The organism is Geodermatophilus sp. CPCC 206100 (genome assembly GCF_048569675.1).
Classification (GTDB): domain Bacteria; phylum Actinomycetota; class Actinomycetes; order Mycobacteriales; family Geodermatophilaceae; genus Geodermatophilus.
Window position 1 is genome coordinate 1 of the sequence record NZ_JAQISV010000043.1, and the last position, 54,182, is coordinate 54,182.

At 75.2% G+C, this 54,182-nt stretch carries 58 protein-coding genes, 2 pseudogenes and 2 riboswitches (1 of these 62 running past the window's edge); of the genes and pseudogenes, 29 read left to right on the forward strand and 31 right to left on the reverse strand.

Annotation, left to right across the window (positions count from 1 at the left end; translation table 11 throughout):
* A pseudogene (locus PGN05_RS18875) lies at positions 1 to 671 on the reverse strand (NlpC/P60 family protein); the annotation flags it as partial.
* A 15-nt stretch (positions 672 to 686) separates the two neighbouring features.
* Positions 687 to 835: riboswitch (cyclic di-AMP (ydaO/yuaA leader) on the reverse strand.
* Between the two features lie 205 nt (positions 836 to 1,040).
* On the opposite strand from PGN05_RS18875, the gene PGN05_RS18880 reads away from it, so the two are divergent.
* The 3 genes and pseudogenes from PGN05_RS18880 to PGN05_RS18890 form a co-directional block, all read left to right on the forward strand.
* Positions 1,041 to 1,232 carry a hypothetical protein gene (locus PGN05_RS18880; protein ID WP_419754110.1) on the forward strand — a complete coding sequence of 64 codons (192 nt, stop codon included), beginning with the start codon at positions 1,041 to 1,043 and terminating at the stop codon, positions 1,230 to 1,232.
* A gap of 20 nt (positions 1,233 to 1,252) precedes the next feature.
* Positions 1,253 to 2,809 carry a phytoene desaturase family protein gene (locus tag PGN05_RS18885; protein WP_419754111.1) on the forward strand — a complete coding sequence of 519 codons (1,557 nt, stop codon included), beginning with the start codon at positions 1,253 to 1,255 and terminating at the stop codon, positions 2,807 to 2,809.
* Positions 2,810 to 2,862: 53 nt separating this feature from the next.
* Positions 2,863 to 3,606: pseudogene (locus tag PGN05_RS18890) on the forward strand (YhjD/YihY/BrkB family envelope integrity protein); the annotation flags it as partial.
* A 23-nt stretch (positions 3,607 to 3,629) separates the two neighbouring features.
* On the opposite strand, the gene PGN05_RS18895 reads toward PGN05_RS18890, so the two are convergent.
* The 3 genes from PGN05_RS18895 to PGN05_RS18905 all read right to left on the reverse strand — a co-directional run bounded on the left by PGN05_RS18895 (position 3,630) and on the right by PGN05_RS18905 (position 8,845).
* Positions 3,630 to 6,047 (reverse strand): transglycosylase domain-containing protein, encoded by a 2,418-nt coding sequence (locus PGN05_RS18895; RefSeq protein WP_419754112.1) that lies wholly within the window; start codon positions 6,045 to 6,047, stop codon positions 3,630 to 3,632.
* A 101-nt stretch (positions 6,048 to 6,148) separates the two neighbouring features.
* A complete protein-coding gene (locus PGN05_RS18900) occupies positions 6,149 to 8,164 on the reverse strand; it encodes a HelD family protein (RefSeq protein WP_419754113.1) in 2,016 nt (671 codons plus the stop codon).
* Positions 8,165 to 8,176: 12 nt separating this feature from the next.
* Positions 8,177 to 8,845, reverse strand: a complete 669-nt coding sequence (locus PGN05_RS18905) for an acVLRF1 family peptidyl-tRNA hydrolase (RefSeq protein ID WP_419754114.1) — start codon at positions 8,843 to 8,845, stop codon at positions 8,177 to 8,179.
* Positions 8,846 to 8,894: 49 nt separating this feature from the next.
* Here PGN05_RS18905 and PGN05_RS18910 point away from each other — a divergent pair, with 49 nt between their 5' ends.
* The gene (locus tag PGN05_RS18910; RefSeq protein WP_419754115.1) at positions 8,895 to 9,950 is read left to right on the forward strand and encodes a nitronate monooxygenase; all 1,056 of its coding nucleotides are present in this window, start codon (positions 8,895 to 8,897) and stop codon (positions 9,948 to 9,950) included.
* Position 9,951: 1 nt separating this feature from the next.
* Here PGN05_RS18910 and PGN05_RS18915 read toward each other — a convergent pair whose 3' ends face one another.
* The 3 genes from PGN05_RS18915 to PGN05_RS18925 form a co-directional block, all read right to left on the reverse strand.
* Positions 9,952 to 10,356 (reverse strand): rhodanese-like domain-containing protein, encoded by a 405-nt coding sequence (locus tag PGN05_RS18915; RefSeq protein ID WP_419754116.1) that lies wholly within the window; start codon positions 10,354 to 10,356, stop codon positions 9,952 to 9,954.
* Positions 10,353 to 11,567, reverse strand: coding sequence for an MFS transporter (locus PGN05_RS18920; RefSeq protein WP_419754117.1), 1,215 nt, complete (start codon positions 11,565 to 11,567; stop codon positions 10,353 to 10,355). The genes PGN05_RS18915 and PGN05_RS18920 overlap by 4 nt, the downstream gene beginning before the upstream one ends.
* A gap of 218 nt (positions 11,568 to 11,785) precedes the next feature.
* Positions 11,786 to 13,591: a phosphoenolpyruvate carboxykinase (GTP) gene (locus PGN05_RS18925; protein ID WP_419754174.1), complete on the reverse strand. Its 1,806-nt coding sequence runs from the start codon at positions 13,589 to 13,591 to the stop codon at positions 11,786 to 11,788.
* A gap of 248 nt (positions 13,592 to 13,839) precedes the next feature.
* Between PGN05_RS18925 and PGN05_RS18930 the strand changes: the two genes are divergently transcribed.
* Positions 13,840 to 14,253: a hypothetical protein gene (locus PGN05_RS18930; RefSeq protein WP_419754118.1), complete on the forward strand. Its 414-nt coding sequence runs from the start codon at positions 13,840 to 13,842 to the stop codon at positions 14,251 to 14,253.
* Here PGN05_RS18930 and PGN05_RS18935 read toward each other — a convergent pair.
* Entirely contained in the window at positions 14,243 to 14,764 is a 522-nt protein-coding gene (locus PGN05_RS18935; RefSeq protein WP_419754119.1) for an SRPBCC family protein, read from the reverse strand. The two genes, PGN05_RS18930 and PGN05_RS18935, sit on opposite strands and share 11 nt — an antisense overlap.
* Complete coding sequence (locus tag PGN05_RS18940; RefSeq protein WP_419754120.1) at positions 14,761 to 15,090, reverse strand: ArsR/SmtB family transcription factor; 330 nt, start codon at positions 15,088 to 15,090, stop codon at positions 14,761 to 14,763. Before PGN05_RS18940 ends, PGN05_RS18935 begins: the two co-directional genes overlap by 4 nt.
* A 74-nt stretch (positions 15,091 to 15,164) precedes the next feature.
* Between PGN05_RS18940 and PGN05_RS18945 the strand changes: the two genes are divergently transcribed.
* Together PGN05_RS18945 and PGN05_RS18950 are read left to right on the forward strand one after the other, a co-directional pair.
* Positions 15,165 to 15,389, forward strand: a complete 225-nt coding sequence (locus tag PGN05_RS18945) for a hypothetical protein (protein ID WP_419754121.1) — start codon at positions 15,165 to 15,167, stop codon at positions 15,387 to 15,389.
* Positions 15,390 to 15,465: 76 nt separating this feature from the next.
* Complete coding sequence (locus tag PGN05_RS18950) at positions 15,466 to 15,708, forward strand: acyl carrier protein (protein ID WP_419754122.1); 243 nt, start codon at positions 15,466 to 15,468, stop codon at positions 15,706 to 15,708.
* A 64-nt stretch (positions 15,709 to 15,772) separates the two neighbouring features.
* Here the strand turns inward: PGN05_RS18950 and PGN05_RS18955 are convergent, their stop codons facing one another.
* Genes PGN05_RS18955 through PGN05_RS18965 form a run of 3 tightly spaced genes read right to left on the reverse strand, consistent with a single transcriptional unit; the run spans position 15,773 to position 17,930 of the window.
* On the reverse strand, positions 15,773 to 16,498 hold the full coding sequence (locus tag PGN05_RS18955; protein WP_419754123.1) for a DsbA family oxidoreductase: 726 nt from the start codon (positions 16,496 to 16,498) through the stop codon (positions 15,773 to 15,775).
* Positions 16,495 to 17,499, reverse strand: coding sequence for a cation diffusion facilitator family transporter (locus PGN05_RS18960; RefSeq protein ID WP_419754124.1), 1,005 nt, complete (start codon positions 17,497 to 17,499; stop codon positions 16,495 to 16,497). The genes PGN05_RS18955 and PGN05_RS18960 overlap by 4 nt, the downstream gene beginning before the upstream one ends.
* A gap of 53 nt (positions 17,500 to 17,552) precedes the next feature.
* Entirely contained in the window at positions 17,553 to 17,930 is a 378-nt protein-coding gene (locus PGN05_RS18965) for an FKBP-type peptidyl-prolyl cis-trans isomerase (protein WP_419754125.1), read from the reverse strand.
* Positions 17,931 to 18,032: 102 nt separating this feature from the next.
* On the opposite strand from PGN05_RS18965, the gene PGN05_RS18970 reads away from it, so the two are divergent.
* Complete coding sequence (locus tag PGN05_RS18970; RefSeq protein ID WP_419754126.1) at positions 18,033 to 18,434, forward strand: VOC family protein; 402 nt, start codon at positions 18,033 to 18,035, stop codon at positions 18,432 to 18,434.
* Positions 18,435 to 18,473: 39 nt separating this feature from the next.
* Complete coding sequence (locus PGN05_RS18975) at positions 18,474 to 20,183, forward strand: glycoside hydrolase family 13 protein (protein WP_419754127.1); 1,710 nt, start codon at positions 18,474 to 18,476, stop codon at positions 20,181 to 20,183.
* Between the two features lie 8 nt (positions 20,184 to 20,191).
* Here the strand turns inward: PGN05_RS18975 and PGN05_RS18980 are convergent, their stop codons facing one another.
* Together PGN05_RS18980 and PGN05_RS18985 are read right to left on the reverse strand one after the other, a co-directional pair.
* Positions 20,192 to 21,481: an MFS transporter gene (locus tag PGN05_RS18980; RefSeq protein ID WP_419754128.1), complete on the reverse strand. Its 1,290-nt coding sequence runs from the start codon at positions 21,479 to 21,481 to the stop codon at positions 20,192 to 20,194.
* Positions 21,481 to 23,481: an acetoacetate--CoA ligase gene (locus PGN05_RS18985; RefSeq protein WP_419754129.1), complete on the reverse strand. Its 2,001-nt coding sequence runs from the start codon at positions 23,479 to 23,481 to the stop codon at positions 21,481 to 21,483. The genes PGN05_RS18980 and PGN05_RS18985 overlap by 1 nt, the downstream gene beginning before the upstream one ends.
* Before the next feature lie 62 nt (positions 23,482 to 23,543).
* On the opposite strand from PGN05_RS18985, the gene PGN05_RS18990 reads away from it, so the two are divergent.
* From PGN05_RS18990 to PGN05_RS19010, 5 genes are all read left to right on the forward strand, one after another.
* Positions 23,544 to 23,963, forward strand: coding sequence for a DUF2237 family protein (locus PGN05_RS18990; RefSeq protein WP_419754130.1), 420 nt, complete (start codon positions 23,544 to 23,546; stop codon positions 23,961 to 23,963).
* Entirely contained in the window at positions 23,960 to 24,454 is a 495-nt protein-coding gene (locus tag PGN05_RS18995) for a glutathione peroxidase (RefSeq protein WP_419754131.1), read from the forward strand. The genes PGN05_RS18990 and PGN05_RS18995 overlap by 4 nt, the downstream gene beginning before the upstream one ends.
* Positions 24,455 to 24,567: 113 nt before the next feature.
* Positions 24,568 to 25,641, forward strand: coding sequence for a FecCD family ABC transporter permease (locus PGN05_RS19000; RefSeq protein WP_419754132.1), 1,074 nt, complete (start codon positions 24,568 to 24,570; stop codon positions 25,639 to 25,641).
* The gene (locus tag PGN05_RS19005; protein WP_419754133.1) at positions 25,638 to 26,735 is read left to right on the forward strand and encodes a FecCD family ABC transporter permease; all 1,098 of its coding nucleotides are present in this window, start codon (positions 25,638 to 25,640) and stop codon (positions 26,733 to 26,735) included. Before PGN05_RS19000 ends, PGN05_RS19005 begins: the two co-directional genes overlap by 4 nt.
* Positions 26,732 to 27,571 (forward strand): ABC transporter ATP-binding protein, encoded by an 840-nt coding sequence (locus tag PGN05_RS19010; protein WP_419754134.1) that lies wholly within the window; start codon positions 26,732 to 26,734, stop codon positions 27,569 to 27,571. The genes PGN05_RS19005 and PGN05_RS19010 overlap by 4 nt, the downstream gene beginning before the upstream one ends.
* Before the next feature lie 47 nt (positions 27,572 to 27,618).
* Here the strand turns inward: PGN05_RS19010 and PGN05_RS19015 are convergent, their stop codons facing one another.
* Positions 27,619 to 28,086 (reverse strand): hypothetical protein, encoded by a 468-nt coding sequence (locus tag PGN05_RS19015; protein WP_419754135.1) that lies wholly within the window; start codon positions 28,084 to 28,086, stop codon positions 27,619 to 27,621.
* A gap of 66 nt (positions 28,087 to 28,152) precedes the next feature.
* Positions 28,153 to 29,094, reverse strand: a complete 942-nt coding sequence (locus tag PGN05_RS19020) for a siderophore-interacting protein (protein WP_419754136.1) — start codon at positions 29,092 to 29,094, stop codon at positions 28,153 to 28,155.
* A gap of 114 nt (positions 29,095 to 29,208) precedes the next feature.
* Here PGN05_RS19020 and PGN05_RS19025 point away from each other — a divergent pair, with 114 nt between their 5' ends.
* Positions 29,209 to 30,213, forward strand: a complete 1,005-nt coding sequence (locus PGN05_RS19025; protein ID WP_419754137.1) for an ABC transporter substrate-binding protein — start codon at positions 29,209 to 29,211, stop codon at positions 30,211 to 30,213.
* A 25-nt stretch (positions 30,214 to 30,238) separates the two neighbouring features.
* On the opposite strand, the gene PGN05_RS19030 is transcribed toward PGN05_RS19025, so the two are convergent.
* From PGN05_RS19030 to PGN05_RS19040, 3 genes are read right to left on the reverse strand one after another with little or no spacing between them, the layout of a single operon-like run.
* On the reverse strand, positions 30,239 to 31,198 hold the full coding sequence (locus tag PGN05_RS19030) for an EamA family transporter (protein WP_419754138.1): 960 nt from the start codon (positions 31,196 to 31,198) through the stop codon (positions 30,239 to 30,241).
* Positions 31,199 to 31,233: 35 nt separating this feature from the next.
* Positions 31,234 to 31,749 carry a hypothetical protein gene (locus PGN05_RS19035; protein ID WP_419754139.1) on the reverse strand — a complete coding sequence of 172 codons (516 nt, stop codon included), beginning with the start codon at positions 31,747 to 31,749 and terminating at the stop codon, positions 31,234 to 31,236.
* Entirely contained in the window at positions 31,746 to 32,147 is a 402-nt protein-coding gene (locus PGN05_RS19040; RefSeq protein WP_419754140.1) for a VOC family protein, read from the reverse strand. Before PGN05_RS19040 ends, PGN05_RS19035 begins: the two co-directional genes overlap by 4 nt.
* Before the next feature lie 118 nt (positions 32,148 to 32,265).
* On the opposite strand from PGN05_RS19040, the gene PGN05_RS19045 reads away from it, so the two are divergent.
* The 9 genes from PGN05_RS19045 (at position 32,266) to metX (ending at position 40,084) form a co-directional block, all read left to right on the forward strand.
* Positions 32,266 to 32,634 (forward strand): hypothetical protein, encoded by a 369-nt coding sequence (locus tag PGN05_RS19045; RefSeq protein WP_419754141.1) that lies wholly within the window; start codon positions 32,266 to 32,268, stop codon positions 32,632 to 32,634.
* A gap of 38 nt (positions 32,635 to 32,672) precedes the next feature.
* Positions 32,673 to 33,191, forward strand: a complete 519-nt coding sequence (locus PGN05_RS19050; protein WP_419754142.1) for a hypothetical protein — start codon at positions 32,673 to 32,675, stop codon at positions 33,189 to 33,191.
* A gap of 49 nt (positions 33,192 to 33,240) precedes the next feature.
* The gene (locus PGN05_RS19055; RefSeq protein WP_419754143.1) at positions 33,241 to 34,146 is read left to right on the forward strand and encodes a mechanosensitive ion channel family protein; all 906 of its coding nucleotides are present in this window, start codon (positions 33,241 to 33,243) and stop codon (positions 34,144 to 34,146) included.
* Positions 34,143 to 34,661, forward strand: coding sequence for a hypothetical protein (locus PGN05_RS19060; RefSeq protein ID WP_419754144.1), 519 nt, complete (start codon positions 34,143 to 34,145; stop codon positions 34,659 to 34,661). Before PGN05_RS19055 ends, PGN05_RS19060 begins: the two co-directional genes overlap by 4 nt.
* A 114-nt stretch (positions 34,662 to 34,775) precedes the next feature.
* Positions 34,776 to 35,720 (forward strand): ABC transporter substrate-binding protein, encoded by a 945-nt coding sequence (locus tag PGN05_RS19065; protein ID WP_419754145.1) that lies wholly within the window; start codon positions 34,776 to 34,778, stop codon positions 35,718 to 35,720.
* Between the two features lie 15 nt (positions 35,721 to 35,735).
* Positions 35,736 to 36,698, forward strand: a complete 963-nt coding sequence (locus PGN05_RS19070; protein WP_419754146.1) for an amino acid ABC transporter permease — start codon at positions 35,736 to 35,738, stop codon at positions 36,696 to 36,698.
* 17 nt (positions 36,699 to 36,715) lie between these two features.
* Positions 36,716 to 37,468 carry an amino acid ABC transporter ATP-binding protein gene (locus tag PGN05_RS19075; RefSeq protein ID WP_419754175.1) on the forward strand — a complete coding sequence of 251 codons (753 nt, stop codon included), beginning with the start codon at positions 36,716 to 36,718 and terminating at the stop codon, positions 37,466 to 37,468.
* Between the two features lie 45 nt (positions 37,469 to 37,513).
* A riboswitch (SAM riboswitch) is annotated at positions 37,514 to 37,629 on the forward strand.
* 44 nt (positions 37,630 to 37,673) lie between these two features.
* Positions 37,674 to 38,966, forward strand: a complete 1,293-nt coding sequence (locus tag PGN05_RS19080; RefSeq protein WP_419754147.1) for a bifunctional o-acetylhomoserine/o-acetylserine sulfhydrylase — start codon at positions 37,674 to 37,676, stop codon at positions 38,964 to 38,966.
* A gap of 2 nt (positions 38,967 to 38,968) precedes the next feature.
* A complete protein-coding gene (metX, locus tag PGN05_RS19085; protein ID WP_419754148.1) occupies positions 38,969 to 40,084 on the forward strand; it encodes a homoserine O-acetyltransferase MetX in 1,116 nt (371 codons plus the stop codon).
* 3 nt (positions 40,085 to 40,087) lie between these two features.
* Here metX and PGN05_RS19090 read toward each other — a convergent pair whose 3' ends face one another.
* Positions 40,088 to 40,666 (reverse strand): gamma carbonic anhydrase family protein, encoded by a 579-nt coding sequence (locus tag PGN05_RS19090; protein WP_419754149.1) that lies wholly within the window; start codon positions 40,664 to 40,666, stop codon positions 40,088 to 40,090.
* A gap of 63 nt (positions 40,667 to 40,729) precedes the next feature.
* On the opposite strand from PGN05_RS19090, the gene PGN05_RS19095 reads away from it, so the two are divergent.
* Entirely contained in the window at positions 40,730 to 41,764 is a 1,035-nt protein-coding gene (locus tag PGN05_RS19095; protein ID WP_419754150.1) for a uroporphyrinogen decarboxylase family protein, read from the forward strand.
* Here the strand turns inward: PGN05_RS19095 and PGN05_RS19100 are convergent.
* The 4 genes from PGN05_RS19100 to gdhA all read right to left on the reverse strand — a co-directional run bounded on the left by PGN05_RS19100 (position 41,761) and on the right by gdhA (position 44,129).
* Complete coding sequence (locus PGN05_RS19100) at positions 41,761 to 42,069, reverse strand: hypothetical protein (RefSeq protein WP_419754151.1); 309 nt, start codon at positions 42,067 to 42,069, stop codon at positions 41,761 to 41,763. The two genes, PGN05_RS19095 and PGN05_RS19100, sit on opposite strands and share 4 nt — an antisense overlap.
* Before the next feature lie 4 nt (positions 42,070 to 42,073).
* Positions 42,074 to 42,277 carry a helix-turn-helix transcriptional regulator gene (locus PGN05_RS19105; protein WP_419754152.1) on the reverse strand — a complete coding sequence of 68 codons (204 nt, stop codon included), beginning with the start codon at positions 42,275 to 42,277 and terminating at the stop codon, positions 42,074 to 42,076.
* Positions 42,278 to 42,285: 8 nt separating this feature from the next.
* Entirely contained in the window at positions 42,286 to 42,669 is a 384-nt protein-coding gene (locus PGN05_RS19110; RefSeq protein WP_419754153.1) for a hypothetical protein, read from the reverse strand.
* A gap of 110 nt (positions 42,670 to 42,779) precedes the next feature.
* On the reverse strand, positions 42,780 to 44,129 hold the full coding sequence (gene gdhA, locus PGN05_RS19115) for an NADP-specific glutamate dehydrogenase (protein ID WP_419754154.1): 1,350 nt from the start codon (positions 44,127 to 44,129) through the stop codon (positions 42,780 to 42,782).
* A 93-nt stretch (positions 44,130 to 44,222) separates the two neighbouring features.
* Here gdhA and PGN05_RS19120 point away from each other — a divergent pair, with 93 nt between their 5' ends.
* Positions 44,223 to 44,801 carry a YdeI/OmpD-associated family protein gene (locus PGN05_RS19120; protein WP_419754155.1) on the forward strand — a complete coding sequence of 193 codons (579 nt, stop codon included), beginning with the start codon at positions 44,223 to 44,225 and terminating at the stop codon, positions 44,799 to 44,801.
* Between the two features lie 15 nt (positions 44,802 to 44,816).
* On the opposite strand, the gene PGN05_RS19125 is transcribed toward PGN05_RS19120, so the two are convergent.
* The 5 genes from PGN05_RS19125 to PGN05_RS19145 all read right to left on the reverse strand — a co-directional run bounded on the left by PGN05_RS19125 (position 44,817) and on the right by PGN05_RS19145 (position 50,194).
* Complete coding sequence (locus PGN05_RS19125) at positions 44,817 to 45,878, reverse strand: C40 family peptidase (RefSeq protein ID WP_419754156.1); 1,062 nt, start codon at positions 45,876 to 45,878, stop codon at positions 44,817 to 44,819.
* 234 nt (positions 45,879 to 46,112) lie between these two features.
* Positions 46,113 to 46,601, reverse strand: coding sequence for a hypothetical protein (locus PGN05_RS19130; RefSeq protein WP_419754157.1), 489 nt, complete (start codon positions 46,599 to 46,601; stop codon positions 46,113 to 46,115).
* Between the two features lie 96 nt (positions 46,602 to 46,697).
* A complete protein-coding gene (locus tag PGN05_RS19135) occupies positions 46,698 to 47,000 on the reverse strand; it encodes a hypothetical protein (RefSeq protein WP_419754158.1) in 303 nt (100 codons plus the stop codon).
* A 294-nt stretch (positions 47,001 to 47,294) separates the two neighbouring features.
* Positions 47,295 to 48,683 carry a metallopeptidase TldD-related protein gene (locus tag PGN05_RS19140; protein WP_419754159.1) on the reverse strand — a complete coding sequence of 463 codons (1,389 nt, stop codon included), beginning with the start codon at positions 48,681 to 48,683 and terminating at the stop codon, positions 47,295 to 47,297.
* A complete protein-coding gene (locus PGN05_RS19145; RefSeq protein WP_419754160.1) occupies positions 48,680 to 50,194 on the reverse strand; it encodes a TldD/PmbA family protein in 1,515 nt (504 codons plus the stop codon). Before PGN05_RS19145 ends, PGN05_RS19140 begins: the two co-directional genes overlap by 4 nt.
* A gap of 226 nt (positions 50,195 to 50,420) precedes the next feature.
* Between PGN05_RS19145 and PGN05_RS19150 the strand changes: the two genes are divergently transcribed.
* Positions 50,421 to 51,236 carry an MBL fold metallo-hydrolase gene (locus PGN05_RS19150; protein WP_419754161.1) on the forward strand — a complete coding sequence of 272 codons (816 nt, stop codon included), beginning with the start codon at positions 50,421 to 50,423 and terminating at the stop codon, positions 51,234 to 51,236.
* Here PGN05_RS19150 and PGN05_RS19155 read toward each other — a convergent pair.
* Entirely contained in the window at positions 51,138 to 51,872 is a 735-nt protein-coding gene (locus PGN05_RS19155; RefSeq protein ID WP_419754162.1) for a TetR/AcrR family transcriptional regulator, read from the reverse strand. The two genes, PGN05_RS19150 and PGN05_RS19155, sit on opposite strands and share 99 nt — an antisense overlap.
* Before the next feature lie 40 nt (positions 51,873 to 51,912).
* On the opposite strand from PGN05_RS19155, the gene PGN05_RS19160 reads away from it, so the two are divergent.
* On the forward strand, positions 51,913 to 52,344 hold the full coding sequence (locus PGN05_RS19160) for a RidA family protein (RefSeq protein WP_419754163.1): 432 nt from the start codon (positions 51,913 to 51,915) through the stop codon (positions 52,342 to 52,344).
* Positions 52,345 to 52,351: 7 nt separating this feature from the next.
* Here PGN05_RS19160 and PGN05_RS19165 read toward each other — a convergent pair whose 3' ends face one another.
* Positions 52,352 to 53,650, reverse strand: a complete 1,299-nt coding sequence (locus PGN05_RS19165; RefSeq protein ID WP_419754164.1) for an amidohydrolase family protein — start codon at positions 53,648 to 53,650, stop codon at positions 52,352 to 52,354.
* A 51-nt stretch (positions 53,651 to 53,701) separates the two neighbouring features.
* Between PGN05_RS19165 and PGN05_RS19170 the strand changes: the two genes are divergently transcribed.
* Positions 53,702 to 54,182 carry the 5' portion of a DedA family protein gene (locus tag PGN05_RS19170; RefSeq protein WP_419754165.1) on the forward strand. Its footprint extends 191 nt past the window's final position, so only the first 481 of its 672 coding nucleotides appear in the window; the start codon lies at positions 53,702 to 53,704; its stop codon lies beyond the right edge, outside the window.

The following is a 54,182-nucleotide window of genomic DNA, read 5'->3' on the forward strand; positions in this document are numbered from 1 at the left end:
GGCGCCTCGCGCTCGGCGCGGCTGGCGCGCTCGGGGGTCGCCGCGTGCGCGGTGGCCGCCGCGGCCAGGGCGGCGCGGCGCTCCTCCGCGCTGAGGCGGGCGTACTGGGCCTGGTACTCGGTGATCTGGCCCTGCAGGTCGGCCTGCTGGCCGGCGACGGTGTCGTACTGCGCCTGCGCCTCGCCCGCCGCCCGGTCGGCGACGACCCGGGCCTGCGCGGCGGCCTCGCCGGCGGCGGCCGCCTGGCGGAGCAGCTCGCCCTGGTGGCCGGCCACGGCGTCGAGCAGGTTCACCCGGTTGACGAACTCGTCGGCCGAGCCGCTGGTGAGCAGCGCCCGCAGCGAGCCCATGCTCTCGCCGGTGAAGGCGGTGCGCGCCACCCCGGCCACCTGGCCCTGGGCGGCGTCCACGGCGGCCTGGGCCCCCGCGACCGCGGCCGCGGCCTCGTCGGCGGCCCGGCGCCGGGCGTCCAGCTCCACGCGCGCCTCGTTGAACTGCTCGGTGACCACCTCGAGCTGGTGGCCGCGCTCGGCGACGAGGCGGGCCGCCTCCTGAGCCGTGCCCGGCTCGGCGCCGGCCGCGGCCGGTACGCCGGCCAGGGCGAGGGCGCCGGCGAGGACGACGGCGGCGCGGCGCCAGGCCGCGGGACGGGCGGTGCGAGGGGTCGCCATGGTGCGGCGGCTCTCCGTTCCTTCCACGGCCGCCTACCGGGTCAGCTGACGGGTTCGGGCGGGAGGACGCCCGGCGCTCGCGGCCGCGAGCGGCCGATCGCGCTTCACCCCGGTGCTTCGGTGGGTCCCCGGCCCGGCACCCCCGGGGAAGGGGGGCACAGGCTCGGCGGCATCCGGCGGGGTGTCACCCACGGTGGTGACGGAGCGCCCTGCTGGACGTACTGACAGTAAGGGCGGTGACGGCGCCGTGACAATCACCGGCATGTGATTTGGTGGACTCTCCACTTCATCCGCGACTCGGCCGGGACGGGTGGGGCACGAGGGGCAGCCGGGGTTTGGCGAGCGGCCCCGCCGAGCACGAGCAACGGCATGGACCTCAAGCGACCTCTGGTCGTGCTCGCCCTGGGCGCGGCGCTGGCCGGGCCCCTCTCCGGTTGCAGCAGCGCCGGGGAGGGCGGCAACACCGACGTCGAGCGCAACGAGCAGGACTGCGGCACCGCCGAGCAGGCCCCGGGGCAGGACTGCGAGGAGAGCGAGGACGCCCCGACCCAGGGCGGCTGACCGCCGGTTACGGTCCGCCGGTGAGCGTGCGGAGCAGCTACGACGCCGTCGTCGTCGGCGGGGGCCACAACGGGCTGGTGGCCGCGGCCTACCTGGCCCGGGCCGGCTGGTCGGTGCTCGTGCTCGAACGGCTGGAGTCGGTGGGCGGCGCGGCGGTCAGCCAGCAGGTCTTCCCCGGGGTCGACGTCCGGCTGTCGGCCTACTCGTACCTGGTCAGCCTGCTCCCCGACCGGATCGTCGCCGACCTGGGGCTGGAGGTCGCGCTGACCGACCGCGCGGTGGCCTCCTACACCGCCGTCCCGGGCGGCCCGGGCCTGCTGGTCGAGCGGGACGAGGGACCGGCCACCGCGGCCTCCTTCCGCGCCCTGACCGGCTCGGACGCCGAGCTCGCGGGGTGGCGCCGGTTCTACGGTCGGCTGGTCGGCCTCGCCGAGGACCTCGCCCCGACCCTCACCGAGCCGCTGCTCTCCCCCGCCGGGCTCACCCGCCGGCTCCGCGACCCGCAGCTGTTCACCGACCTCGTCGAGCGCCCGCTGGCCGACGTGGTCGCCGACGAGCTCGGCTCCGACGTCGTCCGCGGGGTCGCGCTCACCGACGGGCTGATCGGCACCTTCGCCGACGTGCACGACGCCGCGGGGCCGGCCGGGCGCTGCTTCCTCTACCACGTGGTCGGGAACGGCACCGGCCGGTGGCGGGTGCCGGTGGGCGGGATGGGTGCGGTCAGCGCCGCCATGGCGGCGGCGGCACGGGCCGCCGGGGCGCAGCTGCTCACCCGGGCCACCGTCACGGCCCTGGAGCCGCGCGCCGACGGCGTCACCGTGCACTGGACCGACGACGACGGCACCGAGCGAGCCGTGGCGGCCGGCTCCGTCGTCTGCGGCGCCGCTCCGGCCGTCCTGGACCGGCTGACCGGCGCGCCGCCCCGGCCGACGACCGACGGCGCGCAGCTCAAGGTCAACATGGTCCTCGACCGGCTGCCCCGGCTGCGCTCCGGCGTCGACCCCGCCGTCGCGTTCGCCGGGACCTGCCACGTCGACGAGGCCGCGTCCCAGCTCGACACGGCGTACGCGCAGGCCGCCGCGGGGGCGCTGCCCGACGTCATCCCGTTCGAGGTGTACTGCCACTCGCTGTCCGACCCGTCGATCCTCGGTCCGGAGGAGCGGGCGGCGGGCCGGCAGACCCTGACGCTGTTCGGACTGCACACCCCCGCCGACCTGTTCCGCGCCGACCCGGTGGGCACCCGGCGGGAGGCGGTGCGGCGGGTGGTGGCCCAGCTCGACGCCCACCTGGCGGAGCCGCTGCTGGACTGCCTGGCCCGGGACGCCGCCGGGGAGCCGTGCCTGCAGGCGGCCTCGCCGCTGGACGTGGAGGCCTCGCTCGCCATGCCGGGCGGCCACATCTTCCACGGGGACCTGTCCTGGCCGGTCGCCGCGACCCCCGAGGACGTCGGCACCTGGGGCGTGGCCACGTCGCACCCGCGGATCGTGGCGGCCTCCTCGGGCGGCACCGTGCGCGGCGGAGCGGTCAGCGGCCTGGGTGGCCACGCGGCGGCCCGACACCTGCTGGACCGGCCCTGAGGCCGTGGTCGGCGGCCCGGTGGCGCGCCGAGACCGCGTTCCTGCTCCGCGGGGTGACACGGCGGCTGCGCGGCCGGGACCTCGCGCTCATCGCCGCCGGGCTCACCTTCTACGCCGGCATCGCGATCGTGCCGCTGCTGCTGGTGGCGTTCTCGCTGACCGCGCTGCTCACCTCACCGGACACCGTGCTGCGGCTGGCCGACCGGCTGGGTGACCTGCTGCCGCCCCAGCTCGGCGCCCCCGAGGCGGTGCGGGCGCTGGCCCAGGCCGGCGTGGGGATGAGCCTGGTCGAGTTCGTGCTCGCCCTCCTGCCGCTGTCCTTCTACGGGGAGGGGCTGCGGCGTGCGCTGCTGCGGTTCACCCCACGCCGGGACACGCTGACCGGCTGGCGCGGCCGGCTGCTGGCCCTGCCGCTGGTGGTCGCCACCCCGCTGCTGCTCTACCCGCTGCTGCTGGCGGCCTCGGCCATGGCGGACCTGACCGAGCGCGGCAGCGTGCTGGGCAGCCTGGCGGTCGGCTACTACTCGGTGCTGTTCGCCCTCACCGTGCCCCTGCTGTGGGGCTACGGGGTCGTCGCCGCGGGCCGGCTGCGCTGGCCGGCCCTGGTGCCCGGCACGCTGTTCACCGCGGCGTGCCTGTCGGGCTTCCTGCAGGGCTTCGTGCTGTTCCTGTCGCTGCCCCTGGCGCTGGGTGCGCCGTTCGGCGGGCTGCGAGTGGTGGGTGCCGTCGTGGCGATCAGCCTGTGGCTGTTCCTGCTGCACCTGGTGCTGATCGGCGGGTGGCTGATCACCCAGTCCCTCGACGAGCGGATCCGCTCGGGTCAGCCGAAGTCGTCGCCCTCGTCCCCGAAGTCCCCGGGGCCCGGCCCCTCCTCGCCCGGGGCGACCGGGGGTCCGCCGCCGTCGGGCGGCCCCTCGTCGGGCGCGGGCGCCTCGTCGCCCGGCGGCGCCGAGTCGTCCGCGGGCGGTGGCGGTCCCGGCTCGGGCTCGGGCACGGGCTGGCGCCGGGGTGCGGGCGGGGAGTAGTCCGAGCCGTTGCTGACCAGGATCGAGACAACCTGGCCCTGCACGGCCCGCCCGCCGCGCGGCGGGCTGGTGCCCAGCAGGGTGCCGGCGGGCTCGTCGCTGTCCACGCGGACGGTCGAGTGCTGGAAGCCCGCGTCGGCGAGCGCCGACTCGCAGGCCCGCACCGAGCCGCACCCGGGCACCGGACGGGTGTTGCCGTTCTGCACGACCTCGTCGGCCGGGGGGAACTCCCCGCTGCCCCGGGCCTCGAGCACCGGGGCCATCGCGTCGCGCCAGATGGTGGCGCCCTTGCCACCGCCGAAGCCGCCGACGTCCTCGTTCCGCTTCGGGTTGAGGACCATGACGCTGGCGGTGATCTCGGGGGTGTAGCCGACGAAGGCGACCGAGAAGTTGTCCTGCGACGTCCCCGTCTTGCCGGCGATCTGGTGGCCGCGGACGTAGGCCCGCGAGCCGGTCTGGCCGGGGCTCCCCGGCTCGACGTCCTTGCGCAGCATCTGGTTCAGCGTGTTGGCCACGCCCGGCGGGATCGCCTCCGGGGTGCACCGGTCCCCGACGGCCAGCGGCTCGCCGTCGGGGCCGACCGCCGGCTCGCCGTGCTGGTCGAGGACGGCGGTCACTGGGACGACGTCGCACTGCGTGCCGCTGGCCGCCAGCGTCGAGTAGGCGCTGGCCAGGCCCAGCGGGCTGGTCGGCTCGGGCCCGAAGGTGAACGACCCCCGGTTCTCGTCGATGATCTGCTGCGGCAGCGCCGGGTCGTTGAACTGGAACAGGCCCATCCGCTCGGCCATCCGCACCGGCTCCTCGACGCTGCCGAGGGCGTCCTCGAGCGCGAGGAAGTAGGTGTTGGACGACTGGTACAGGGCGGTCGTCAGGTCCAGCGTCGAGCGGTAGGTGCCGGCGTTCTCGACGTCGTAGCGGGCCGAGCCGTCCCGGTAGACCCGCGAGACGTAGGGGTCGGACGTCGTCAGCGTGTAGAAGCTCGAGTAGCCGCGGGCCAGGGCCGCCGCGGCGACGAAGACCTTGTAGGTCGAGCCGGAGCCCTGGCTGGGCGCGACGTTGAGGTTGAACGACTCCTGCGCGGGGTCGTTCTTGTCGAAGCCGAAGACCCGGTTCACGCTCAGCGCCAGCAGGTGCCCGGTGCCGGGCTCCACCGCGGAGAACATGCCGGCCAGCGAGTCGCCCATCGGCAGGGTGTTGAGGACGGCGGCGTCGCCGGAGCGCTGCAGGTCGACGTCCAGCGTCGTCTGGATGACGTAGCCGTTGTTGTCCAGGGCCTCCTGGGTCAGCCCCAGCTCCTGGATCAGGTAGCGCTGCACGAAGTCGCAGACGAAGGAGCCGACGCTGGCCTGGACGCAGCCGCGGCGCGGCGGCGGCGCGGGCGCGAGGCCCAGCGGCGTGGCCTGCGCGTCGGTGGCCTCCTGGGCGCTGACGTAGCCCTGCTCGGCCATCCGGGAGAGGACCTCGTTGCGCCGCTGGGTGGCCGCCTCCGGGTTGGTGAAGGGGTCGTCGGCGGTCGGGCTCTGCGCCAGGCCGGCCAGCAGCGCCGCCTGCGGCAGGGTGAGGGCCGCGGCGTCGACGCCGAACAGGGCGCGGGCGGCCGGCTGCACGCCGTAGGCGTTCTGCCCGAAGTACACGATGTTGAGATAGCGGGTGAGGATCTCGTCCTTGGAGTAGGTGTCCTCGAGCGCCAGGGCGATCCGCGCCTCGCGCAGCTTGCGGCCCACCGTCTGCTCGGTGGCCGCGCGGCGCTCCTCGGGGGTGTCGGCGGTCTGCAGCAGCGTCTGCTTCACCAGCTGCTGGGTGAGCGTCGAGCCGCCCTCCTGCACGCCGCCGGCCGCCAGGTTGGTCACCAGCGCCCGCATCGTCCCCTGGACGTCGAGGCCGTGGTGCTCGTAGAACCGGGCGTCCTCGATCGCGACCATCGCGTGCTTCATGACCTCGGCGATCTGGTCGTGCTGCACCGGGGCGCGGTTCTCGTCGTAGAAGTAGGTGATCGGCTCGCCGTTGGCGGCGAGCACCACCGTGTTGGCCGGCGGGGTGTCGATGGTGAGCTCGGTGGGGAGGTCCCCGAGCAGGCTGGTCGACTGCTGGGCTGCCGAGAGAGGGCCGCCGACCCACGGGAAGAGGAGGGCTGCCACGAGTGCCCCTGCCGCCAGGATCGTGGCGGCCAGCTTGAGCAGCGTGCCGACCCGGCCGTCCGTGCGCCGGTTCATGGTCCTCCTTCCGTGGAGGCTCACTGGAACAGAGAACGGGGACGTCCACAACCACCCGCGCCGTACGCGCCCAGGCGGAATACCCGAGCGCGCGGCTCCCGTCACTCCCGTAGCAGTTCGGGGAGCTCCCCGGTGTGCAGCACCACCAGTGTGCTCACCGCGCGGGTGAGCACGACGTAGAGCCGGTGCAGCCCCCGCGGCTCGGCCGCGGCGATCCCCGCGGGGTCCACGACGACGACCGCGTCGAACTCCAGTCCCTTGGCCAGGGACGCCGGGACGACGGCCAGCCGCGCCGCCTCGCCGTCCTCGGTCAGGACGGCGGCGGGCAGGCCGGCACCGGTCAGCGCCCCGGCCACCTCGGCCACCACCTCGTCGGCGCAGACGACGCCGACCGAGCCCGGCGCGGCGGCCACCTCCCGGACGGCGTCGGCCACCGCGCCGTCGGCCCGGAAGCGCAGCGAGCCCGGCCCGCGGCGGACGGCGGTGGCCACCGGCAGACCGGGGGCGATCACCGGCAGCAGCCGGTTGGCGTACTCGAGCACCTCCCCCGGCACGCGGTAGCCCCGGGTCAGCGGCCGGACGACGGTGTCGGGGCGCCCCAGGCCCGACAGCGTCCGTCCCCAGTCGGCGGCCGCCTCCGGGCTGGTCGCCTGCGCGAGGTCGCCGAGCACCGTCAGCGACCCCGCGGCCAGGCGGCGGGCGACCGCCCGGCACTGCATCGGCGAGAGGTCCTGGGCCTCGTCGAGCACCACGTGCCCGTAGCCGCCGGTCCGCTCCAGCAGGCCGGCCACCTCGTCGACCAGCACCGCGTCGGCCGCGGTCCACGGGGCGGCGCGCAGCGGGCCCGGCGGGCGGCGCAGCAGCTCCTGCTCGGCCTCGTCCAGGACGCCGCGGGCGGCCCGGGCCAGCCGGGCGGGGTCGGTGAGCAGGGCGTGCACCAGCTCCGCGGCGTCCACCGCGGGCCAGGTCGCGTCGCAGGCCGCGCGGACCTCGGCGCTGCGGGCGGCCCGGCGGGTCTCGGCGTCCGTCGGGCTGCTGCCGGCCTCCTCCGCCTGCCGGCGGGCGTCCTCGGCGAGGGTCATGGCCAGCCGCTCGCGGCCGGCCGCGTAGTGCAGCACCTGCTGGTCGTCGGCGGCCCGGCCCCGCCGGCGGAGGTCGTCCACCGAGCGCTTGAGCCGAGACACGGAGACCCGGCACCGGCGGCCGGCCAGCGGCACCTGGACGTCGTCGGCCGGCTTGGCGATCGCTCCCCACAGCGCCCGGTGCAGCACCTCGGCCATCCGGGCGTCGCCCTTGAGCACCGCGGCGTCCGGCGGGTCGGCGGCCCGCACCGGCACCCGCGCGGTGAGCTCGGCGACCGTGGTCTGCTCGACGTCGACCTCGCCGAGGGTCGGCAGCACCTGCTCGATGTAGCGGAGGAAGGCGCGGTTCGGCCCGACGACGAGCACGCCGGTGCGGGCCAGCTGCCCGCCGTGGGTGTAGAGCAGGTAGGCCGCCCGGTGCAGGCCGACGGCGGTCTTGCCGGTGCCCGGAGCGCCCTGGACGCAGATCGACTCGGCCAGCGGCGCCCGCACGATGGCGTCCTGCTCGGGCTGGATGGTGGCGACGATGTCGCGCATCGGCCCGCTGCGCGGCCGCTCGATCTCCGCCCGCAGCAGCCGGCCGGTGGGGGCCGACTCGCCCGCGCCGAGCAGCTCGTCCTCGTAGCCGGTGAGCTCCCCGCCCGAGAAGCCGAACCGGCGGCGGCGCACCAGCCCCTGCGGATCGGCGGGCCCGGCCTGGTAGAACGGCCGGCTCATCGGCGCCCGCCAGTCGATGACCACCGGGGTGCCGGCGGCGTCGCGCACGTGCCGCCGGCCGATGTGGAAGGTCTCCGTCCCGGTGTCGGTGCGCCCGAAGAACGCCGGCACGCCGGGATCGGCGGCCAGCGCGCGCAGCCGCTCGGCGCGGGCGGCGCCCAGCCGCTCGGAGGACCAGGCGTCGACGCCGGCGTCGCCGACGGTGCGGGTGGCCGCCCGCATGGCGGTCAGGCAGTCGGCCGCGCGCGCCAGGTGGGCGCGCTCGGCGGTCAGGACGGGGTCGGCGGTGGTGGTCGTCTCGCTCGGTGCGGAGGACACGGTCGGAGGACGCTACGCCGTTTCCTCGTCCGGCTCCAGGAGATGCACCTGCACGGCCCGGAACTGCTGCGGGGTGGTGAGCAGGACGGCCTTGGTCGGCTCGCCGACGTCCAGGGCCGGCGCGCGGCGCAGCTCGGCCAGCCGGCGCAGCCGGGCGTCGGCGAGCACCTCGTCGACCAGGCCGCGGTCGCCGCCGGTGAACACCGCCGCGAGCCCGCCGGCGTGCGGGAGCAGCACCCGGACGGCGGTCTCGACCGCGGCCGCGACGACGGCGTCGGTCTGGTGGCCGCGGCGGCGGGCGAACCGCTGCTGGCTCCACCCCCCGGCCGCGGTCCGGCCCTGCACCTGGCGGGAGTCGACCTTGGAGACCACCAGGTCCGGGCCGTCGAAGACCCCGACCGCCCACCGCCCCCGCCGCACGAGGAGGACCGCCGCCCGGTGCGGCTGCCGCGCGCCGGTGGTGAGCGAGGTGAGCAGCGCGGGCCCCGGCGACCAGCCGAACGGCGGGCGGAGGGTGAGCGTCGTGGTGTCGGCGCAGGTGACGCGCACCGCGCCGTCCTCGACGGTCACCTCGGTGAACGCGCCGTGCCGGTCGGCGACGCCGTCCAGCCAGCGGCCCAGCCGCTCGGGCGGGATCCCCAGCTGCCGGCCGCCGCCGGCGGCGGGTCGCGGTCGCGTCACCGCCCGGATGCTAGGTGACGCTTCGGGCCCGCCCGGCCAGGCTGGGCCCGTGACGACGCCCCTCCCCCTCCCCCCGGTCCCCGCGCGGATCGTGGCCGCGCCGATGGCCGGCGGCCCGTCCACGCCCGCCCTGGTCGCGGCGGTCGGCGCGGCCGGCGGTCTCGGCTTCCTGGCGGCCGGCTACCGCACCCCGACCCAGCTGCGCGCGGACGTCGCCGCGGTGCGCGACCGCGGCCCGGCCCCGTTCGGGGTCAACGTCTTCGCGCCGGTGGCCGAGCGGCCGGAGGAGGTCGCCCGGCTGGCCGGCTACGCCGAGCGGATCGCCGGCCGCGGCGCGCGGTTCGGCGTCGCGCCCGGGACCCCGGCGCACGGCGACGACGCGTTCGGCGCGAAGGCCGAGCTGCTGGCCGAGCTGCGGCCGGACGTCGCCTCGTTCACCTTCGGCCTGCCCCCGGAGGACCTGGTCCGCGACCTGCACGCGGCCCGTGTGCCGGTGTGGGTGACCGTCACGTCGCCGGAGGACGCCGTCGCGGCGGCCGCGACAGGTGCCGACGCCCTCGTCGTCCAGGGCTGGGAGGCCGGCGGCCACCGGGGCGGGCTGACCGACGAGGAGCCGGCGCAGCTGGGGCTGCTACCGCTGCTCGCCCTGGTCCGCCGGGTCACGCCGCTGCCGCTGGTGGCGGCCGGCGGCATCGCCGACGGCGCCGGGGTGGCCGCCGTCCTGGCCGCGGGCGCCGCCCTCGCGCAGCTGGGCACGGCGTTCCTGCGGACGCCGGAGGCGGGGACGCCGCCGGTGCACGCCGCGGCGCTGGCCGAGGGCCGCCCGACCACGGTGACCCGCGCGTTCACCGGGCGCCGGGCGCGGGCGCTGGTGAACGACGCCGTCCGCGCGCTGGACGCCGACGCGCCGGCCGCCTATCCGGAGGTGCACTTCCTCACCGCGCCGGTGCGGGCGGCGGCCCGCACCGCCGGTGACCCCGAGGACGCCCACCTGTGGGCCGGGCAGGCCGCCGCGCTGGCCGAGCCGGTGCCCGCCGGGGAGCTCGTCGGCCGGCTGGCCGCCGACGCCCGCGCCGCACTGGACGCCGCCGCGCGCCCGCGGTGACTCAGGCGCCGGTGGTGGGCAGGCCCGCGGCCCGCCAGGCCTGGTAGCCGCCGACGACGTCGGTGGCGCGGTGCAGGCCCAGGGCCCGCAGCGAGTCCGCGGCGAGGCTGGACGAGTAGCCCTCGTTGCACAGCACGATGACCTCGACGTCGTAGCCGCTGGCCTCCGGCAGCCGGGCGTCGCTGGCCGGGTCGAACCGCCACTCCAGGTGGTTGCGCTCGACGAGCAGCGCGCCGGGGACCTCGCCGTCGGCCTCCCGCTGGAACGCCGGGCGGGTGTCGACCAGGATGGCGCCCTCCGCCGCCCGGGCGGCCGCCTCGGCCGGCTCCAGCCGGTCCAGGCGGGCGCGGGCCTCGGCGAGCACCTCGTCGATGGTCCGGGCGCCGGGCGGGCGCTCGGTGCTCATCGGGCCATCGCCGGCTCGGCGGCGTGCTCGGCGGGCACGTGCAGCACCCGCTGGCAGGCGCAGACGACGACCGCGGCCACCGCGGCGGCGACGGTGGCCACGAGGAACGAGGCGTTGGCGCCGGCGAGGTCGACGATCTTGCCGGCGACGGAGGCGCCGATGGCCACGCCGAGGCCGAGGGCGGTGCCGATCCAGGTGAACGCCTCGGTGGTGGCCGACCGCGGGACCAGCAGCTCGGCGAGGGTGAACGAGCTGATCAGCGACGGCGAGACGGCGATCCCCGCGACGATCACGAACGGGATCATCACCCAGATGTCCTGGACCAGCAGGAGCGGGACGCTCAGCACGGTGAGCAGCACCAGGACGACGGCCAGCCGGATGCGCGGGGGCGAGTGCCAGTGCACCGTGCCCCAGCCGATGCCGCTGGCCATCGAACCGACCGCGAGCGCGGCGATGAGGACGCCGGACAGCGACATCGCGCCCTCCTGGTCGGCGAAGGCGACCAGCGCGATCTCCAGGGTGCCGAGGATGGCGCCGACCGCCGCGCCCACCACGAACAGCACCCGGATGCCGCCGCTGCGGATGGCCGCCGGGCCGGTGCGGGCGGCGTGCCCGTGCGGCGGGGGCTCGGTGCGGCCCTGGGCGGCGAACAGCAGGCTGCCGATCACCGCGAGGGTGAACGCGGTGACCACGCCCGAGGTGCTGTGCCCGGTGGTCGACAGGAAGGTGACCAGCACCGGGCCGACGATGAAGACGAACTCGTCGACCACCGACTCCATGGCCAGCGCCGTCGGCAGCCGGTGCGTCCCGCGCAGCAGGTGCGTCCAGCGCACGCGGATCATCGAGGCGACCGGCGGGATGCACGCGCCGGCCACTCCGGCGGAGGCGAACACGATCCACAGCGGCCAGTCGCCCTTCACCGCGGGGAGGAACACGCAGCCGGCGACGACGAAGACCACCAGCACGGGCAGCAGGGTGCGGCGCTGGCCGTGCGTGTCGGCCCACCGCCCGATGAGCGGCCCGGAGATGGCGGTGGTGACCGCCCCGGTCGCGGCGACAGCGCCTCCGAGGCCGTAGGAACCGGTCTCGGAGGCGATCAGCAGGACCGACCCCAGTCCGACCATCGACAGCGGCAGCCGCCCGATGAACGCCGCCAACACCATCGGCAGCGCGTGCGGGGTGCGCAGCACGTGCAGGTACGGATTGGGCACGGGAAGGGGACCTGTCGTCTCAGGTGCAGGGCGCAGCGGGTGTTCCTGAGGCCACGCTAACCGACGTCCCGTCCCGCGGCCGGACGACGGACGGACGCGCCGGTGCGCGCCGTCCCCGGGACGCGGACGGCCCCGCCCCAGTCGTCGACCGGGACGGGGCGGCCCCCTGCAGGGTCCCGCCGCGAGCGTACGAGCGGTGGGGGCAGGGGGTGTTTCTCTCAGGCGAGCCGGTGCTCGAGGATGGCGAGCTCGTCCCACATGGTGCTGGGCAGCTTGTCGCCGAACCTCTGGAACCACTCCGTGATCTGCGGGACCTCGGCGCGCCACTCGTCCACGTCGACGGCCAGCGCCTGCTCGACCTGCTCGACGGTCAGGTCCAGGCCCGAGACGTCGAGGGAGTCGGCGGTCGGGACGTGCCCCACGGGCGTCTCGACGGCGGCCGCGGTGCCCTCGAGGCGCTCGACGACCCACTTGAGGACCCGGCTGTTCTCGCCGAAGCCCGGCCACAGGAACCCGCCGTCCTCGTCGCGCCGGAACCAGTTCACGTAGAAGATCTTCGGCAGCTCGGCCGCGTCGTGCGCCTTGCCGGTCTCGACCCAGTGCCGCACGTAGTCACCGGCGTTGTAGCCGATGAACGGCAGCATCGCGAACGGGTCGCGGCGGACGACGCCGACCGCGCCGGTGGCGGCGGCAGTGGTCTCCGAGGAGAGCGTCGCGCCCATGAAGACGCCGTGGTTCCAGTCACGGGCCTCGGTGACCAGCGGGATCGTCGTCTTGCGGCGACCGCCGAAGAGGATGGCCGAGATCGGCACGCCCTGCGGGTCCGGGTACTCCGGCGCCAGGATCGGGCACTGGGTGATCGGGGTGCAGAACCGCGAGTTCGGGTGCGAGGAGGGCTCGTCGCTCTCCGGCGTCCAGTCCCGGCCCTTCCAGTCGGTGAGGTGGGCCGGCGGCTCGTCGGTCATCCCCTCCCACCAGATGTCGCCGTCGTCGGTCAGCGCGACGTTGGTGAAGACGGAGTTGCCGCGCTCGATGGTGCGCATGGCGTTGGGGTTGGTGTCCCAGCCGGTGCCGGGCGCGACGCCGAACAGGCCGTACTCGGGGTTGAGGGCGTAGAGCCGGCCGTCCTCGCCGAACCGCATCCAGGCGATGTCGTCGCCGAGGGTCTCGACCCTCCAGCCCGGGATGGTCGGCTCGAGCATCGCCAGGTTGGTCTTGCCGCAAGCGCTCGGGAAGGCCGCGGCGACGTAGTACGTCTCCTCCTGCGGGCTGGTCAGCTTGAGGATCAGCATGTGCTCGGCGAGCCAGCCCTCGTCGCGGGCCATGACCGAGGCGATGCGCAGGGAGTAGCACTTCTTGCCCAGCAGCGCGTTGCCGCCGTACCCGGAGCCGTAGGACCAGATGGCCCGCTCCTCGGGGAAGTGCACGATGTACTTGGTGTCGCTGCAGGGCCACGGCACGTCCTGCTGGCCCGGCTCCAGCGGGGCGCCGAGGGAGTGCATGGCCGGCACGAACGGCCGGTCGGTACCCATCGCCTCGAGGATCGCGCTGCCGATGCGGGCCATCACCCGCATCGAGACGACGACGTACTCGGAGTCGGTGAGCTCGACGCCGAACATCGGGTTCTCGGCCTCGACCGGGCCCATGCAGAACGGGATGACGTACATCGTCCGGCCGCGCATGCACCCGCGGTACAGCTCGGTCATGATCGACTTCATCTCGCCGGGAGCCATCCAGTTGTTGGTCGGCCCCGCGTCGGCCTCGTCGACCGAGCAGATGAAGGTCCGGTCCTCGACCCGCGCGACGTCGCTGGGGTCCGACGCGCACCAGAAGGAGTTCGGCTTCTGCTCCAGCCGGGTGAAGGTGCCGGCGTCCACCAGCCGGTCCGTGAGCCGTGCCCACTCCTCGTCGCTGCCGTCCACCCAGACCACCTGGTCGGGCGTGGTCAGCTCGGCCATCTCGCGCACCCAGGCCAGCAGGCGGGCGTGGGTGGTGGGTGCGTTGTCGAGACCGGGGGTGGCCACGGAGGTCAAGGGCGTCTCCATCCTCAGGGCGCGCCGGGCGGACACCCGGCGGGGCTGGTGCGTCGGGGCGGTCGTCCGGTCCACCGTGCGCCGGAGGCGCCGACCGGGACACCGGTGCACCGAGGCTACCGGCGTGCAACCGGGCTGTAACCGTGAGAGATGACACGTATAGGACGTCTTTCCGAGGGCCCGAAGTCCCTGGTCGTTCGCCACGTCGGGTGAGCCGCGGACCCCTACGCTGCGCGCCCATGGCCCACCGCAGGGCGCTCGTCGCCGCCTCCGCGATCCAGCTCGCCGCCGGCCTGGTCGGCCAGGTGCTGTCGCTGCGGCGGCGCCGCGCCTTCGACGTCCCCCTCATGCGGGGTGACCCGGCGCACGTCGGGCGCGACTCGCTCTGGTTCGGCACGTCCTACAGCGCACCGGCCTACATGCTGGGCGCACAGGCCTGGGCCGTCGCCCGCCTGGCGGCCGGGCCGCACGAGCGGGCGCGCCAGGCGCTGCGCATCCTCGGCACCGGGATGGTCGGGGGCTACCTGGTGGAGCGGTTCAACCGGCGGCTGCTGACCCCTGCCGGCGCCGACCCGGTCGAGACACCGGTCGTGGTGGTCGGCCTCGCCGGCTCGGTGGCGATGGCCGTGCTCGGCCGGTCGGTCAGCCCGTGACGTCCCGGCCGTAGCCGGGACCCACCTCCGCCCAGAACGGCTCCCAGTCCCCCGGCCCCTCGCCGCCGGTCACCTCGGCCTCGAGCCGGTCGAGGTACCAGTGCCAGCCGCCGGCGACGTCGGCGACGTCGGCCTCGGGGGCGAAGCGCTGGCGGAAGACCAGCACCGTCCGGCCGGCCTCCTCGGTGAGGTCCAGCTCGAGCCGCCAGGTCTCCCCCGGCCCCGCCGTGTCGACGACGAGACGCTGCGGTGGCGCGCACTCGACGATCGTGGCCGGCGAGCCGGCGGGCTCGTCGTCCCCCTCGTGGGTCATGAAGAAGAGGCCCTGGCCGCCGGGGCCGCGCTCGCCCTCGTACCGGCCGATCCACCGGGCGAGCCGCTCGGGCTCGGTGACGGCGGACCAGACGTCGTCGATCGGGTCCGGCCAGGACCGCCGGAACTCCAGCAGCTGGCGGCCGTCGGCCTCGGTGGTGACGACGCCGCGGCGGGCGTGCACGTCCTGCTGGGTCATGTCGGGCCTCCGCCCCTCTGCGCCCGCCGGCCGCGGGCGATCTCGGTGTCCAGTGCGTCCAGCCGCTGGGCCCAGAGGTCGCGGTAGGGCTCCAGCCACTCGTCGAGCTCCCGCAGCGGGCGCGGGTCGAGCGCGTAGAGGCGGCGCCGTCCCTCCTCCCGGCAGGTCACCAGCCCGGCCTCCCGGAGCACCCGCAGGTGCCGGCTGATCGCCGGCCGGCTCACCGGGAAGCGGCCGGCCAGCTCGCCGGCGGCCTGCTCCCCCCGCGCCAGCAGGGCGAGCAGCTCCCGGCGGATCGGGTCGGCGAGGGCCGCGAGCGCCTCCACGGGCTGATGTGTAACACACTCGTTACGGATTCGGCCAGCGGTTCGCCCCCCGGGGTGCGGGGCACGGGACGGGCATGACCGTCACCGATCCCGACGTCCCGGACCCCCTCAACGACCCGCGCACCCTGCAGGCCGACCCCGGCGCCTACGGCCAGGGCGAGGACCTCGCCTCGACCGCGGACGACCCGGCGGTCAGCGGGGAGGAGGAGATGGCCGAGGACGAGCTCGCCGCCGGCCGGACCGAGGCCGACGACGCCGGCGGCGGGGACGTCACCGGCGGAGCGGCGTCCCGGAGCTGAGACGGGGCGGTCCGTTTCACCCGGTCCGGCCGGGGAATGTGACCCCGCACACAACCCCTCAGACCAGGAGGTCGCGATGGCCACCGGTGAAACCGGCTTCGAGGACGTCTACTACGACCTGATCTCCGTCCAGTACCACTCACTCAAGGCCGGGCACGACTACGGCCAGTACGTCCGGGACGCGGAGAACGCCGGGCTCGACGACATCGCCGGCTTCTTCCGCGACGTCATGTCCGAGGACTCGGCGCGGGCCAAGCGCTGCCACGAGTTCCTCGGCCGCCTGCAGGGCACCGACCAGGCCGGGCCCGCCGCCCAGTGATCGAAGGGCCCCCTGCGGGGGCCACCGCGAGGGCCCCTCACCCGTGCTGGTGAGGGGCCCTCGCTCACACCGCGCAGCTGTCGTCGGCGCAGCCCTCGGCGGCGGGGACCGTGACCAGCGGGTTGGCCTCGGCCCACGCCCGCTCCAGCAGCTGCAGGAGCAGGTCGGCCGGCTGCGCGCCGGCGGCTCCGTACTTCCGGTCGACGACGAAGAACGGGACGCCGGTCGCGCCGAGCGCCTGCGCCGTGCGGACGTCGGCGTGCACCGCGGGCCGGTACCGGGAGTCGCCGAGCGCCGCCCGCACCTCGGCCCCGTCGAGGCCGACCTCGACGGCGAGCGCGACGAGGGAGTCGACGTCGAAGACCGAGCGCGCCTCCTCGAAGTGGGCGTGCAGCAGCCGCTCCTTCACCCGCCCCTGGAGCCCGTGCTCGGCGGCGAGGTGGAGGAGCTCGTGGGCGAGCAGGGTGTTCCCGCTGGTGCCGTCGGCGAGGTCGTAGTGCAGGCCCTCCGCGGCCGCGGTCTCCTCGACGTGCCGCATCATCGCGCGCACGTCCTCGACGCTGCGGCCGTACTTGGCGGCCAGCGCGGGGAGCGTCGGGTGCGTCTCGCCCTCGGGGATCGACGGGTCGAGCTGGTAGGACCGCCACACGACCTCGACCTGGTCGCGGTGCGGGAACCGCTCCAGCGCGGTCTCCAGCCGGCGCTTGCCGATGTAGCACCACGGACAGACGACGTCGGACCACACCTCGATGCGCACGACCCCGGTCAACCGGGGCGGCAGCCGGGTCATTCCGGCCGGTGCACCTCCGCCCGCGCGCGGCCGTCGCCGGGGGTGGGGTCGAGGAACACGTACCGGACGCCCCCGTGCCGGGCCACCAGCCGGCGCTCGGCCTCGTCGGAGGCCCGCTCGACGTCGGCGACGGTCGCGGTGTCGGCGAAGTCCACCTTGGCCGAGACGATGAGCTGCCCGGGCCCGATGACCGTGGTGAGGAGGAAGGGGACGTCGGTGACCTGGTCGAGGGCGGCGATCTCCCGGCGCAGCTCCTCCTGGATCCGCGGGGAGACCGACTGGCCGATCAGCAGCGAGACGTTGGCCCGCGCCAGGGAGCCGGCGACCAGCAGCAGGAGGACGCCGATGAGGATGGCGGCGACGCCGTCCCACACCGGGTCGCCGGTGACCTGCTCGAGGACGAGCCCCAGCGCGGCCAGCACCAGGCCGACCAGGGCGGCGCTGTCCTCGAAGGTGACCGCCTTGATCGTGGTGTCGGACGTCTCGGCGAGGTAGCGGCGGGACGTCGTCCCCCACGTGCGCGCGGCGCCGCGGACCTGCCGGACCGCCTTGAGCCAGGACGCGCCCTCCAGCACGAAGGAGACGGCCAGGACGATGTAGGCGACCAGCGGATCGCCCTGCTCCTCGCCCTCGAGGATCGTCTCGATGCCCTGGTAGAAGGAGAACCCGGCGCCGAGGGTGAAGGTGGCCAGGCAGGCCAGCAGCGCCCAGAAGTAGGTCTCCCGCCCGTACCCGACCGGGTGGCGGGCGTCGGGTGCCTTGTTCCCGCGCTTGAGCGCGATGAACAGCAGGACCTCGGTGATCGTGTCGGCGACCGAGTGCGCCGCCTCGGACATCATGGCCGAGGAGTGGCTGATCAGGCCGCCGACGAGCTTGGCGATCGCGATGCCCAGGTTGGCCAGCCCGGCGACGACGACGGTGCCGGTGGACTCACCGCCGGTGTCGCCCTCGGTGGCCGCCTTCGCCAGGGCGTGCTCGGTGGTGGGTGCCGGTTGGGTCATGGCCGCACCAGTGCCCCACCGGGCCGCCCCTCAGTCGGCGGGGCGGCCGGGGGTCACCGCACGCCGACGAGGTCGACGACGAAGACCAGCGTGGCGCCGGGCCGGATGACGCCGCCGGCACCGCGCTCGCCGTACGCCTTGTGCGCGGGGATGGTCAGCCGGCGGCGGCCACCCACCCGCATGCCGGCGATGCCCTCGTCCCAGCCCTGGATGACCATGCCGACGCCGAGGCGGAACTCCAGCGGGTCGCCGCGGTCCCAGGAGGCGTCGAACTGCTCGCCGCCGTCGTGGGTGACGCCGACGTAGTGCGCGCTCACCAGTTTCCCGGCCTCGGCCTCCGGGCCGTCCCCGACGACCAGGTCCTCGACCACCAGGTCCTCGGGCGCGGGGCCGGTCGGCGGCTCGACGTCGGGGCGGGTCAGCTCGGCCATCGGTTCTCCTCGGGTGCTCCGGGTGCCGGGTCGGGCCCGACGGGTCGCTCCCATCCAAACAGCGGTTCCCCGGGGTCGCCGGTCGGGCTAGGTTCCGGCGGCGTGATCGACCACCTGGGACTGCAGACCGCCGACGCCGCGGCCGCCATCGCCTTCTACACCCGCGTCTTCGCCCCGATCGGCCTGCGCGAGGCCCTGCGCCACGAGACCCCCGCCGGTCCCGTCGTCGGGCTGGCCGGTCCCGACGGGCACCCGCAGCTGTGGCTGAGCCCGCTCGCCGAGGGCCGCGAGCGCCCCGTGCACCTGGCGCTGCGAGCGCCGTCCCGGGCGGCGGTGGACGAGGTCTTCGCGCTGGCGCGGGATGCCGGTGCGGAGGTGCTGCACGAGCCGCGGGTGTGGCCCGAGTACCACCCCGGCTACTACGGCGTCTTCTTCCGGGACCCCGACGGCAACAACGTGGAGGCGGTGCACCACAGCTCCCCCGCCGGACCGCCACAGGACTGATCGGGTGCGGGCACCGTCCGCCCGTGCTGGGCTGGGGCGGTGCCCGACCAGCAGCCCCCGTGGTGGACCCGCGCCGTCGTCTACCAGGTCTACCCGCGCTCGTTCATGGACTCCGACGGGGACGGCGTCGGCGACCTGGGCGGCGTGCTGCAGCGGCTGGACCACGTGGCCGAGCTGGGCGCCGACGTCGTCTGGCTCTCGCCGGTCTACCCCTCCCCGCAGGCCGACAACGGCTACGACATCAGCGACTACCAGGACGTCGACCCGCTGTTCGGCACCCTCGCGCAGCTGGACGAGCTGATCGCGGCGCTGCACGCGCGCGGGATGAAGCTGGTCATGGACCTCGTGGTCAACCACACCAGCGACGAGCACCCGTGGTTCGTCGAGTCCCGGTCCTCGCCGGACTCCCCCAAGCGGAACTGGTACTGGTGGCGGCCGCCGCGGGCGGGGATGGCGGCCGGCGCGCCCGGCGCGGAGCCCACCAACTGGCACTCGTTCTTCTCCGGGCCCACCTGGGCGCTCGACGAGGCCAGCGGCGAGTACTACCTGCACCTGTTCGACCGCAAGCAGCCGGACCTGAACTGGGAGAACCCCGAGGTCCGGCAGGCGGTGTACGCGATGATGCGGTGGTGGCTCGACCGCGGGGTCGACGGCTTCCGCATGGACGTCATCAACCTCGTCAGCAAGGACGTCGGCCCGGACGGCGAGCTGCACGACGGTCCTCCGCTGCCCGGCCTGCCCTACGGCGACGCGTCGGGGTCGGTCGTCTGCGGCCCGCGCATCCACGAGTTCCTGCAGGAGATGCACCGCGAGGTGTTCGCCGGCCGCCGCGAGCAGCTGCTGCTGGTCGGCGAGATGCCCGGCGTCACCGTGGCGGAGGCCCGGCTGTTCACCGACCCGGCGCGCGAGGAGGTGGACATGGTGTTCCAGTTCGAGCACGTCGGGCTGGACTTCGAGGGCTCCAAGTTCTCCCCGCGCCCGCTGCGGCTGACCGACCTCAAGGCCTCGTTCGGGCGCTGGCAGGCCGGGCTGGCCGACGCCGGCTGGAACTCCCTCTACTGGGACAACCACGACCAGCCGCGCGCGGTGTCGCGGTTCGGCGACGACTCCCCGCGGTACCGCCGCGACTCGGCCACCTGCCTGGCCACGCTGCTGCACCTGCACCGGGGGACGCCCTACGTCTACCAGGGCGAGGAGATCGGGATGGCCAACGCCCCGTTCGCCTCCCTCGACGACCTGCGCGACGTCGAGTCGCTCAACCACGTCGCGCAGGCGGTCGCGCACGGCGCGGACCCCGACACCGTGCTCGCCGCGATCCGGCGGATGGGCCGGGACAACGCCCGGACGCCGGTGCAGTGGGACGACTCCCCGAACGCCGGCTTCACCACCGGGACGCCGTGGATCGCGGTCAACCCCGACGCCACGGAGTGGAACGCCGCCGCCCAGCGGTGCGACCCGCACTCGGTGTTCGCCCACCACCAGCGGCTGATCGCCCTGCGGCACGGGTCGCCGGTGGTCGCGCTCGGCGACTTCACGATGCTCCTGCCCGAGCACGAGTCGGTGTACGCCTTCACCCGGGCGCTGGCCGGCGAGGTCCTGCTCGTGGTGTGCAACGTCAGCGGGCACGAGTACCGGCTCGCGGAGCTGCTGCCGGAGGGGGCCGGCGCCGAGCTGGTGCTGGGCAACCTGCCCGGGGCGGACCCCGCCGTCCTGCGCCCGTGGGAGGCGCGGGTGCTGCGGCTCAGCTGAGCGGAGTGTCAGAGCGCGGACGACGCCACCGCGTCCTGCCGGGGCCGCCGGTCCAGCGGGTGGGCGAGCTCGTCGGCGGGCAGCCGGGCGGCGAGGACGACGACCAGCGCCAGCACCGGCGGGACCAGCCCGGCGACGAGGAAGGTGGCGGAGAGCCCGATCAGCTCGCTGACCGGGCCGGCGAGCGCCATCGACAGCGGCATGAACGCCGTGGAGACGAAGAAGTCGAGGCTGGAGACGCGGCCGAGCAGTGCCGGGGGCACCCGCCGCTGGAGCAGCGTGCCCCAGATGACCATGCCGGCCTGCATGGTCCCCCCGGTGACCAGCCCCGCGACGATCATCACCGCGAGGTGCGTGGTGGTGCCGAAGACGACCAGCGGCACGCAGCCGAGTCCCCAGAGCAGGTTCATGACCGTGAGGTAGCGCCGCGGCAGCCGCAGCGACGCGACGGTCATCGACCCGACCGCACCGCCGAGGCCGAACGCGGCGAGCACCAGCGCGTGCTCGAACGGGCCGCCGCCGGCGCGGTCCTTGATGGCGAAGGGCGCCAGCACCTCGAACGGGCCGATCATCACCAGGATCATCAGCGAGGCGAACACCAGCGTGGCGAGCAGCCACGGCGTCCGCACCATGTAGGCGAAGCCCTCGCCCATGTCGGCGAACAGGCCGCGGACGGGGTGCGGCCGGACCCCCTCCCGGCGCACGGCGGTGGCCGGCAGGGCCGCGACGCAGACGGCGGCACCGAGGGCCGCGGCCCCGGTGACGGCGAGTGCCACCCCCGGGGAGGTCGCCGCGATCAGGCCGCCGGCCAGCGCCGGCCCGGTGGCCTGGTAGAGCACCGGTCGCATCGTCCCCTCGAGCCCGTTGGCCGCGAGCAGCTGGTCCTCGGGCAGCAGCGCGGGCACCAGCGCCGAGTAGGCCGGGTAGTAGAGGCCGTTGGCCAGGCCGCCGACCAGCGCGACGCCGGCCAGCTGCCACAGCGTCAGCGAGCCGGTCAGCGACAGCACCGCCAGCAGGGCGAGACCGGCGGTCTGCACCAGGGCGACCGCCAGCAGGATGTGCCGCTGGGGCACCCGGTCGGCCAGGGCGCCGCCGAGCAGGGTGCTGGCCAGCATGCCGCCGGCCTGGAGCCCGGTGGCCAGGGACAGCTCCGCCGGCCCGCCCTCCAGCGCGACGACCTGCCAGACGACGGCGACCGCGAACGTGCTGTTGGTGAGCAGCGAGAGCGCCAGCGACGCGGCCAGCAGCCGGTACCGGGGATGGCGCAGCGGGGCGAGCGCGCGGGGCAGCCCGGGCATCAGCGCACGCCGCGCTCCGCGGCCATCCGCACGTAGTGCTCCACCGCCGCCGGGTCGTCGACCGCGCCGACGTTGAGCGCCTTCGCCGGGTCGACGCCCTGGAACAGCCGCTTGAGCGGCACCTCCAGCCGCTTGCCGGTGCGGGTGTGCGGCACGCCCGGGACGGCGAGCACCTCGTCGGGCACGTGCCGGGGGCTGGCGTTCCGGCGGATCGCGTCCTTGATCCGGGCGACGAGCTCGTCGGTGAGCTCCTGCCCCTCCGCCATCGCGACGAACAGCGGCATCCAGTAGCCGCCGTCGCGCTGCTCGACGCCGAGGACGACGCAGTCGGCCACCTCGGGGATCGACTCGACGGCGGCGTAGATGTCGGCCGTCCCCATGCGCACGCCGCCGCGGTTGAGCGTGGAGTCCGAGCGGCCGGTGATCAGGCAGGTGCCGCGCTCGGTGACCTCCATCCAGTCCCCGTGCCGCCAGACCCCGGGCCAGGGCTCGAAGTAGGACTCCCGGTACCGGCGCCCGTCCGGGTCGTTCCAGAAGTACAGCGGCATCGTCGGCATGGGCTCGGTGATCACCAGCTCGCCCAGCTCGCCGACGACGGGCCGGCCCTGCTCGTCCCAGGAGGCGGCGGCCACCCCGAGCATCGGCCGCTGCAGCTCGCCCGCCGTCACCGGGAGGAGCGGCGAGCTGCCGACGAAGCCGGTGGCGACGTCCGTGCCCCCGGACAGGGACCCGAGGAAGACGTCGGGCTTGACCGCGTCGTAGACCCAGCCGAAGGCCGCGGCCGGCAGCGGCGACCCGGTCGAGCCCACGTACCGCAGCGCCGACAGGTCGTGGGTCTCCCCCGGCCGGAGCCCCGCCTTCTCGCAGGCGGTGAGGTAGCCCGCACTGGTGCCCAGATAGGTGAGCCCGGTCCGCGCGGCGAGGGCGAACTGCGCATCGAGCGACGGGTACGCGGGCGCCCCGTCATGGACGACCACCGTGGCGCCGAGCAGCAGCGCCGAGGTGGAGATGTTCCACATGATCCAGGCGGTGGAGGCGTACCAGTAGAAGCGGTCGCCGGGGCGCACGTCGCCGTGCAGCGCCAGCTGCTTGTGCTGCTCGAGGGTGATCCCGCCGTGGCCGTGCACGATGCCCTTGGGCAGGCCCGTGGTGCCCGAGGAGTAGACGATCCACAGCGGGGCGTCGAACGGCAGCGGCTCGAACTCCGGCTCCTGCGGCGCGGCCACGGCCTCGGCCCACGGCATCGCGCCCGCGGGCACCTCGTCGGGGAACAGCCGGGGGACGGCGACCGTCGTCCGCACGCTCGGCAGGGCGCTGCGCAGCTCGGTGACGACGTCGCGGCGGTCGTGGTCGCGGCCGTTGAAGCGGTACCCGTCGACGGCGACCAGCACGGTCGGTTCGATCTGGGCGAAGCGGTCGAGGACGGCGCGGGTGCCGAAGTCGGGGGCGCACGAGGACCACACCGCCCCGATCGCCGCCGTCCCGAGGAAGGCCACGACGGCCTCGGGGACGTTGGGCAGGTAGCCGGCCACCCGGTCGCCGCGCCGGACGCCGAGCCGCCGGAGGGTCGCGGCGAAGGCGCCGACCTGGCCGCGCAGCGTCGCCCAGCTGACCTCGACCGGCTCCCGGTCCTCCGCCACGGCGACCAGGGCGGGCGACCCGGCCGGGACCGTCCCGTCGGCTCCGGCCCGCAGCGCCTGCTCGGCGAGGTTGAGCGTCGCGTCCGGGAACCACTCGGCGCCCGGCATGGCGCGGCGGGGCAGGACCCGGTCGTCGGGGACGCCGGGCAGCACGCCGGACCAGCCGGCGACGTCGGCCCAGAACTGGTCCAGGTGCTCGACCGACCAGCGCCAGATCGTGTCGTAGTCCGGCGGGTCGCCCCAGCCGAGGCCGCGGCGCCGCTCCACCCAGCGCGCGAACTCCGCGAGGCGGGTCGCCCGCATCGACTCCGGGGTCGGGCGCCACAGGACCGGCGGCTCGGCCGGGGTGCTCCCACTCACACCAGCACCTTGCCACCGCCCGCCCCAGCGGGCAGGCCGTGCACCCCGCATCATGAGCACCGATGACCGGACCCGGAGCCGACGAACGCAACGTCCTCGGCGGACCGCTGGAGCCGTGCGGCACGGAGCCGATGACCGGCTTCTACCGCACCGGCGTCTGCAGCAGCGGGCCCGAGGACGTCGGCAGCCACACCGTCTGCACGGTGGTCTCCGCCGAGTTCCTGGCCCACCAGCGCGCGCTGGGCAACGACCTGACCACCGCGCGGCCCGAGTACGGCTTCCCCGGCCTGCGCCCGGGGGACCGCTGGTGCGTCGTCGCCGTCCGGTGGCTGCAGGCCGCCCAGGCCGGCGCGGCCGCCGGGGTCGTGCTGGCCGCGACCCACGCGCGGGCGCTGGAGGTCGTCCCGATCGAGACCCTGCGACAGCACGCCGTCGACGTCCCCGACGACATCAGCGGCCTGGACCACCGAGGAGAGACATGAGCGACCTGCTGGACCTGCCCGTCACCACGCTCCAGGGGGAGGAGACGACGCTGGGCGCGCTGACCGACCGCGGCGCGGCGCTGGTGGTCAACGTGGCCAGCCGCTGCGGCCTGACCCCGCAGTACACGCAGCTGGAGGCGCTGCAGCGCGAGTACGGCCCGCGCGGGTTCACCGTCGTCGGGGTGCCCTGCAACCAGTTCATGGGCCAGGAGCCGGGGACGGCGGAGGAGATCCAGAGCTTCTGCTCGACCACCTACGGCGTCACCTTCCCGATGACCGAGAAGGTGGAGGTCAACGGCCCCGGGGCGCACCCGCTGTTCCAGCGGCTGACCGACGCCCCGGACGCCACCGGGACGGCCGGCGACGTGCAGTGGAACTTCGAGAAGTGGCTGCTCGACGGGCAGGGCGAGGTGGTCGCCCGCTTCCGGCCGAAGACCCTGCCCGACGCCCCGGAGGTGCGGCAGGCGATCGAGTCGGTCCTCGCTCGGTAGCGGTCCGCACGGGGACGGCGCGGCTGAGGTGAGGCTAACCTCGCTGTGTCGCACGCCCGAGCTCGCTGTGCCGCGAGCCCGGCCTCGCCGTCCGCCCGCCCCTGGAGCCGCTCGTGTCCTCGTCGACCGACGCCGGTCCCGCGCCGGCCGGGACGACGGGCCCGCGGCGGCAGCCGGGGCTGCTGCGCGGCCGCGGCGGCCGGCTGACCGGCGTCCTCGTCCTGCTCGTGCTCGTCGTCGTCGCGGCGGGCCTGAGCATCGCGGTCGGCACCCGCAGCATCGGCCCGGGCACCGTCTGGCAGGCGCTCACCGACCGCGGCCTGGGCACCGAGGAGGCGGTGATCGTCCGCGAGCTGCGGCTGCCGCGGACCGCCCTCGGGCTGCTGGTCGGCCTCGCCCTCGGGGTCGCCGGCGCGCTCACCCAGGGGCACACCCGCAACCCGCTGGGGGACCCCGGCCTGCTCGGGGTCACCGCAGGCGCCTCCCTGGGCGTCGTCCTGGCCATCTGGCTGTTCGGCATCGGCACCCCCGCCGGCTACGTGTGGTTCGCGTTCGCCGGCGCGCTGGTCGGCACCGTGCTGGTGTTCGCGCTGGGGTCCGTCGGCCGCGGCGGGGCCACCCCGGTCACCCTCGCCCTGGCCGGCGCCGCCCTCTCCGCGCTGCTCTACGCGCTGGTCCGGGCGATCCTGGTGACCGACACCGACAGCCTCGACAGCTTCCGCTTCTGGGTGGTCGGGGCGCTGGCCGGCCGCGGCGCCGACATCGCCTGGCAGGTCGCTCCCTTCATCGCCGCCGGCCTGCTGCTGGCCCTGCTCAACGCCCCCGCCCTGGACCTGCTCGGCCTCGGCGAGGACGTCGCCCGGGGCCTGGGCCAGCGGGTCTGGCTGGCCCGGCTGGTCGGCCTGGCCTCGGTCACCCTGCTCTGCGGCGCGGCCACCGCGGCCTGCGGCCCGATCGCGTTCGTCGGGCTGGTGGTCCCGCACGTCGTCCGGGCCTTCACCGGTCCCGCCCACCGCTGGCTGGTCCCGTGCTCCGGCCTGCTCGGCGCGGCGTTCCTGCTGCTCGCCGACGTGCTCGGCCGGGTCGTCGCGCGGCCCGGCGAGCTGCAGGTCGGCATCGTGCTCGCGCTCGTGGGGGCGCCGTTCTTCATCGCGCTGATCCGCCGCCGGAAGCTGGCCGGCCCGTGACCGAGCTCGCGGACCGGCCGAGGGCGACCATGCGGGTGCGGCAACCGGGCGAGACCGTCGTCCGCGTCGGGCCCGTCTCGGGGCGGGTCCGGTGGCGGCAGCTGGCGGTGCCGCTCGTCGCCGCGATCGTCGTCGTCCTCCTCGGCGCGGTGGGCCTGGGCCGGGGCGACTTCCCGATCGGCGTGGGCGACGTCCTCCGGACCCTGGCCGGCCTCGGCGAGCAGAGCCAGGAGTTCATCGTCCTGGAGCTGCGCGCCCCGCGGATCGTGGTCGGCGCGCTCGTCGGGATCGCGTTCGGCCTCGCCGGCGCCCTCTTCCAGACCTTCGCCCGCAACCCGCTGGCCTCCCCCGACATCCTCGGCATCACCCAGGGCGCCTCGGTCGGCGCGGTGGCGGCCATCGTCCTCGGGGGGACGTCGGGCGCGGCCGGCCTCCTCGGCGGCCTGGGGGTCCCGCTCGCCGCGATGCTCGGCGCGCTCGCGTTCGGCGCGTTGCTGTTCGTGCTGGCCTGGCGGCGCGGGGTCGACGGCTACCGGCTGGTCCTCGTCGGGATCGCGCTGTGGGCGGTCGCCGCCGCGCTCACCGACTGGCTGCTCACCCGGGCGGAGGTCTTCGACGCGGCCGCCGCCTACGTCTGGATCACCGGCTCGCTCAACGCCCGCACCTGGGACCAGGCCGTCCCCCTGGCCCTGGCGCTGGCCGTGCTGGTCCCCCTCGCGCTGGCCGCCAGCCGCGCCCTCGGCGTCCTCCAGTTCGGCGACGACACCGCGCGCGGGCTCGGCGTCCGGCTCAGCCTCGCCCAGGCCGCGGTCGTGCTCGTGGCGGTCGCGCTCACCGCCTCCGCCGTCGCGGCCGCGGGCCCGATCTCCTACGTCGCGCTCGTCGTCCCGCAGATCGCCGTCCGGCTCACCGGCGGGTCGCGGCCGCCGCTGGTCGCCTCCGGCCTGCTCGGCGCCGCGCTGGTGGTCGGCGCGGACCTGCTCACGCGCACCGTGCTGCCCGAGGCCCTGCCGGTCGGCATCCTCACCGCCCTCGTCGGCGCCCCCTACCTGCTCTGGCTCCTCGTCCGCGGAAGGCGGCGATCCACGCTGTGACGACCCCCGCTGCGACCTCCACGCTGCACCCGCCGACCCCGGCGGACGGACCGGTCCGCCTCGCCGCCGAGTCGGTCAGCCTGGCCTACGACGAGCGCGTCGTCGTCCGCGACCTGGACCTCCAGCTCACCGACGGCTCCTTCACCGCGATCGTCGGGCCCAACGGCTGCGGCAAGTCCACGCTGCTGCGCGCCCTCGGCCGGCTGCTGCGGCCCGCCCAGGGCCAGGTACTGCTGGACGGCCGGGCCATCACCCGGACGCCGACCCGCGAGGTGGCCAAGGTGCTGGGTCTGCTGCCGCAGACGCCGGTCGCGCCGGAGGGGCTCACCGTCGGGGACCTCGTCGCGCGCGGCCGGCACCCGCACCAGACGTGGCTCAAGCAGTGGTCGAGCGGGGACGAGGCCGCCGTCGCCGAGGCCCTGGCGTGGACCGACATGTCCGAGCTGGCCGACCGCCCCGTCGACGCGCTCTCCGGCGGCCAACGGCAGCGCGCCTGGATCTCGATGGCGCTCGCGCAGGGCACCGACCTGCTGCTGCTGGACGAGCCGACGACCTACCTGGACCTGTCCCACCAGATCGACGTCCTGGAGCTGGTCCAGCGGCTGCACACCGAGCGCGGTCGGACCGTCGTGGTGGTGCTGCACGACCTCAACCTCGCGGCGCGCTACGCCCAGCGGCTGGTGGCCATGAAGGACGGCGTCCTCGTCGCCTCCGGCGCCCCGGCCGAGGTGCTCACCGAGCAGCTGCTGGCCGATGTCTTCGACCTGGAGGCGCGGATCGTGCCGGACCCGGTCGCCGGGACGCCGATGGTGGTGCCGGTCCGCCGCCTGCGCTGAGCCTCCCCGGCCCCGGCGATCGTGGCCCGGCCGGACACACCCCCGTCCTACACGTCGATGCGCTCGTAGGTCAGCTGCAGGTCGTCCTCCCAGGGGCCGCCCTCGTGCGACATGGTCCCCGTGCCGTCGAGCCGGCTGCCGTCGTCGGCGACGGTGAGGACCATGCGCTGGGCGAACCCCGCCTCATCGCGGTGCCACGACACCTCGCCGTCGCCCACCTCGACGGTGTACCGGCGGGAGGTGTCCCGCTCGTCGAAGTAGATCATCGTGAGCGTGCCGGCGGCGTCGTCCGAGCCGATCACGGCCACGGCGCTGGGGATCCCCGGCTCGTCGATCTCGGAGCGCATCAGGACGAAGGCACCGCCCTCGTGCCACGCGAAGGACGTGCGGCCGTGGAAGGTCGTCCCCGGCACCAGCGGGTGCGTCCCGGTCGTGCGCCAGTCGCCCAGCACCGGCGCCAGCGGTTCGAGTGCCGGGTTGGGTCGCTGCGCTTCGGGACCGATCGGTGTCGTCATCCGCAGGATGGTCCCAGCCCGCGCAGCCCGTGGGCCCTCGTTCCCCTCGGGGAGCGGGGCCGCCTGTCAGCCGGCGACGCCGTCCCGCCAGTAGCCCATGAAGGCGACCGCGCCGCGCGGCACGCCCAGGTCGCCCACCAGGCGGCGGCGCAGCTGCTTCACGACGGCGGCCTCGCCGGCCAGCCAGGCGTAGAACCCCGCGGCCGCGTCCGCGTCGGGGACCTCCCAGAGCGGCTCGCGGTCGAGGTCCAGGTCGACGTAGTCGGCACCCGCCCGCGCGACGGACGGCGTCGCGATGCCCAGCTCGCACAGCGCCGCGTGCACCGCGGGCACCAGCAGCGACCCGCGGGCGGCGCCCTCCCGGGGCAGCCAGCGCACCGTCGTCCCGGGCGGGAGCGCCAGGTCGACCACGTCCCCGGCCTCGGGCACCTCCAGCAGCGCGGTCACCGTCCGCGCCGCGGCGGGGAGCGCCTCGACGATCGCGCAGACGGCGGGCACGGCGGTCTCGTCGCCGGCCAGCAGCAGCGTGCGGGCCGCGGCGGGCGGCGCCCACTCCACGCCCCACATCCGGCCGCGACCGGGCCGGTCGGGGCCCAGCAGCACGACGCGGTCCCCCGGGACGGCCGCCGCCGCCCAGCGGGCCGCCGGCCCGGCGTGCCCGTCGGCCACCCCGTGCAGGACGAGGTCGACGTCGATCTCGGCGAGCTCCGGCCGGGCCGCGCGCACCGTGTAGGTGCGGATGTCGGGCCGCAGCTCCTCCGGCATCGCGCAGTACTCGGGGTACCAGGCGGAGCCGCGGTCGACGAGCCGCCGCATCCCGGCCGGGTCCCGCGGGAGCACGAGCTTGAACCGCTGGTCGTCGCCGGCCAGGCCGAAGCCGGCGAGCCCGGGGCCGGTGAACGTGATGCGCACGAAGCTCGGCCCGAGTCGGCGGACACCGGCGACGGTGGCGTCGAAGAACTGCCACTCGGGAGCGGTGACGGCCTCCGGCTGCGCGGCGAGGGTCATGCGGCGGCTCCGAACTCCCGGCGGGCCGGCCCTTGCGCCACCCGAGTAAGGCAAGGCTAACCTGATGCCCCTCGTCAGGGGAACACCCCTGCACCCACCTGCGAGGAGAACCCGGTGCACCGCACGCCGCGCCGCCTGATCGGCGCCTCCCTCACCCTCGCCGCGGTCCTCGCGGCCGCCGGCTGCGCCGACGACGGCGGCGCGCAGGCCGGCAGCGGCGCCTCGGGGGAGGGCGGCTGGGAGTTCACCGACGACCTGGGGAACACCGTCGAGCTCGACGCGGCTCCGACGCGGGTCGCCGGGCTCAACGACGTCGTCGCCTCGCTGTGGAACTACGGCATCGAGCCGGTCGCCGCCTTCGGTCAGACCTCCGCGGCGGACGACGTCGCCTTCGACGGCAAGGACCTCGGCGACCTGGCGATCGTCGGCGAGAGCTACGGGCAGATCGACCTGGAGCAGCTGGCCGCCGCCGACCCCGACGTCATCGTCACCTCGGTCTACCCGACCGACTCCTCGGGCGCCCTGGACGAGACGCAGCCGCTCTACGGCTTCGAGTCGCTCGAGCAGCAGGAGCAGGTCGCGCGGATCGCTCCCGTCGTCGCGATCGCCTACCGCGGCTCGGCCGCCGACGTCATCGAGCGCACCGTCGAGCTGGCCGGGTCGCTCGGCGCGGACGACGCCGTCGTCGACGCGGCCCGCGAGGACTTCGAGGCGGCCTCCGCCGCGCTCACCGAGGCCGCCGCGGGCGGCGTCACCGTGCTCCCGGTGTACGCCACCGTCGCCGACGGCTGGTGGATGGCCAAGGCGCCCGACGACCCCCAGCTGCGGCTCTACCAGGACCTCGGGGTCCAGTTCGTCGACCCGGGCGGCGACGGCTACTTCTGGCAGACCGTCGGGTGGGAGGAGGTGCCCAGCCACCCCAGCGACGTCCTGCTCTACTCCCTGCGGTTCAGCATGACGCCGGAGGAGATCGCCGCCCAGCCGACCGCGGCGCTGCTCCCCGCGGTGCAGGCCGGCCAGCTGTACCCGTGGAAGTACATCGGCATGGACCACGCCGCCCAGGCCGCCTACATGCAGGAGCTCGCCGGCTACCTCGACGGGGCGCGGAAGCTCACCTGAGCGAGCGGACCCCGGCCCGGCCGGGTCAGGTCGGGACCACGGTCTCCGGCAGCGGCGCGGGCGACGCGGCCGCCGGCGTCGCCCGCGCCGTCTGCGCCAGACCGATGCCCACGAGGACGACGAAGCCGCCGAGCACCTGCCAGCCGCTGAGCACCTGCTCGACCCAGAGCCACGCGACGACCGAGGCGAACACCGGCTCCACCGTCGCGACCAGCCCGGCCGTCGTCGGGTGCAGGTGGCGCAGCGCCCCGAGCGACAGCCAGAACGGCACCATCGCGCCGAGGACGACGATCCAGGCGACCAGCACCCACAGCGGCAGCTCCAGCGCCCCGATGGACACCGGCACCCGCTCGCCGAGCACCGGGGCGTCGAAGTCCCACCAGGGGGCGGCCACCGACCAGAACACCCCGGCCGCCACGAAGCTCCAGCAGGTCAGCGCCACCGGGTCGCGGGTTCCCGTGCCGCGCTCGCCCATCAGGTAGTACGTGGCCAGGCACACCGCGGCCGCCAGCGCCGCGGCCACCCCCAGCGGGTCCAGCGACCCACCGCCGCGCCAGACCTCGGCGACGAAGACCAGCCCCGACAGGGACAGCAGCAGCGCCGCCCACAGGCGCCGGCGCACCCGCTCGCCGCGCACCAGCCAGACGTAGAGCGCGATCAGCACCGGAGCGGTCATCTCGAAGACCAGCGCGATCCCGACCGGCAGCCGCCCGATCGCCACGTAGTAGAGGAACTGCGTCAGGGCGACACCGACCACCCCGAAGACGGCCAGGAACGGGACCTCGCGCCAGGTGACGCGCAGCCGCCACGGGGAGGCCAGCGCCAGGACGACGAGCAGCCCGACCGCCGCCCCGGCGCAGCGCAGCGCGGTCAGCCGGGTGGGCGCGAGCCCGGCCTGCAGCGCCAGCGTGGACACGGTGCCGTTGACGGCGAAGAAGACCGCGGCGGCGATCGTGGCGGCGTATCCGAGAGCGGGCCGGGGCACGCGAGCAATGTAGTCCCCGTAACCGGCTGTGCCACCTACGGGGCGGGGACCCGACGCGCGGCGAAGCGCTGCCGCACCCGGGGACCGGCGCCCTCGTCCTCCTCGGCCCGCCAGCGGAAGGAGTCGGCGCCCAGCTCGGAGAAGACCCAGCGCAGCCGGGTGCCCTCGCGCTCCCCCTCGAGGACCAGCCCGTCCGGCGCCGGCCGGGCGGTGAACGGGATGACCCAGCCCCGCGCCGGACCCAGCCACGTCGACCGGTAGCGGCCCAGCGCCTCGTCCCAGAACCGGAGGCTCATCCCCCACTCGCCGTCCGGCGCGCCCTCGGCGCGGGCGGCCCGGGAGGGGCTGATCCACACGTCGGCCAGCGCCCGCCCGTCCAGCGCCCAGCCGAAGTGCCACTCACCGTCACGCTCGGTCTCGGTGCCGTCGGCCGCGACGTCGGTGACCCGGAGCTGCCAGCTGCCGACCAGCGGGGCGAACACCGCCAGCCGGTCGGCCAGCTCCGGGCGGGGCGCCGCGGCCGGGAAGACCTCCGCCAGCGGGCCGGTCACTGCACCGCGGCCGGGTCCATCCACATGGGCTCCCAGACGTGCCCGTCGGGGTCGGCGAAGCTGGCGCCGTACATGAAGCCGTGGTCCTGGGGCGGCAGCCAGGGCTTCCCGCCGTGCGCGAGGGCGCGGGAGACCAGCTGGTCGACCTCCTCGCGGCTGCTGCAGGAGAGCGCCGTCAGCGCCGTCGGGGCCTGTGCCGGGTCGCCCACCTGGCCGCCCGGGACGAAGTCGGCGAAGCGGTCCCGGCTCAGCAGCATGACGACGATGTTCTCGTCGACGACGACCGAGGTCGTCCGCTCGTCGGAGAACTGCTCGTTGAAGGAGAAGCCGAGCCCGGCGTAGAAGGCCCGCGCCGTCTCGATGTCCCGCACCGCCAGGTTGAGGAAGACCTTGCGCACGTCGTGCTCCCGTTCGTCCGCGGGGCCCGGCCGGCCCCGTCGCAGGTAGGACGGGCGATCCCCCGGGAACTCATCGCCCGGCTGCAGCGGCCCGGGACCGGCAGGGACCATGGACGGCGTGACCGAGCCCCGACCCCCGTGGTCGACCCGCCGCCGTCGGCTGCTGGCCGGGCTCGCCGTCGGCGTCGTCCTCGGCCTGCTCGGCTCGGCGGCCCTCCCGGCGGAGTACGGCGTGACGGCGCTGTTCCTCGCCGGGCTCTGCGGCTTCCTGCTGGTCGTGGCGCTGGTCGTCTTCCTCGTCGTCCCGGGGCCGGACACGCTGGCCGAGCTGCTGCGCACCCCGCCGCTGGCCGGGGCGGTCCTCGTCGTGTCGGTGCTGCTCGTGCTGTCCAACCCGGCCGGCGAGCTGCGCCTGCTGTGGATCGTCGCGGCGGTCGCGGCCGCGGCGTGGACCGCGTTCGCCGTCTGGGCCACCCGGCACTCCTGAGCGAGGGCGCCCGGCTGCCCGACGGCAGACTGCGGGACATGGAGCTCCCCGCAGCGCTGTACGAGCCGGTCGACGGCGGCTACCGGGCCACCGCGCTGACCATCGGCCCGTGGGACCCCGGACTGCAGCACGCCGGCCCGCCCGCCGCGCTGCTGGCCCGCGAGGCGGAGCGGTCCACCGGGATCCCGGACGGGCAGTTCCGGGCCCTGGAGTGGCGGTTCGCGCGCGGCTCGTTCAACGCGCCCGGCCCGGCGGCGGCCTGGACCCGGACCCGGTGCGCCCTCGTGGCCGGCGAGCCGATGACGCCGCTGCAGCACCTGCTGGTCATGACCGACGCCGCCAGCGGCATCTCCGCCGTCCTGGACTGGACCCGGGCGAGCTTCGCCAACGTCGACCTGAGCGTCGCACTGACCCGGCCGCCGGCCGGGGAGTGGCTGGGGGTGGACGCCGCGACGACGATCGGCCCGGCGGGCGCCGGCCAGTGCTTCGCCGACCTCCACGACGCCCGCGGGCGGGTGGGCCGCTCCACGCAGTCGCTGTTCGTCGAGCTCCGGTGACGGGGGCCGCGCTGGCACCGCGGACGGCGGCCGGGGAGGCTGGGGACCGATGGATGCGCTGACCACACTGCTCGACTGGCTCGCCGGCCGCGGGCTGGAGATCGTCCTCATCATCATCGGCTCGGTGCTGCTGGCCCGGTTCGTCGCCTGGGTGGGCCTGAAGATCACCGACCGCATCGACGCGGAGGCCACCGGCGGCGACGCCCTCGTCCGCTCCGAGGCGGCCAAGCACCGGCACTCGCTGACCCAGGTGCTCACCTGGACGCTGATCGTGCTCATCTACGCGATCGCGGTCTTCTTCGTCCTCGACCGGGCCGGCATCCCCATCGGCGGGCTGGTCGCGCCGGCGACCGTGCTCGGCGTCGGCCTCGGCTTCGGAGCCCAGCGGATCGTCGGCGACGTCCTGGCCGGGTTCTTCATCATCACCGAGCGGCAGTACGGCTTCGGGGACGTCGTCTCCATCCAGGTGGTCGGCGGCGGGGACCCGGCCACCGGCACCATCGAGGACGTCACCCTGCGGGTCACCCGGCTGCGCTCCCCCGACGGCGAGGTCGTCACGCTGCCCAACGGGCAGATCGTCAAGGTGGTCAACCTCTCCCGCGACTGGGCCCGCGCCGTCATCGACGTCCCGGTGCCGACGACGACGGACGTCAACCGGGTCAACGAGGTCCTCCGCGAGGTCGGCGCCGACGCCTTCCGGGACGAGCGGATGCGGCCGCTGCTGCTCGACCCGCCCAGCGTCATGGGCGTGGAGACCCTCGACCTCGAGCAGGTGAACGTCCGCATGGTGGCCCGCACGCTGCCGGGCAAGCAGTTCGACGTCGGCCGCGACCTGCGCGCCCGCATCGTGCTCGCGTTCCACCGCGCCGGCCTGAACCTGCCGCCGCCGACGTCCCCCGTGCCGACCGGGGACGCCGAGGACGCCGGAGCCCGCGCCGGGGACGGCGCCCGGTGACCGGCCCCGAGAGCAACCCGCCGACCCGGGAGATCCCGGCGACGTCCCCGACGACGCCCTCGGTGAGCACCGCCCCGCCGGCCGGCGCCGAGCGGCGCCGGCGGTGGTGGTCGTTCGTGCCGCACCACCTGGGCCGGGCCCGCACCTCGACCCTGGTCCTCGCCGTCCTCTTCGTCGGGCTGCTGTCGCTCTACCTCACCGTCCGCCCGGACGTGACCGCGGTCGGCACCACCGTCCCGGTCGAGGAGACCGCCCCGGCGCCCGTGGTGCCGCTGCCGGTCGAGCCCGAGCCGACCGAGCCGACCGAGCCGGCACCGACGACCCAGCCCGCGCCGACGACGACCCCGACGCCGCCCGCCGGGACGACGACCAGCGCCCCGGCGGAGCAGACCACCGACGCCCCGACCGGGGAGCCCACCGGCTCCGGGCCCCCGACGAGCAGCGCCCCGGTGGAGCCCGGGACACCGGCTCCCGAACCCGGCAGCCCGGCCACTCCCGCCACGCCGACGCCGTGACGGGGGCCACGACCGCACACGGGCGGGGGACTCGGCGCGCCAGGCAGGCTCCCCGCAGGGCAAGATCGTGCACCCCGCACCTCTGATCACGAGGCGCAGCTGGAGGGAGAGCTCGTGTCCAACCGTTCCCTGACCCGGCCGGGCCGGGCCGCCGCCGCGACCGTCGCCGGCCTCACCCTGGTCCTCGCCGGCTGCGGGGAGGACTCCGGCGGCGACGCCGGTGGCAGTGGCGGCGGCGGTGGGGCGGCGGCCACCAGCGAGCCGCTGCCCAGCGTCGAGGCCGACGACGCGCTGGCCGCCCTGGTGCCCGCCGACGTCGCCGAGGACGGCGCCCTCACCGTGGGCAGCGACACCAGCTACGCGCCGAGCGAGTTCCTCGCCGAGGACGGCGAGACGATCGTCGGCTTCGACGTCGACCTGTTCACCCTCGTCGCGCAGAAGCTCGGGCTGGAGGCGCAGTTCCAGACCGCCTCGTTCGACTCGATCATCGCGGGCGTGGGCTCGGGCCGGTACGAGGTCGGGGTCTCCTCGTTCACGATCAACGCCGAGCGCCTGCAGGAGGTGAACATGGTCAGCTACTACTCGGCCGGCACCCAGTGGGCCACCAAGGCGGGCAACCCCGACGGCGTCGACCCGGACGAGGCCTGCGGCCTGACCATCGCCGTCCAGCAGGGCACCGTGCAGCTCGACGACGTCACCGCCCGCTCCCAGGCGTGCGAGTCCGCCGGGCAGGACCCGATCACGATCAACCAGTACGAGCTGCAGAGCGACGCGACCGCCGCGATCGTCTCGGGCGCCGCCGCCGCCGGCCTGGCCGACTCCCCGGTGATGGCCTACGCCGTCCAGCAGACCGGTGGCCAGCTGGAGCTGCTCGGCGACATCTACGACGCCGCGCCCTACGGCTACGTCATCCCCCAGGACCAGGCCGAGTTCGCCCAGGCCGTCGCCGACGCCGTCCGGGCCCTGATCGACGACGGCACCTACGCCGAGGTCCTCGAGCGCTGGGGCGTGGAGGACGGCGCCATCGACGACCCGACGGTGAACCCCACCGTCGGTTGACCGGAGCCCCCAGCCATGGCCGCCGAGGCCCCTGACACCACCCGGCCGGCACCGCCCGAGCACATCGCGGCGGTGCCGGTCCGGCACCCGGGACGGTGGATCGCCACCGCCGTCATCGCGGTGCTGGTCGCGATGTTCGTCCACATGCTGGTCACCAACCCGGTGTTCCAGTGGGACTTCATGCTCGACAACATGTTCAGCGCGCCGGTGCTCCGCGGAGCCCGGACGACGCTGCTCATGACCGTCCTCGCCATGGCGCTGGGGGTGCTGCTCGGCATCGTCCTCGCCGTCATGCGGCTGTCGCCGAACCCGGTGGTGTCCGGCGCCGCGTGGACCTACATCTGGTTCTTCCGCGCCATCCCGCGCATCGTCCTGCTGTTCTTCGTCGCCAACCTCGGCGCGCTCTACGGCACCTACGAGTTCGGCATCCCGTTCGACCAGCAGATCATGGGCTGGCTGGGGCTCTCCGGGGACATGCGCTTCCTCGGCCTCGACGGCAACCAGATCTTCGCCGGCTTCACCGCGGGGCTGCTCGGCCTGGTGCTCTCCGAGGGCGCCTACATGGCCGAGATCGTGCGGGCCGGCATCCAGTCGGTCGACCCGGGCCAGGTGGAGGCGGCCAGCGCCCTGGGCATGAGCCGCGGCAAGGCCATGCGCCGGATCGTGCTGCCCCAGGCCATGCGGGTGATCATCCCGCCGACCGGCAACGAGACCATCGCGATGCTCAAGGACACCTCGCTGCTGATCGCCGTCCCGGTGAGCACGGAGCTCAACTTCCAACTGCGCGCCATCGGCAGCCGCACCTTCCAGATCATCCCGATGGCCGTGGCCTCGATCCTCTGGTACCTGGCCCTGGCCAGCCTGCTGATGATCGGCCAGCACTTCCTGGAGAAGCGGTTCAGCCGGGGCTTCGGCAGCCGGGAGACCCGCGCGCAGCGGGCCGCCCGCGAGGCCCGCGAGGTGGGGAGCTCGAAGTGAGCAGCGCGGTGCAGCCCATGGTGCGGGCCGAGGGGGTCTGCAAGTCCTTCGGGCACGTGGAGGTGCTCAAGGGGATCGACCTGGAGGTCGCGCCCGGCGAGGTGGTGTGCGTGATCGGCCCCTCCGGGTCGGGCAAGTCGACCTTCCTGCGCTGCATCAACCACCTGGAGAAGGTCACCGCCGGGCGGCTGTGGGTGAACGGGCACCTGGTCGGCTACCGCGAGCGGGGCGGCAAGCTGCACGAGCTGCGCGACAAGGAGGTCGCCGCGCAGCGCCGAGACATCGGCATGGTCTTCCAGCGGTTCAACCTCTTCCCGCACAGGACCGCGCTGGAGAACGTCATCGAGGCGCCCACCCAGGTGAAGGGCCAGCGCAAGGAGGAGGCCCGCCGGCGGGGGGTCGAGCTGCTCGGGCGCGTCGGGCTGGGCGACCGCGTGCACAACTACCCGAACCAACTCTCCGGCGGCCAGCAGCAGCGCGTCGCCATCGCCCGGGCGCTGGCCATGGAGCCGCAGCTCATGCTGTTCGACGAGCCGACCTCGGCGCTGGACCCGGAGCTGGTCGGCGAGGTCCTCGACGTCATGCGCGGGCTGGCCGAGTCCGGGATGACGATGGTGGTCGTCACGCACGAGATGGGGTTCGCCCGGGAGGTCGGCGACTCCCTCGTGTTCATGGACGACGGCGTGGTGGTGGAGGCCGGCCACCCGCGCGAGGTGCTCGGCAACCCGCAGCACGCCCGCACCCGGGCCTTCCTCTCGAAGGTCCTCTGAACCGGTGTTCCACGGGGGACGTCGGCCTGCCTAGGATCACGCCTGGCTCACGAGAGGCAGTGCAAAGCACCTGGCTGGCTGCCCGGCAACCTCGACTCCGTCCGAGGTGCTCCAGGGGAAGAGCCGGCTGGCCGGCGTCCGCCGTCCGGCAAGGACGGAGCTCCTCGCGCGCCGCGGGGTCTCCCGATCGAGAGGAGACCGGCGCATGACCGACCCCCAGAGCTGGAGCTTCGAGACCCGGCAGATCCACGCCGGCACGAGCCCCGACCCGACCACCGGGGCCCGTGCCCTGCCGATCTACGCCACCACCGCCTACCAGTTCCGCGACGCCCAGCACGCCGCGGACCTGTTCGCGCTGGCCGAGATGGGCAACATCTACACCCGGATCATGAACCCGACGCAGGACGCGCTGGAGCAGCGCGTGGCGTCGCTCGAGGGCGGCGTGGCGGCGCTGGCGGTGTCGAGCGGGCAGTCGGCCACGACCCTCGCGCTGCTCAACGTCGCCGAGTCCGGCGACCACGTCGTCGCCTCCGCCTCCCTCTACGGCGGCACCTACAACCTGCTGCACCACTCGCTGCCCAAGCTCGGGGTGTCCGTCTCCTTCGTCGAGGACCCCGACGACCCGGAGAACTGGCAGTCGCTGGTCCGGGAGAACACCAAGGCCTTCTTCGCCGAGACGATCGGCAACCCCAAGGGCGACGTCCTCGACATCAGCGCGGTGTCGGAGGTGGCGCACCGCAACGGCGTCCCGCTCATCGTCGACAACACGATCGCCACCCCGTACCTCATCCGGCCGATCGAGTTCGGCGCGGACGTCGTCGTGCACTCGGCGACCAAGTACCTGGGCGGGCACGGCACCGTGATCGCCGGGCTGATCGTGGACGCCGGCAACTTCACCTGGACCGGCGGGAAGTTCCCCGGCTTCACCGAGCCCGACCCGACCTACCACGGCGTCGTCTACGCCGACCTCGGCGCACCCGCCTACGCCCTCAAGGCCCGCGTGCAGCTGCTGCGCGACCTCGGCCCGGCGATCTCCCCGTTCAACGCCTTCCTCGTCGTCCAGGGCATCGAGACGCTGTCGCTGCGCATGGAGCGGCACGTGGCCAACACCCTGCGGGTCGCGGAGTTCCTCGAGGCCCACGACTCGGTGGACCGGGTCAACTACCCCGGCCTGGCCTCGTCGCCGTGGCACGCGGCGCAGCAGAAGTACGCCCCGCGGGGCGCCGGCGCCGTCCTCACCTTCGAGCTGCACGGCGGGGTGGAGGCCGGCAAGCGCTTCGTCGACGCGCTGGAGCTGCACAGCCACGTGGCCAACATCGGCGACGTGCGCAGCCTGGTCATCCACCCGGCGTCGACCACGCACTCGCAGCTGACCCCCGAGGAGCAGCTCACCACCGGGGTCACCCCGGGCCTGGTCCGGCTGGCGGTCGGCCTCGAGGGCATCGACGACATCCTCGCCGACCTGGAGGCCGGCTTCCGCGCAGCGAAGGGCGCCTGACCGTGGGCGGGGCCCGGGTCGCCCCCTGGGCCCCGCCCCGGCCCGGCGGCTGGCGTGAGGGGGATCCGGTCGGCGACCGGCGGTTCCTCGACCTGCCCGGGCCGTTCGGGCTCGAGCTGGGCGGGTCGCTGCCGGCCGTGCGGGTCGCCTACGAGACCTGGGGGACGCCGGCGCCCGGCGGCGGCAACGCCGTCCTCGTCGAGCACGCGCTCACCGGCGACAGCCACGTCACCGGCCCCGCCGGGCCCGGGCACCCGACGCCGGGCTGGTGGGCGGGGCTGGTCGGGCCGGGGGCGCCGCTGGACACCGACCGGCTGTTCGTCGTCTGCGCCAACGTGCTCGGCGGCTGCCAGGGCACGACCGGCCCGTCCTCGGCCGCTCCGGACGGCGCCGCGTGGGGGTCCCGCTTCCCCGCCGTCACGGTGGGCGACCAGGTGCGGGTGGAGGCGGCCCTGGCCGACGCCCTCGGCGTCGGCCGGTGGACGGCGGTGCTCGGCGGCTCGATGGGCGGCATGCGCGCGCTGGAGTGGGCGGTCGCCCTGCCCGAGCGGGTCGAGGCGCTGTTCTTCCTCGCCTCGGGCGCCGCGGCCACCGCCGACCAGATCGGCACGCAGACCACCCAGCAGGCCGCCGTCCGCACCGACCCGGCGTGGGCCGGCGGGGACTACCTGCCCGGCCCCGGGCCGGTGGGCGGGCTCGGGGTGGCCCGCCGGATCGCGCACCTGACCTACCGCAGCGCCGACGAGCTGCAGCAGCGCTTCGGCACCGCCGTGCAGGGCGACGGCCGGTTCGCCGTGGCCTCCTACCTCGACCACCACGCCGACAAGCTGGCCGGCCGCTTCGACGCCGGCAGCTACGTCGTCCTGACCGAGGCCATGAACACCTGGGACGTCGGCCGCGGCCGCGGCGGCACCCCGGCGGCGCTGGCCCGGGTGACCGCGCGGGCGGTGGTGGCCGGGGTGGACAGCGACCGGCTCTACCCGCTGGCCCTGCAGCACCAGGTGGCCGACGCGCTCGGCGTCCCGCTGCGGGTGATCCCCTCGCCGTACGGCCACGACGGCTTCCTCATCGAGCTCGACGCCGTCGGCGCCCTGGTCCGCGAGCTCCTCGCTGACTGAGACTCAGTCCATGGCGTCGCCGGGGGTCAGCCCGGCCGGCGGCAGCGGCTGGCGGACGACCGGCCGGACCCGGCGGGCCGCGGGCAGCCGCTCGGTGTAGCTGGCCGCGTTGCCGCGGATGTGCGCCAGGTCGTCCTCGGTGGCCTGGCGGATCACCTTGGCGGGGATGCCCGCGACCAGCGACCCCGGCGGCACCTCGGTGCCCTGGGTGACCACCGCGCCCGCGGCGACGATCGACCCGGAGCCGATGTGGGCGCCGTTCATCACGACGCTGCCCATCCCCACCAGCACGTCGTCGTCCACGAGGGCGCCGTGCAGCACCACGTTGTGCCCCACGGTCACCCCGCGGCCGATGACCAGGGGGGACCCGGGGTCGGAGTGCAGGGTGCAGCCGTCCTGGATGTTCGAGCCCTCGCCGATCTCGATCACCTCGTGGTCGGCCCGGGCGACCGCGCCGTACCAGATGCTCGACCGTGGCCCCATGGTCACGGCGCCGACGACCACGGCCGTCGGCGCGACGAAGGCGTCCTCGTCGATCTTGGGGGCGCCGAAGTCCAGCTGCGCGATGTAGTTCTCCGCCACGCCGGTCAGCACAGCACAGGAGGGCCGTGCGCGCACCGGTCGAGCGCACGGCAGGATCAGCGCATGGCCCTGACGCTCCCGCCCCTGCCCACCTCGGTCGTCGGGAGCCTCCCGCAGCCCGGCTGGCTCCTCGACCACGACAAGCTCGCCCACCAGACGCCGCCGCGGGTGCGCGCGCGCGAGCTGTGGCGGGTGGCGCCGGAGCTGCTCGAGGAGGCCCAGGACGACGCCACCCGGCTCGCCGTCCGGTCCCAGGAGACCGCGGGGCTCGACATCGTCACCGACGGCGAGCAGCGCCGGGAGTCCTACTCCAACCACTTCGCCACCGCGCTGGAGGGCGTGGACGTCGACCAGCCGGGGTCGGTCATCAACCGCTCCGGCAAGCCGATCCCGGTGCCGCGCGTGGTGGGCGAGATCCGCCGTCCGCAGCCGGTGCAGGCGCGCGACGTCCGCTTCCTGCGGGCGGTCAGCGACCGCACCGTGAAGATCACCGTGCCGGGGCCGTTCACGATGGCGCAGCAGTCGCAGGACGAGCACTACGGCGACGGGCGGGCGCTGGCGATGGCCTACGCCGAGGTGGTGCGGGCCGAGATCGCCGACCTGTTCGCCGCCGGCGCCGACATCGTGCAGATCGACGAGCCGTGGCTGCAGGCGCGCCCCGAGGTGGCCCGCCAGTACGGCGCGGAGGCGGTGACGCGGGCCGTCGAGGGCGCGGCGGGGCCGGTGCACCTGCACCTGTGCTTCGGCTACGCGGCGATGGTCTCCGAGCGCCCCGAGGGCTACTCGTTCCTGCCGGAGCTGGCCGACACCCCGGTCGACACCGTGTCGGTGGAGACCGCCCAGTCGCACCTGGACCCGGCGCAGCTGCGCCCGCTGCGGGGCAAGGGCATCGCGCTCGGCGTGCTCGACCTGTCCACCCCCGAGGTGGAGACGCCCGAGGTGATCGCCGACCGGGTGCGCCGCGCGCTGGACGACGTCGACGTCGAGCGGCTGGTGCTCTCCAGCGACTGCGGGCTCAAGTACCTGCCCCGGGAGTCGGCCGCCGGCAAGATGCGCGCGCTGGCCCAGGCCGCCGAGGTGCTGCGCGGCGAGGTCTAGGCCGGCTCGCCCCACTCGGCGAGGAACGCCTCGGCGTCCATCGAGTCCAGCTGCTCGCGGACGAAGCGCAGCAGGTCACCGGGCAGCACCGGGTCCGCGGCCGGCACCCGCAGCGCCTCGGCGCCGTCGGCGCGCCGTCGCACCACGACGTCGCTCACCGTCGGCGCCGGGAGCAGGCCGCTGACCAGCTCGGAGAGGAAGGCACCGGCCACCCGCAGCGTCCGCTGCACGCGGCCGCCCGGATGGGGCTCGAGGTCGGCGACGTACAGCTCCGCCGCCCGGACGTCGTCTCGCTGGGCACTCACGGGCTCAGCTTGCCCCATCGGCGGGGCTGAAGACGTCCTCGATGCGGCAGTCGAAGAGCGCGGCGATGCGGAAGGCCAGCGGCAGGCTGGGGTCGAACCGGCCCTTCTCCAGCGAGATCACCGTCTGCCGGGAGACGCCGAGCTCCTCGGCCAGGCGCCCCTGCGACCAGCCGCGGGTCGCCCGCCGCTCGGCCAGGTCGTTGCGCACGGCCGGGGTCAGGCGTCCCGCCGGCGCAGCACGGCCAGGCGGGTGCCGACGTCGGCCAGGGCCAGGACGAGCAGCAGGGCCAGCGCCGTCGTCGCGTCCACCTCGAGGCCGGTGACGGCCAGCGCCGCCGTCCCCACGCCGGCGACGGTCACCACGTCGACGAAGGCGGCCGACGCGCTGCGGTGCCACCACTGGTGCTCGACGGTCTCCTCCGGCCGGGCGACCGGCTCGGGACCGGCGCTCCCGGAGAGCAGGAGCAGCCAGGCCAGGCCGTAGCCCGGACCCACGGTGGCGGCCGCGAAGACCACGACGCGGGTCCAGAACCGGCCGTCCTCCCCGAGTGCGCCGGCGAGCAGGCCGATCGCGGCCGCGACCAGCAGCCCCAGGAGCACCGCGGCGACGTGACGCCCGGCACCGGCCGACCGCGTGCTGACAAGTGAGCTTGACACAGCGGCAGTCCACCAGCGACCGCCGCTCCTGTCAAGGACGCTTGACCCCGGGGTCACACCAGGCCGTGCGCGTGCACCGCCTCCGCCACCTCGAGGAAGCCCGCGACGTTCGCGCCGAGGACCAGGTCACCGGGCGAGCCGTACTCCGCGGCCGTGGCGGAGCAGCGGGCGTGGATGTCTCGCATGATCTCCTCCAGCCGGGCCTCGGTGTGCTCGAAGGTCCAGCGGTCGCGCGAGGCGTTCTGCTGCATCTCCAGCGCCGAGGTGGCCACCCCGCCGGCGTTGGCCGCCTTCCCCGGCGCGAAGGCGATGCCGGCCCTGCGGAACACCCGGACCGCGTCCGGCGTGGCCGGCATGTTGGCCCCCTCGACGACGTACCGGCAGCCGTTGCGGGCCAGGACCTCGGCCGCGTCGCCGTCCAGCTCGTTCTGCGTCGCGCTGGGCATCGCGACGTCGCACGGGACGTCCCAGATGCTGCCGTCGGGCACGAAGCTCGCCGAGGCCACCCGGTCGGCGTAGTCGGCGACCCGGCCCCGCTCGACCTCCTTGACCTGCTTGAGCACCTCGAGGTCGATGCCCTTCTCGTCGACGACGTAGCCGCTGGAGTCCGAGCAGGCGACGGCGGTGCCACCGAGCTGGTGCACCTTCTCCACGCCGTAGACGGCGACGTTCCCCGAGCCGCTGACGGTGACCCGCTTGCCGTCGAAGGACTCCCCCGCCGCCTCCATCATCGCCTCGGCGAAGAACGCGGCCCCGTAGCCAGTGGCCTCCGTCCGCACCAGCGCGCCGCCCCAGCCCAGCCCCTTGCCGGTGATCACACCGGACTCGTAGCGGTTGGTGATCCGCTTGTACTGGCCGAACAGGTAGCCGATCTCGCGGGCCCCGACGCCGATGTCGCCGGCCGGCACGTCGGTGTACTCGCCCAGGTGCCGGTACAGCTCGGTCATGAAGGACTGGCAGAAGCGCATGATCTCCGCGTCGGACCGGCCCTTGGGGTCGAAGTCGGAGCCACCCTTGCCGCCGCCGATGGGCATGCCGGTCAGCGCGTTCTTGAACACCTGCTCGAAGCCGAGGAACTTGACGATCCCCAGGTTCACCGAGGGGTGGAAGCGCAGGCCGCCCTTGTAGGGGCCCAGGGCGGAGTTGAACTCCACCCGGAAGCCGCGGTTGATGTGCACCTCGCCGCGGTCGTCCTGCCACGGGACCCGGAAGATGACCTGCCGCTCCGGCTCGCAGATGCGCTGGATGGTCTTCATCTCGGTGTACTCGCTGTGCCGGTCCAGCACGACGGCCAGCGACTCGAGCACCTCCTGCACCGCCTGGAGGAACTCGGTCTCGCCGCGGTTGCGCCGCAGCACCTCGTCGTAGATGCCCTGCACCGATGCAGGAACCTCGCCGTTCACCCTGGACCTCCTCGGGTCGCCGTCCGCCCGGCACGCTACGGCCGCGTGCACCCGGCCTGGACGCCGGGCCCCAGGCCGGGGACGATGCCCGCCGTGACGCTCCCGACCGACCTGCCGGTGCTGGCGTTCCCCGACCAGGCGGCCCTGGAGGAGTGGCTGGAGGCCGAGCACGGCTCCGCGCCGGGCCTGTACGTGAAGCTGGCCAAGAAGGACGCGGGGGTGCCGTCGGTGACCTACGCCGAGCTCGTGGAGTCGGCGCTGTGCTTCGGCTGGATCGACGGCCGCTCCAACCGGCTGGACGAGCGGTTCTACCTGCAGCGGATCACCCCGCGCCGGCCGCGCAGCATCTGGTCGCAGAAGAACGTGGCGGCGGTCGAGGCGCTCACCGCCGCCGGCCGGATGCGGCCCGCCGGGCTGGCCGCGGTCGAGGCGGCCCGGGCCGACGGGCGCTGGGAGCGGGCCTACGCGGGGCCGGCGACGGCGACCGTCCCCGACGACCTCGCCGCCGCGCTGGCCGCCAGCCCGGCGGCCCAGGAGCAGTTCGCGTCGCTGGACGGGCGCAACCGCTACGCCGTCCTCCACCGGGTCACCACGGCGGCCACGCCCGCCACCCGCGCGCGGCGGATCGCGGCGCTGGTGCAGCTGCTCGCCGAGGGCGGCCGGCTCCACTGAGGGAGGAGGCCCGCCCTACTGGCCGAGGACGCGGCGGGCGCCGGCGTAGTCGCCCTGGTCGACGCTGGTCACCGCGACCGGCTGACCGAAGGTGCGGGCGTGCACCATCTTGCCGTCGCCGACGTAGATGCCCACGTGGTAGACGGGGGAGCCGAAGAAGACCAGGTCACCGGGCTGGAGGGCGCTGCGGTCGACGGCCACGCCCATCCGGGACTGCGCCCGGCTCGAGTGCGGCAGCGCCACGCCGGCCGCGGCGTAGGCGAAGCTCGTGAGCCCCGAGCAGTCGAAGCCGTCGGGTCCGGTCCCGCCCCAGACGTAGGCGTCGCCGATCTGGGCGAGCGCCTTCTCCAGCGCGGCCGCGACCTGGTCGCTGGGTGCCGCGGCGACGACGGCGGCGGTGGACGGCGCGGCGAGCGACGGGCCGGCCAGCCGGGTGGTGACGGCGGCCTGCTCGGCGGCGGTGAGCCGGTCGAAGTCGGCCTCGTAGGCCGCGACCCGGCTGCGCACCTCGGCCTGCTGGCGCTCCAGCTCGGCCAGCCCGGCGGTGGCCTGGGCGGCCGCGGCGTCGGCGGCGGTCCGGGCCTCCTGCGCCGTCCGCTCCGCGATCGAGACCTCGGCGAGCAGGCCCTCGGTGTGGCTGGCGATGAGGTCGAGGGTGGTCATCTGCTGGACGACGTCCTCGGCCGAGGAGCCGGTGAGGAAGGCCGCCATCCGGGACTGCGTGGTGTGGGCGCCCTGCGCGATGGCCGCCAGCTGCGGCGCGTAGGCGTCGAGGGCGGTCTGGGCCTGGTCGGCGGTCTGCGCGGCGACGGCCGCGAGCTGCTGCTGCTCGGCGACGGTCACCTGGGCGGCGTGGACCTGCTCGTCGAGCGCGGTCAGCTGCTGACCGGCCTCGGCGACGAGCCGGGAGGCGTCGGCCGCGGTAGCCGGCGGTGCGGGGGCCGGCGGGGCGGCGGGGGCCGGCGGGGTGGTCGGCGCGGCGGTGGCGGTCGCGGGGCTGAGCACCACGGCGACGGCGGCCGCGACCGCCAGCGTGGCGCCGGACCAGCGTCGGCTCGTCGTCCCGTTGCGCTGCATGGTCGGCCTCCCCTCGCCGCGCCCCGCTCCCCGTCCGGGCGGTGTTCCCTAGCGCGTCAGCACGCACGGTAGGGACGCCGTCTCGAGGGGTACGCGAGGACGCGCGGAGCCGACGGCGGTCCGGGGCCCTCATCCGTCCCACGGGCCCCAGCGGGCGTCAGGAGTCCCGCGGGGCGCGGGAACGGTCGGACGGGTGGGGTACGCGAGGGACGCCGGGCGGTCGGGGCCGGCGGGTCAGCGGCGGCGAGGGGGCGCGGACCCGGACGGCGTGCGGTCCGCCGCCAGCGGGACGAGCCGGTCGGCCACGGCACCGGTGACGAACGAGTAGACGGCCTTGCCGCCGAGGTCGACGACCTGGTCCGTGCGGGACCACGTCCAGGGCGGGGCGCCGACGCCGGTCGCGTTCTCCAGGGTCTGGTCGGTGGCCAGCCGGACGGAGGTGTGCCAGGCGGAGGCGCGCCAGCCGCGCAGCCCGCTGGCGGCCCACACGCCGCGGAGGGCGCCGACGAGCGCACCGGTCCCCCAGTGCATGAGGTGGTTGCGCACCAGCGGGTGGGCCGCCCCGGGCAGCCGGCGGCGGGTGGTCAGGGCGGTGAGCGTGCGCCCGGGCACGTAGGAGTCCGGGCGGTGGGTCACCGACTGCTCGACCTTCTCGGCCAGCGTCATCGCGGCGGTGCCGGCGAGTCCGGCCACGGCACCGCGGAGGGCAGCTCGTCCCAGCATGGGACCGGCCCTACCCAGGCGGACAGCCCCGGCAACCGGAGGCGGCGGCTCCGTGCAGGCCCCCCGCCGCGAGCCCACGAGCGGTGGGGTCCTCCTTCAGCCGGCGAGGGGCTCCTGGGCGTCGAGGTGGGCGACCATCCCCAGGTCGCGGACGATGGCGCCGAGCTCGTCGGCGGTCCACGGCTCGCAGCAGTCGCAGCCACCCTCGCGGTGGCTGACCAGGCCGAGCAGGCCCCGGGCCTGGTCCTCGGCGATCGCGAGGTGCCCGACGTCGGGGTGCCGGTGGCAGGTGCAGGCCGCGGCGCACAGCCCCAGGCCCCAGCCCGAGACGACGACGGCGTGCCCGTCGTCCCAGACCTGGCCGATCTGGAACACCGACGGCTTAGAGCTCCGGGTCACGGGACCTCCCCCTCACCGGCCCGCTGGCGCGCGGGCCCTCTGTGGCCGGGCGAGCGGTTCCGCCGGTCCACGTCTCAGTCGTTGTGCGGGGTGGTGCTGCTCAGGACCACGGTCCGTGCGGCCAACCCGGTAGCACTCACGGTATTGGCATGTTCGCGCACCGTCACGGTCACGATCCGACAACACTGTGACGGAACGGTTGGCACACGACCACTGACAGTCGTGCTGTGTCGGCGCGTCGGAGCACCGGCGCGCCGTCCGGCGGGCCGGGTGCCGTGCCCGCGCCTCGTCGGCTCAGCTCGCGGGGGAGACGCTGCTCATGTTGAAGTCCGGCACCCGCACCGGCGGCATGGCGGCCCGGGTGAACCAGTCGTTCCACTCGCGGGGCAGGGTGCGCTCGGTGCGGCCCACCTCGGTCATCCGGGTCAGCAGGTCGACCGGGGACTCGTTGAACCGGAAGTTGTTCACCGCGCCGACGACCTCGCCGCCCTCGACCAGGAACACGCCGTCGCGGGTCAGGCCGGTCAGCAGCAGCGTCTGCGGATCGACCTCCCGGATGTACCAGAGCGTGGTGAGCAGCAGGCCGCGGTCGGTGGCGGCCACCATCTCGTCCTGCGTCGCCGTCGCGCCGGGCAGCTCGAGGACGAGGTTGTCGACGGCCGCCGTGGCCGGCGCGGTGGTCTTCAGCGCCCAGGCCCGCGGCCGGATCAGGTTGGTGAGGACGCCGCCGGAGATCCAGTCGACCGCCGGGGTGGCCATGCCGTTGTCGAACACCGAGGCCGCGCCGGAGGAGCCGCTGACGACCGCGAAGGGGCTGGTCTCCAGGCCGGGCTCGAACGGGTCGCTGCGCAGGGTCAGCGGCAGCGCGGCCAGACGCTCGCCGATCCGGTTGCCCCCGCCGCGCTTGGCGTAGACGTTGCGGCCCTCGTCGGCGTCGCGGGCCTCCATCGTCCAGTAGGCGTAGATCATCAGGTCGCTGACGGTGGACGGCGGCAGCAGCGTCTCGTACCGCCCGGCGGGCAGCTCCACCCGGCGTCGGGACCAGCCGAGCTTGCGGGCCACCTCGCCGGCCAGCGCCTCCACCGAGACGTCGGCGAAGTCACGGGTGCCGGTGCCGGCCCACACCGAGCGCCCCATGTCGGAGCTCTTCCCGTTGAGCTCGACCCGCCCGGTGGGCTGGTCGTGCCGCAGCCGCAGGCCGGTCGAGGTGCCCAGGTAGGTGGTCTCCATCGCGTGCTCGGCGTAGCCGAACAGCAGCTCGTCCCGGTTCCGGGCCTCGCCGAAGGCCTGCCCGAGGGCGGGCGCGAAGTCGGCGAAGACGCCGATCGAGGTCTCCGCGGGCTCGGCGTCCCAGTCCCCGGCGCCCGGCGGCGTCTCGGCGACCAGCGGCATGGCGTCCTTCGCGGGGCCGGCGTCGCGCGCGGCCTGCTCGCTGGCCGCGACCAGCTCCGCGACGTCCGGGCTGCCGGTGCGCGCCACGGTGCCGGCGGCCATCCCGGCGCCACCGTCGACGAAGGAGACGACCACGACCTGCCGGGAGCGCATGGCGCCGTTGGTGGTCAGGCTGTTGGACGCCCAGCGGAGGTTGGCCTCGGAGCTCTCGACGACGAAGGCGACCTGGCCGTCGGCGGACGAGGCCGCCAGCGCCTTCTCGACGACGTCCTGCGGGGTCGGGTAGGTCACCGGCCGGCCTCCTGCACGGTGTTGAGGATCGTCACGTTCTCGAACAGCGCGGTCGGGCAGCCGTGGCTCACCGGGGCGACCTGGCCGGGCTGGGCCTTGCCGCAGTTGAAGGCGCCCCCGAGCACGTGGGTCTGCGGGCCGCCCACGACCGCCATCGAGCCCCAGAAGTCCGTCGTCGTCGCCTGGTAGGCGACGTCCCGCAGCTGCCCGGCCAGCCGGCCGCTCTCGATCCGGTAGAAGCGCTGCCCGGTGAACTGGAAGTTGTAGCGCTGCATGTCGATCGACCAGCTCTTGTCGCCGACGACGTAGATGCCGCGCTCGACCCCGGCGATGACCTCCTCGGTCGAGGGGCCGTCGGGTGCGGGCTGCAGCGACACGTTGGCCATGCGCTGCACCGGCACGTGCCGCGGGGAGTCGGCGAACGCGCAGCCGTTGGAGCGCGCCATGCCGCCGAGGCGGGCGGTGTTGCGGTCGACCTGGTAGCCGACCAGCACGCCGTCGCGGACGATGTCCCACTGCTGGCCGGCCACGCCCTCGTCGTCCCAGCCGATGGAGGACAGCCCGTGGGCGGCGGTGCGGTCGCCGGTGACGTTCATCAGCGCCGAGCCGTACCGCAGCGAGCCGAGCTGGTCGACGGTGGCGAAGGAGGTGCCCGCGTAGGCCGCCTCGTAGCCCAGCGCCCGGTCCAGCTCGGTGGCGTGGCCGACCGACTCGTGGATGGTCAGCCACAGGTTCGACGGGTCGACGACGAGGTCGTACCGGCCGGCCTGGACCGTCGGGGCCTTGGTCTTCTCCCGCAGCAGCTCCGGGATCTCGGCCAGCTCGGCGCGCCAGTCCCAGCCGGTGCCGGTGAGGTACTCCCAGCCGCGGCCGGCCGGCGGGGCCAGGGTGCGCATGCTCTCGAAGGCGCCGGTGGCCCGGTCGACGGTGAGCGCGGTGACGTCGGGGTTGACCCGCACCCGCTGCTGCCTCGTGCGGGTGCCGGAGGTGTCGGCGTAGTACTTCTGCTCCTTGACCAGCATGCAGCTGGTCTGGACGTGCTCCACGCCGTCGGCGGCCAGCAGCCGCTCGGAGAACTCGGTGAGGAGACCGGTCTTCTCGGCGTCGGGGACCGTGAAGGGGTCCACGTCGTAGTCGGACACCCAGACCGCGTCGGCGTACACCGGCTCGGGGGCGAGCTCCACGCGGTCGCTGTTCACCGCCGCCGACACCTTGGCCACGGCGACCGCCTCCTCGGCCAGCCGGACCGCCTCGGCCGCGGTCAGGACGACGCCCGCCGCGAACCCCCAGGTGCCCTCGTGCACCACCCGGACCGCCAGGCCGAGGTCCTCGCCGTCGGCGAGCGCCTCCAGGCGGGCGTCGCGCAGGCTGATCGTCTGGGTGCGGATCCGCTCGACCCGCAGGTCGGCGTGCTCGCAGCCGAGGGCGATCGCGCGGGTGAGCGCCGCATCGGTCAGCGCGCCGAGCGGGAGGGCGAGGAAGGACGCGTCCACGTCGCGGGAGGCAGCCACGGCCCCTGTCTACCAGCCGGGTCCGACCCCCACTCCCCGTCGGTTTTCGCGACAACCGCCGTCCCCTCCCCGTCGGTTTTTGCGACAACCGCCGTGCCGCCCCCGTCGGTTCTCGCGACAACCGCCGTGCCGCGCCCCCGTCGGTTTTCGCGACAACCGCCGTGCCGCCCCCGTCGGTTTTCGCGGGAACCGGCGTTCCCGCCCGGGGAGACGGGTAGTCGCGGGCATGGTCTCTCCGCCGCCCCGGCCGGCCGACGACGTCACGCTCACCTTCGGCGGGAACGCCACCACCCTGCTGCGGATCGGCGGCTTCACGCTGCTCACCGATCCGAACTTCCTCCGCCGCGGGCAGCGCGCCTACCTCGGCAAGGGCCTGTGGACCAAGCGGCTGACCGACCCCGCGATCCTGCCCACCCAGCTGCCGGCGCTGGACGCGATCCTGCTGTCGCACCTGCACGCCGACCACTGGGACCGCATCGCCACCCGCACCCTGGACAAGGGCACGCCGGTCGTGACTACCCCGGCGGCGGCCGAGTCGCTGGGCCGGCGGGGGTTCCGCGAGACCCTCGACCTGCGCCCCTGGCAGCGGCACGAACTCACCCGGGACGGCGAGACGCTGCGGATCACCTCGGTGCCCGGCGTCCACGGCCCGGGACCGCTGGCGAGGGTCCTGCCGCCGGTGATGGGCAGCGTGCTCGAGCTGCTCCGGGGCGGGGAGGTCAGCTGGCGGGGCTACATCAGCGGCGACACGCTGTTCCGGCCGTGGCTCGGCGAGGTGCTGCAGCGCTGCGGCCCGCTCGACGTCGTCATCCCGCACCTGGGCGGCACCAAGGCGCTCGGGATCACCGTCACGATGGACGGCCGGCAGGGCGCCGACCTGGTCGAGCTGCTGAAGCCGCCGGTCACGGTGCCGGTGCACTACGACGACTACGACCGCTTCTCCTCACCGCTCGGCGACTTCGTCCGGGAGGTCGCCGAGCGGCGGGCGCCCGGGGAGATCCGCGCCGTCGTCCGTGGCGAGACGATCTCGCTGCGCGCCTGACCCCGGCCCTCCCGCGGACGACCGCCCCCCGGCGGCCCAGCCCGCCCGCACCGAGGCGGCGGCCCGCTCCGGGTCGTCACCGGCGGCGACGCACAGCGCGGTGACCATCGCGGGGGCGTGCGCGTCCAGCGCCTCGGCCGGGAGCGCCCCGGTGAGCACCAGCGTCGTCAGCCCGTGCCCGGCCACCCAGACCCGCGTCGCGACGGCCGCCGGGTCGCTGTCCGCGGCGAACCGCCCGCTGTCGCGGGCGCGGGCGGCACAGGCCACCAGCGTCCCGAAGGTGGCATCGGCAGCCGCCGGGTCCTCCAGGTCGGCCGCGGCGTCGAACATCGCGCGGTAGAGGGCCGGGCGGGCCAGGGCGTTGGCCACGTAGACCGCGCCCAGGGCCGCCAGGTCCTCGACCGCATCGTCGCCGGTCGCGACGGTCGTGAGCCGCGCGGCCAGCCGGGTGAAGCCCTCCTGGCGCACCGCCCGCCACAGCCCGGGCATCCCGCCGAAGTGCGTGTAGACGGCCATCGTCGACGCGCCGGTGCCCTCGACCAGCGCGCGCAGCGTCACCGGCTCCCGCCGCGCCAGCATCTCGGCCGCCCGCTCGACGAGCGCGGCGCGTACGGCAGGAGAGGCGGTCCGTGGCACTTGCCCAGAATGCCATAGCAGCGCTATACATAGCACTGTCATGCAACGGACGAAGGAGGACGAGATGAGCGTGGAGCTGATCGACCCGGCGGGCCTGCTGGCCCCGCAGATGTACCGGCACATGGCCGTGGCCTCGGGGAGCCGGACGGTCTACCTGGCCGGCCAGGTCGCCCGGGACGCCGAGGGCCGCCCGGTCGGGACGGGGGACCTCGCGGCGCAGGTCGAGCAGGCCTACCGGAACGTCGGCACCGCCCTCGCGGCGGTCGGGGCCACGTTCGACGACGTGGCCAAGCTGACGGTGTACGTCGTCGACTGGTCGCCCGAGAAGCTCGCCGACCTCGGCGCCGGCGTCACCCGGGCCGCCGCGGCGATCCAGGGCGACCCGGTGCGCCCGACCACCCTGCTCGGCGTCGCTGCCCTCGGCGAGCCGGACCTGCTGATCGAGGTCGAGGCGGTCGCCGTGCTCGACTGACCGGGGCTCAGGCCGCCGCGAGCCGCCGCGCGCGCTCGGCGACGTCGGCCCGCAGCGCCTCGGCGTCCACCGTGGTGCAGGCGCCGTCGCGCACGACCTGACGCCCGCCGACCCAGGTGTCGCGGACCAGGCGCGAGCTGCCCGACCACACCAGGTGGGTCAGCAGGTCGCTGGGGTCGATCACCGGCTCGAACAGCAGGTCGCGGGTGTCGACGTGGACGAGGTCGGCGCGGCGCCCGGCCGCCACCTGGCCCAGGTCGGGCCGGCCGATCGCGTCGGCGCCGCCGCCGGTGGCCAGCCAGAACGCCTCCGCGGCGGTCAGGGCGGTCGCCGACCCCTCGCGCAGCCGGGCCAGCTGGGCGGCCAGCCGGACGTCGGCCAGCAGGTCCAGCCCGTCGTTGGACGCCGGCCCGTCGGTGCCCAGACCGACGCGCAGCCCGGCGTCGAGCATGGCCCGGACCGGCGCGATCCCGCTGGCCAGCTTCGCGTTGCTGGCCGGGCAGTGGGCGACCGCGACGTCGTACTCGTGGAACAGCGCCAGGTCGCCGTCGTCGAGGTGCACGCCGTGCGCGGCCAGCACCCGGCCGCCCAGCACGTCGTGGGCGGCGAGCAGCGCCGGGACCGACAGCCCGTGCGTGGCCAGCAGGTCGGCGCCCTCTCCCCGCGTCTCGGCGACGTGCACGTGCAGCAGCAGCCCGTCCTCGCGGGCGGCCGCGGCCGCGTCGCGCAGCACCGGGAGGGGCAGCGTGTAGGCCGCGTGCGGTCCGATCCCGTACTCCACGGTGCCGTCCCCGGGCGCCCGGGCGGCCAGCGCGACGGCGTCGCGCAGCTGCTCGGCCAGCGGGGGCAGGCTCGGCAGCGGGATGAGCGGTGTGGCCACCACCGCCCGCGCGCCGGTCCGGCCGACCGCGGCGGCGATCCGCTCGGGGGCGAAGTACATCTCGACGCTCGTGGTCACGCCGCCGCGGAGCATCTCCGCCGAGGCCGCGGCCATCGCCACCTCGATGTCGTCGGGGGTGAGCCGGGCCTCCCGCGGCCAGATGACCTCGCGCAGCCAGCGCTCCAGCGGCCGCCCCTCGGCCTGGCCGCGGAGCAGCACCATCGGCGCGTGCGAGTGGGTGTTCACCAGCCCCGGCACCAGCAGCCCGGGGACCGCGGTGACCTCGGCGTCCCCGGCCGGCGGGGCGTCGGCGGCGGTGCCCACCCAGTCGATCCGGCCGTCGGTGACGTCGACCACCGCGTCGGGGACCACGGTGCCCACCCGGTCCCCCACGACCACGGCCCGGGCGGTGAAGCGCTGGCGCATGTCTGGGCAAGCTACCCGCGGGCCGCAGGGTCGGCGTTTACCGTGGGGCGCATGTCGTTCCTCGCCGCCGCCGCATCCGACGAAGGCGGGATCACCGGCTTCCTCCTCGACCTGGTCGAGAAGCTCGGGCCGATCGGCGTGGGGCTGAGCATCCTGCTCGAGACCGTGGTCCCGCCCATCCCGAGCGAGGCCGTGCTCGGAGCGGCGGGGGTGCTGATCAACGAGGGCCGCATGTCGATCGTCCCGGTGGTGCTCTTCGCCACGCTCGGGTCGGTGCTCGGCGCGATCTTCTTCTACTACGTCGGGCGGGCACTGGGCCCCCGCCGCTCGCACGCCTTCCTCGACCGGCTGCCGCTGGTGGAGACCGAGGACGTCGACCGGACCTTCGCCTGGTTCGAGCGGCACGGGCGCTCGGCGGTGTTCTTCGGCCGCATGGTGCCGATCGTGCGCAGCTTCATCTCGGTGCCCGCGGGCGTCGTCCGGATGCCGTTCGGCCAGTTCCTGCTGTTCACCACCGGCGGCAGCCTGATCT

Excerpts from the sequence above, each read along its gene's own strand:
- PGN05_RS18880 (WP_419754110.1), top strand. The coding sequence starts at position 1,041 with ATGGACCTCAAGCGACCTCTGGTCGTGCTCGCCCTGGGCGCGGCGCTG.
- PGN05_RS18895 (WP_419754112.1), bottom strand. The coding sequence starts at position 6,047 with ATGAACCGGCGCACGGACGGCCGGGTCGGCACGCTGCTCAAGCTGGCC.
- PGN05_RS18915 (WP_419754116.1), bottom strand. The coding sequence starts at position 10,356 with ATGAGCACCGAGCGCCCGCCCGGCGCCCGGACCATCGACGAGGTGCTC.
- PGN05_RS18930 (WP_419754118.1), top strand. The coding sequence starts at position 13,840 with ATGGCCCACCGCAGGGCGCTCGTCGCCGCCTCCGCGATCCAGCTCGCC.
- PGN05_RS18935 (WP_419754119.1), bottom strand. The coding sequence starts at position 14,764 with ATGACCCAGCAGGACGTGCACGCCCGCCGCGGCGTCGTCACCACCGAG.
- PGN05_RS18945 (WP_419754121.1), top strand. The coding sequence starts at position 15,165 with ATGACCGTCACCGATCCCGACGTCCCGGACCCCCTCAACGACCCGCGC.
- PGN05_RS18950 (WP_419754122.1), top strand. The coding sequence starts at position 15,466 with ATGGCCACCGGTGAAACCGGCTTCGAGGACGTCTACTACGACCTGATC.
- PGN05_RS18955 (WP_419754123.1), bottom strand. The coding sequence starts at position 16,498 with ATGACCCGGCTGCCGCCCCGGTTGACCGGGGTCGTGCGCATCGAGGTG.
- PGN05_RS18960 (WP_419754124.1), bottom strand. The coding sequence starts at position 17,499 with ATGACCCAACCGGCACCCACCACCGAGCACGCCCTGGCGAAGGCGGCC.
- PGN05_RS18965 (WP_419754125.1), bottom strand. The coding sequence starts at position 17,930 with ATGGCCGAGCTGACCCGCCCCGACGTCGAGCCGCCGACCGGCCCCGCG.
- PGN05_RS18980 (WP_419754128.1), bottom strand. The coding sequence starts at position 21,481 with ATGCCCGGGCTGCCCCGCGCGCTCGCCCCGCTGCGCCATCCCCGGTAC.
- PGN05_RS18990 (WP_419754130.1), top strand. The coding sequence starts at position 23,544 with ATGACCGGACCCGGAGCCGACGAACGCAACGTCCTCGGCGGACCGCTG.
- PGN05_RS18995 (WP_419754131.1), top strand. The coding sequence starts at position 23,960 with ATGAGCGACCTGCTGGACCTGCCCGTCACCACGCTCCAGGGGGAGGAG.
- PGN05_RS19015 (WP_419754135.1), bottom strand. The coding sequence starts at position 28,086 with ATGACGACACCGATCGGTCCCGAAGCGCAGCGACCCAACCCGGCACTC.
- PGN05_RS19020 (WP_419754136.1), bottom strand. The coding sequence starts at position 29,094 with ATGACCCTCGCCGCGCAGCCGGAGGCCGTCACCGCTCCCGAGTGGCAG.
- PGN05_RS19050 (WP_419754142.1), top strand. The coding sequence starts at position 32,673 with ATGGAGCTCCCCGCAGCGCTGTACGAGCCGGTCGACGGCGGCTACCGG.
- PGN05_RS19055 (WP_419754143.1), top strand. The coding sequence starts at position 33,241 with ATGGATGCGCTGACCACACTGCTCGACTGGCTCGCCGGCCGCGGGCTG.
- PGN05_RS19070 (WP_419754146.1), top strand. The coding sequence starts at position 35,736 with ATGGCCGCCGAGGCCCCTGACACCACCCGGCCGGCACCGCCCGAGCAC.
- PGN05_RS19075 (WP_419754175.1), top strand. The coding sequence starts at position 36,716 with ATGGTGCGGGCCGAGGGGGTCTGCAAGTCCTTCGGGCACGTGGAGGTG.
- PGN05_RS19080 (WP_419754147.1), top strand. The coding sequence starts at position 37,674 with ATGACCGACCCCCAGAGCTGGAGCTTCGAGACCCGGCAGATCCACGCC.
- PGN05_RS19095 (WP_419754150.1), top strand. The coding sequence starts at position 40,730 with ATGGCCCTGACGCTCCCGCCCCTGCCCACCTCGGTCGTCGGGAGCCTC.
- PGN05_RS19125 (WP_419754156.1), bottom strand. The coding sequence starts at position 45,878 with ATGCAGCGCAACGGGACGACGAGCCGACGCTGGTCCGGCGCCACGCTG.
- PGN05_RS19130 (WP_419754157.1), bottom strand. The coding sequence starts at position 46,601 with ATGCTGGGACGAGCTGCCCTCCGCGGTGCCGTGGCCGGACTCGCCGGC.
- PGN05_RS19150 (WP_419754161.1), top strand. The coding sequence starts at position 50,421 with ATGGTCTCTCCGCCGCCCCGGCCGGCCGACGACGTCACGCTCACCTTC.
- PGN05_RS19160 (WP_419754163.1), top strand. The coding sequence starts at position 51,913 with ATGCAACGGACGAAGGAGGACGAGATGAGCGTGGAGCTGATCGACCCG.
- PGN05_RS19165 (WP_419754164.1), bottom strand. The coding sequence starts at position 53,650 with ATGCGCCAGCGCTTCACCGCCCGGGCCGTGGTCGTGGGGGACCGGGTG.